Source organism: Streptomyces sp. V3I8 (assembly GCF_030817535.1).
Classification (GTDB): Bacteria; Actinomycetota; Actinomycetes; order Streptomycetales; family Streptomycetaceae; genus Streptomyces.
In genome coordinates this window covers 2,515,344-2,573,014 of sequence record NZ_JAUSZL010000002.1, presented here as the reverse complement: position 1 = coordinate 2,573,014, position 57,671 = coordinate 2,515,344, and the positions used below count along the sequence as shown (strand labels likewise).

Annotated in this window: 32 protein-coding genes, 1 tRNA gene, 3 rRNA genes and 3 pseudogenes (2 of these 39 cut by a window edge); 28 read left to right on the top strand and 11 right to left on the bottom strand. The window is 70.2% G+C overall.

What is annotated here, in order from left to right:
• The 6 genes from infB to QFZ75_RS11155 form a co-directional block, all read left to right on the top strand.
• On the top strand, positions 1-2,442 hold the 3' portion of the coding sequence (gene infB / locus QFZ75_RS11180; RefSeq protein ID WP_307536081.1) for a translation initiation factor IF-2. 756 nt of this gene lie to the left of the window's left edge; only the last 2,442 of its 3,198 coding nucleotides appear in the window; its start codon lies off the left edge, out of view; the stop codon is at positions 2,440-2,442.
• Positions 2,443-2,766: 324 nt separating this feature from the next.
• Positions 2,767-3,063: a DUF503 domain-containing protein gene (locus tag QFZ75_RS11175; protein ID WP_307536080.1), complete on the top strand. Its 297-nt coding sequence runs from the start codon at positions 2,767-2,769 to the stop codon at positions 3,061-3,063.
• Positions 3,064-3,130: 67 nt separating this feature from the next.
• Complete coding sequence (gene rbfA, locus QFZ75_RS11170; RefSeq protein ID WP_307536078.1) at positions 3,131-3,619, top strand: 30S ribosome-binding factor RbfA; 489 nt, start codon at positions 3,131-3,133, stop codon at positions 3,617-3,619.
• The gene (gene truB, locus QFZ75_RS11165; protein WP_307536076.1) at positions 3,616-4,521 is read left to right on the top strand and encodes a tRNA pseudouridine(55) synthase TruB; all 906 of its coding nucleotides are present in this window, start codon (positions 3,616-3,618) and stop codon (positions 4,519-4,521) included. Before rbfA ends, truB begins: the two co-directional genes overlap by 4 nt.
• Before the next feature lie 328 nt (positions 4,522-4,849).
• Positions 4,850-8,416: a trypsin-like peptidase domain-containing protein gene (locus QFZ75_RS11160; RefSeq protein WP_307536074.1), complete on the top strand. Its 3,567-nt coding sequence runs from the start codon at positions 4,850-4,852 to the stop codon at positions 8,414-8,416.
• A 137-nt stretch (positions 8,417-8,553) separates the two neighbouring features.
• Positions 8,554-9,510, top strand: coding sequence for a bifunctional riboflavin kinase/FAD synthetase (locus QFZ75_RS11155; RefSeq protein ID WP_307536072.1), 957 nt, complete (start codon positions 8,554-8,556; stop codon positions 9,508-9,510).
• 105 nt (positions 9,511-9,615) lie between these two features.
• Here QFZ75_RS11155 and QFZ75_RS11150 read toward each other — a convergent pair.
• From QFZ75_RS11150 to QFZ75_RS11140, 4 genes and pseudogenes are all read right to left on the bottom strand, one after another.
• A pseudogene (locus QFZ75_RS11150) lies at positions 9,616-10,014 on the bottom strand (oligopeptide/dipeptide ABC transporter ATP-binding protein); the annotation flags it as partial.
• A gap of 514 nt (positions 10,015-10,528) precedes the next feature.
• On the bottom strand, positions 10,529-13,993 hold the full coding sequence (locus tag QFZ75_RS11145; RefSeq protein ID WP_373466035.1) for an AAA family ATPase: 3,465 nt from the start codon (positions 13,991-13,993) through the stop codon (positions 10,529-10,531).
• A gap of 303 nt (positions 13,994-14,296) precedes the next feature.
• Positions 14,297-14,425, bottom strand: a pseudogene (locus QFZ75_RS41120) (SCO5717 family growth-regulating ATPase); the annotation flags it as partial.
• A 325-nt stretch (positions 14,426-14,750) separates the two neighbouring features.
• Positions 14,751-15,047: a DUF397 domain-containing protein gene (locus tag QFZ75_RS11140; RefSeq protein WP_307536068.1), complete on the bottom strand. Its 297-nt coding sequence runs from the start codon at positions 15,045-15,047 to the stop codon at positions 14,751-14,753.
• A 274-nt stretch (positions 15,048-15,321) separates the two neighbouring features.
• On the opposite strand from QFZ75_RS11140, the gene rpsO reads away from it, so the two are divergent.
• From rpsO to QFZ75_RS11115, 5 genes are all read left to right on the top strand, one after another.
• Positions 15,322-15,609 (top strand): 30S ribosomal protein S15, encoded by a 288-nt coding sequence (gene rpsO / locus QFZ75_RS11135; RefSeq protein WP_020128575.1) that lies wholly within the window; start codon positions 15,322-15,324, stop codon positions 15,607-15,609.
• A gap of 351 nt (positions 15,610-15,960) precedes the next feature.
• Positions 15,961-18,180: a polyribonucleotide nucleotidyltransferase gene (locus tag QFZ75_RS11130; RefSeq protein ID WP_307536065.1), complete on the top strand. Its 2,220-nt coding sequence runs from the start codon at positions 15,961-15,963 to the stop codon at positions 18,178-18,180.
• Entirely contained in the window at positions 18,177-19,556 is a 1,380-nt protein-coding gene (locus QFZ75_RS11125) for a pitrilysin family protein (RefSeq protein ID WP_307536062.1), read from the top strand. Before QFZ75_RS11130 ends, QFZ75_RS11125 begins: the two co-directional genes overlap by 4 nt.
• Positions 19,557-19,613: 57 nt before the next feature.
• A complete protein-coding gene (gene dapB / locus QFZ75_RS11120; protein WP_307536060.1) occupies positions 19,614-20,366 on the top strand; it encodes a 4-hydroxy-tetrahydrodipicolinate reductase in 753 nt (250 codons plus the stop codon).
• A 5-nt stretch (positions 20,367-20,371) separates the two neighbouring features.
• Positions 20,372-20,824: a hypothetical protein gene (locus tag QFZ75_RS11115; protein ID WP_307536058.1), complete on the top strand. Its 453-nt coding sequence runs from the start codon at positions 20,372-20,374 to the stop codon at positions 20,822-20,824.
• A 64-nt stretch (positions 20,825-20,888) separates the two neighbouring features.
• Here the strand turns inward: QFZ75_RS11115 and QFZ75_RS11110 are convergent, their stop codons facing one another.
• Complete coding sequence (locus tag QFZ75_RS11110; RefSeq protein ID WP_307536056.1) at positions 20,889-21,449, bottom strand: hypothetical protein; 561 nt, start codon at positions 21,447-21,449, stop codon at positions 20,889-20,891.
• A gap of 147 nt (positions 21,450-21,596) precedes the next feature.
• On the bottom strand, positions 21,597-21,836 hold the full coding sequence (locus tag QFZ75_RS11105) for a hypothetical protein (protein WP_307536055.1): 240 nt from the start codon (positions 21,834-21,836) through the stop codon (positions 21,597-21,599).
• A gap of 191 nt (positions 21,837-22,027) precedes the next feature.
• Here QFZ75_RS11105 and thyX point away from each other — a divergent pair, with 191 nt between their 5' ends.
• The 8 genes from thyX to QFZ75_RS11065 all read left to right on the top strand — a co-directional run bounded on the left by thyX (position 22,028) and on the right by QFZ75_RS11065 (position 32,389).
• Positions 22,028-22,780: an FAD-dependent thymidylate synthase gene (thyX, locus tag QFZ75_RS11100; RefSeq protein ID WP_307536054.1), complete on the top strand. Its 753-nt coding sequence runs from the start codon at positions 22,028-22,030 to the stop codon at positions 22,778-22,780.
• Positions 22,781-23,000: 220 nt separating this feature from the next.
• Positions 23,001-23,900: a 4-hydroxy-tetrahydrodipicolinate synthase gene (dapA, locus tag QFZ75_RS11095; RefSeq protein ID WP_307536052.1), complete on the top strand. Its 900-nt coding sequence runs from the start codon at positions 23,001-23,003 to the stop codon at positions 23,898-23,900.
• Between the two features lie 136 nt (positions 23,901-24,036).
• Positions 24,037-25,722, top strand: coding sequence for a ribonuclease J (locus QFZ75_RS11090; RefSeq protein WP_307536050.1), 1,686 nt, complete (start codon positions 24,037-24,039; stop codon positions 25,720-25,722).
• A gap of 529 nt (positions 25,723-26,251) precedes the next feature.
• Positions 26,252-27,779: ribosomal RNA gene (locus QFZ75_RS11085) — 16S ribosomal RNA — on the top strand.
• A 315-nt stretch (positions 27,780-28,094) separates the two neighbouring features.
• Positions 28,095-31,217 (top strand): 23S ribosomal RNA (locus tag QFZ75_RS11080).
• Between the two features lie 110 nt (positions 31,218-31,327).
• Positions 31,328-31,444, top strand: a 5S ribosomal RNA gene (rrf, locus tag QFZ75_RS11075).
• The 16S, 23S and 5S rRNA genes sit together here, the layout of an rRNA operon.
• 115 nt (positions 31,445-31,559) lie before the next feature.
• A complete protein-coding gene (locus QFZ75_RS11070; protein ID WP_307544373.1) occupies positions 31,560-32,222 on the top strand; it encodes a DegT/DnrJ/EryC1/StrS family aminotransferase in 663 nt (220 codons plus the stop codon).
• A 94-nt stretch (positions 32,223-32,316) separates the two neighbouring features.
• Positions 32,317-32,389 (top strand) — tRNA-Thr (locus tag QFZ75_RS11065).
• Between the two features lie 79 nt (positions 32,390-32,468).
• Here the strand turns inward: QFZ75_RS11065 and QFZ75_RS11060 are convergent.
• Positions 32,469-35,216, bottom strand: coding sequence for a SpoIIE family protein phosphatase (locus QFZ75_RS11060; RefSeq protein ID WP_307536048.1), 2,748 nt, complete (start codon positions 35,214-35,216; stop codon positions 32,469-32,471).
• A gap of 329 nt (positions 35,217-35,545) precedes the next feature.
• Between QFZ75_RS11060 and QFZ75_RS11055 the strand changes: the two genes are divergently transcribed.
• The 9 genes from QFZ75_RS11055 (at position 35,546) to QFZ75_RS11015 (ending at position 50,641) form a co-directional block, all read left to right on the top strand.
• Entirely contained in the window at positions 35,546-41,032 is a 5,487-nt protein-coding gene (locus QFZ75_RS11055; RefSeq protein ID WP_307536046.1) for a HAMP domain-containing protein, read from the top strand.
• Between the two features lie 315 nt (positions 41,033-41,347).
• Positions 41,348-42,037 (top strand): two-component system response regulator, encoded by a 690-nt coding sequence (locus QFZ75_RS11050; protein WP_307536043.1) that lies wholly within the window; start codon positions 41,348-41,350, stop codon positions 42,035-42,037.
• Positions 42,038-42,463: 426 nt separating this feature from the next.
• On the top strand, positions 42,464-45,223 hold the full coding sequence (locus QFZ75_RS11045) for a DNA translocase FtsK (protein WP_307536041.1): 2,760 nt from the start codon (positions 42,464-42,466) through the stop codon (positions 45,221-45,223).
• Between the two features lie 252 nt (positions 45,224-45,475).
• Positions 45,476-46,336 (top strand): helix-turn-helix domain-containing protein, encoded by an 861-nt coding sequence (locus QFZ75_RS11040; protein WP_307536039.1) that lies wholly within the window; start codon positions 45,476-45,478, stop codon positions 46,334-46,336.
• Between the two features lie 141 nt (positions 46,337-46,477).
• Positions 46,478-47,959, top strand: a complete 1,482-nt coding sequence (rimO, locus tag QFZ75_RS11035) for a 30S ribosomal protein S12 methylthiotransferase RimO (RefSeq protein ID WP_307536038.1) — start codon at positions 46,478-46,480, stop codon at positions 47,957-47,959.
• Positions 47,956-48,921: a CDP-diacylglycerol--glycerol-3-phosphate 3-phosphatidyltransferase gene (gene pgsA / locus QFZ75_RS11030; RefSeq protein ID WP_373465841.1), complete on the top strand. Its 966-nt coding sequence runs from the start codon at positions 47,956-47,958 to the stop codon at positions 48,919-48,921. The genes rimO and pgsA overlap by 4 nt, the downstream gene beginning before the upstream one ends.
• Complete coding sequence (locus tag QFZ75_RS11025; RefSeq protein WP_307536034.1) at positions 48,918-49,463, top strand: CinA family protein; 546 nt, start codon at positions 48,918-48,920, stop codon at positions 49,461-49,463. The genes pgsA and QFZ75_RS11025 overlap by 4 nt, the downstream gene beginning before the upstream one ends.
• A 109-nt stretch (positions 49,464-49,572) precedes the next feature.
• Positions 49,573-49,947, top strand: a complete 375-nt coding sequence (locus tag QFZ75_RS11020) for a helix-turn-helix domain-containing protein (protein WP_149515307.1) — start codon at positions 49,573-49,575, stop codon at positions 49,945-49,947.
• A 214-nt stretch (positions 49,948-50,161) separates the two neighbouring features.
• Positions 50,162-50,641 carry a Dps family protein gene (locus QFZ75_RS11015; protein WP_307536032.1) on the top strand — a complete coding sequence of 160 codons (480 nt, stop codon included), beginning with the start codon at positions 50,162-50,164 and terminating at the stop codon, positions 50,639-50,641.
• A gap of 589 nt (positions 50,642-51,230) precedes the next feature.
• Here the strand turns inward: QFZ75_RS11015 and QFZ75_RS11005 are convergent.
• The 4 genes and pseudogenes from QFZ75_RS11005 to QFZ75_RS41115 all read right to left on the bottom strand — a co-directional run.
• Entirely contained in the window at positions 51,231-51,995 is a 765-nt protein-coding gene (locus tag QFZ75_RS11005) for an SDR family NAD(P)-dependent oxidoreductase (protein ID WP_307536029.1), read from the bottom strand.
• A gap of 32 nt (positions 51,996-52,027) precedes the next feature.
• The gene (locus QFZ75_RS11000) at positions 52,028-52,843 is read right to left on the bottom strand and encodes an Fpg/Nei family DNA glycosylase (protein ID WP_307536027.1); all 816 of its coding nucleotides are present in this window, start codon (positions 52,841-52,843) and stop codon (positions 52,028-52,030) included.
• A 101-nt stretch (positions 52,844-52,944) separates the two neighbouring features.
• On the bottom strand, positions 52,945-56,268 hold the full coding sequence (locus QFZ75_RS10995; RefSeq protein WP_373466034.1) for a DEAD/DEAH box helicase: 3,324 nt from the start codon (positions 56,266-56,268) through the stop codon (positions 52,945-52,947).
• A gap of 541 nt (positions 56,269-56,809) precedes the next feature.
• Positions 56,810-57,671 (bottom strand): annotated as a pseudogene (locus QFZ75_RS41115) (DEAD/DEAH box helicase); its annotated part runs 293 nt beyond the window's last position; the annotation flags it as partial.

Genomic DNA, 57,671 nt, shown 5'->3' with positions numbered 1-57,671 from the left:
GGCGGACCCGGCGGTGCCGGTGCTCCGGGTGGCGCTCCGCGTCCCCAGGGCGCGGGCCAGGACCGTGGTCCCCGTCCGCAGGGTGGTCCCGGTGGCGCTCCGCGTCCCGGTGGCGGTCCCGGCGGCAACCGTCCGAGTCCGGGCGGCATGCCCCGTCCGCAGGGTGGTCCCGGTGGCGCTCCGCGTCCCGGTGGCGGTCCCGGCGGCAACCGTCCCAACCCCGGCATGATGCCGCAGCGTCCGGCTGCCGGCAGCCCGCGTCCCGGCGGCGGCCCCGGTGGCCGCGGTCCCGGCGGTGGCGGAGGCCGTCCCGGCGGTGCCGGCGGCGGTCGTCCCGGTGGCGGCGGCTTCGCCGGCCGTCCGGCCGGTCCCGGTGGCGGCGGCGGCTTCGCGGGTCGTCCCGGTGGTCCCGGTGGCGGTGGCGGCGGTTTCGCCGGCCGTCCGGGTGGTCCCGGTGGCGGCGGCGGTCGCCCCGGCTTCGGTGGTCGTCCCGGTGGTCCCGGTGGCCGTGGTGGCACACAGGGCGCCTTCGGCCGTCCCGGTGGTCCCGCGCGTCGCGGTCGCAAGTCGAAGCGGCAGAGGCGCCAGGAGTACGAGGCCATGCAGGCCCCGTCGGTCGGCGGCGTCATGCTGCCTCGCGGCAACGGACAGTCCGTCCGCCTGTCGCGCGGTGCCTCGCTCACCGACTTCGCCGAGAAGATCGGCGCCAACCCGGCGTCGCTCGTCGGCGTGATGATGAACCTCGGCGAGATGGTCACTGCCACGCAGTCCGTCTCCGACGAGACGCTGAAGCTCCTCGCGGACGAGATGAACTTCGTCCTGGAGATCGTCAGCCCCGAGGAGGAGGACCGCGAGCTGCTCGAGTCCTTCGACATCGAGTTCGGTGAGGACGAGGGTGGCGAGGAGTTCCTCGTCGCGCGTCCGCCGGTCGTGACCGTCATGGGTCACGTCGACCACGGTAAGACCCGCCTTCTCGACACCATCCGCAAGACGAACGTCGTCGCGGGCGAGGCCGGTGGCATCACCCAGCACATCGGTGCCTACCAGGTCGCGACCGTCGTCAACGACGAAGAGCGTCGCATCACCTTCATCGACACCCCGGGTCACGAGGCGTTCACCGCCATGCGTGCCCGTGGTGCGAAGTCGACCGACATCGCGATCCTCGTGGTGGCGGCCAACGACGGTGTGATGCCCCAGACGATCGAGGCGCTGAACCACGCCAAGGCGGCCAACGTGCCGATCGTGGTCGCGGTCAACAAGATCGACGTCGAGGGCGCCGACCCGACCAAGGTGCGCGGTCAGCTCACCGAGTTCGGTCTGGTGGCCGAGGAGTACGGCGGCGACACGATGTTCGTCGACATCTCCGCCAAGCAGGGCCTCAACATCGAGAGCCTGCTGGAGGCCGTGGTCCTCACCGCGGACGCCTCGCTCGACCTGCGGGCCAACCCGGAGCAGGACGCGCAGGGCATCGCGATCGAGTCCCACCTGGACCGTGGCCGCGGCGCCGTCGCGACCGTCCTGGTCCAGCGAGGCACCCTGCGGGTCGGCGACACCATGGTGGTCGGCGACGCGTACGGCCGTGTCCGCGCGATGCTCGACGACAAGGGCGAGAACGTGGAAGAGGCGGGTCCCTCGACCCCGGTCCTCGTCCTCGGTCTCACCAACGTCCCGGGCGCCGGCGACAACTTCCTCGTCGTCGACGAGGACCGCACGGCCCGCCAGATCGCCGAGAAGCGCGCGGCGCGCGAGCGCAACGCCAACTTCGCCCGGCGCGGAGTCCGGTTCTCCCTGGAGAACCTGGACGAGGCCCTCAAGGCCGGTCTGGTGCAGGAACTCAACCTCATCATCAAGGGCGACGCGTCCGGTTCGGTGGAGGCTCTCGAGTCCTCGCTGCTCCAGCTCGACGTCGGCGAAGAGGTCGACATCCGCGTCCTGCACCGCGGTGTGGGTGCGGTCACCGAGTCGGACATCGACCTGGCGACCGGATCCGACGCCATCGTCATCGGCTTCAACGTCCGCGCTGCGGGCCGCGCGGCGCAGATGGCGGAGCGCGAGGGCGTCGACGTCCGCTACTACTCGGTGATCTACCAGGCCATCGAGGAGATCGAGGCGGCCCTCAAGGGCATGCTCAAGCCGGAGTACGAAGAGGTCGAGCTCGGCACGGCGGAGATCCGCGAGGTCTTCCGCTCGTCCAAGCTGGGCAACATCGCCGGTGTGCTGGTCCGCTCCGGCGAGGTCAAGCGCAACACCAAGGCGCGGCTGCTGCGCGATGGCAAGGTCATCGCGGAGAACCTCAACATCTCCGGTCTGCGTCGCTTCAAGGACGACGTCACCGAGATCCGCGAAGGGTTCGAGGGCGGTATCAACCTCGGCAACTTCAACGACATCAAGATCGACGACGTCATCGCGACGTACGAGATGCGCGAGAAGCCGCGCGCGTAACGCCTGCGGCTCGGCTCGACCGTGTGGGGCCGGCCGACGGGAACTCGTTCCCGTCGGCCGGCCCCCACGGGGTTTTCCGCCCCCGGCCCCCCGGGATCGCGCTGCGCGCTCGTCCTCAAACGCCGGACGGGCTGGATATCCAGCCCGTCCGGCGTTTGAGGACCGGGGGTTCGGGGGGCCGGCCCCCCGAGGTCGGGACGGGAAGGGGCGGCGGGGGCGAAACTCCGTCGAGCGGCACCGGAGGTTCGGGGTACCGTTCAAGTGCCCCGGCAAGAGCACGGCCGGGCCGCCTACCCCGAACCGGCGGGACATCCGGACACACACATGTACGTGGGGACTCTGTCCTTCGACCTCCTCCTCGGCGACGTACGGTCACTGAAAGAGAAGCGCTCCGTCGTCCGCCCGATCGTGGCCGAACTCATCCGCAAGCACGCGGTGAGCGCGGCGGAGGTGGAGCACATGGACCTCCACCGCAGGGCCGTCATCGGACTGGCGGTGGTCTCCGGGGACACCGGCCACCTGACCGACGTACTGGACAGGTGCGAACGCCTGGTCGCCGGGCGCCCCGAGGTGGAGCTGCTGTCGGTGCGACGACGGCTCCACGGGGAAGACGACGAATGAGCGTACGGCGGCAAGGACCGGCCGTACGTGGATCAGCGGGATCAGCAGATAAGAGGGAGACGGACCAGTGGCCGACAACGCGCGGGCGAAGAGGCTGGCGGACCTCATCCGAGAGGTCGTTGCCAAGAAGCTGCAGCGTGGGATCAAGGACCCGCGGCTCGGTTCGCATGTGACCATCACGGACACCCGGGTCACCGGGGATCTGCGCGAGGCGACCGTCTTCTACACGGTGTACGGGGACGACGAGCAGCGCGCGGAGGCCGCCGCGGGCCTGGAGAGCGCCAAGGGCGTACTCCGCTCGGCCGTCGGCGCGGCGGCGGGCGTGAAGTTCACCCCGTCGCTCACCTTCGTGGCGGACGCCCTGCCGGACACCGCCAAGACCATCGAGGACCTGCTCGACAAGGCCAGGGCCAAGGACGCCCAGGTGCGTGAGGTCTCGGCGGGCGCCACCTTCGCCGGTGAGGCCGACCCGTACAAGAAGCCGGAAGAGGACGACGAGCCCGGCGACGAGGACGAGTCGGACGACGACGAGGAAGACGGCGACGCCGCCAAATGACGCAGCAGCAGAAGACGCCCGACGGCCTTGTCATCGTCGACAAGCCGTCGGGCTTCACTTCGCACGACGTGGTCGCCAAGATGCGCGGGATCGCCAGGACCCGCCGCGTCGGACACGCGGGCACCCTCGACCCCATGGCGACGGGCGTGCTCGTCCTCGGCGTCGAGAGGGCGACCAAGCTCCTCGGGCACCTCGCGCTGACCGAGAAGGAGTACCTGGGCACCATCCGGCTCGGGCAGAACACCCTGACGGACGACGCCGAGGGCGACCTCACCTCGTCGGCCGACGCCTCCAAGGTGACGCGGGACGCCATCGACGCCGGGATCGCCAAGCTCAGCGGCGACATCATGCAGGTGCCGTCCAAGGTCAGCGCCATCAAGATCAACGGCGTGCGCTCGTACAAGCGGGCGCGTGAGGGCGAGGACTTCGAGATCCCGGCCCGGCCGGTACGGATCTCGTCGTTCGCCGTGTACGACGTCCGGGAGGCCGTGGCCGAGGACGGCACGCCCGTGCTGGACCTGATCGTCTCGGTGGTGTGCTCGTCCGGTACGTACATCCGTGCGCTCGCCCGTGACCTGGGCGCCGGCCTGGGGGTGGGCGGCCATCTGACGGCGCTGCGGCGCACCCGCGTGGGCCCGTACAAGCTCGACTCCGCCCGCACCCTCGACCAGCTCCAGGAGGAGCTGGCCGTGATGCCGGTGGCGGAGGCCGCCACGAGCGCGTTCCCCCGCTGGAACGTGGACACGAAGCGCGCGCAGCTGCTGACGAACGGCGTGCGGCTGGAGATGCCCGAGGAGTACACCGGGGCCGGAGCCGTCGGGGTGTTCGACCCCGAGGGGCGGTTCCTGGCGCTGGTGGAGGAGCAGAAGGGCAAGGCCAAGAGCCTCGCGGTCTTCGTCTGAGGTCTTTGTCCCTCGGCCCTTCCGTCCTTCCGTCCCTTCGCCCGGCGGTCTCCCGACGGCCGGCCGGATCGCTCTTCCTCCGAAGTGGAGCGGCGTTCACGGGGTGACCTGTGTGCGCCGCTCCACTTTCCCCCTCGGTTCCCCCTTTCAAGGGTGTATCCGTCCGGCCCCGCCTATTCACCCGTCCGGCCAGGCGCTCGGAGTGAACCGGGGGAGCGGAGGGGGGCTTGTTCGGCTCGGGATCTGTCGCCCCTGATCACCGCACGCCTACCGTCGGAAGCGAGAAGCGCCGAAGCACGGTACGGCGCGCGCGGCGGGAGGTTCGGAGATGGCGGGACGGGGTCAGGGGGCCGGAGGCCGTCATCGGACACCGGACGCCCCTGCCTCCGGCACGGCCGGGGAGGCCGCGACCTCGGCAGGCGGAACGACGGCCTGGACCGAAGGGGTACCGGCCCGGACCGAGGACGTACTGCCGGTTCGGGGCGCCGGGGCGCCGGACCTGCGCCGGGGCGCGGTCGAGCCCGGTGCGGATGCCCTGGAGCGGCGCCCGGGCGCCGCGGAGCAGGGCCTGGACGTGCCGGCGCCGCGCGTCGAGGCGTCCGGCCCGGCCCGGGGCCTCGTGCGGATCCGCGACCTCGCCGGGCGGCCCCGCGGGGCCGGGTTCGTCGCGGACCACCACGGCACCGTCGTCACCAGCCACGAAGCGGTCGACGGCCTTCCCCAGCTTGTCCTGCACACACCCGCGGGGGACCGCACCTGCCTGGTCGCGGCCGACTCCGTCACCCCTCTCCCGGCCCTCGATCTCGCCCTCGTCCACTGCGACGGCCTCGGCCTCGACCCGCTCCCGGTCACCGTCCGGGACTCCGTGCGGACCGGCGCGTACGTCCGTGTCGCGGCGGGCGGCTGGCGCGAGGCCCGCGTGCTGGGCCCGTCCGCCGTGACCTACACGACGGCCGGCCGGCCCCACCACCTCGACCACGCGCTGGAGCTGGCGATCGGCACCGCCGGCCGTGACGCGCTGCGGCCCGGCGGCGGGGCGGCCGGCGGACCGGTGGTCGACGCGGCCACCGGTGCCGTGATCGCCGTCCTGGGCACCGCCCTCCACCGCGACCACCCGGCCGGCGGCTTCGCCGTACCGCTCTGCACCGCCCGCACGGCCGGTACCACCCCCCTCGCCGAGCTGCTGGCCCGCAACGCCGCGACGGTGCCCGCCTACGGGGACGACCTCAACCTGGCCGGCGTACTGGAGCTGACGGCCACCGTCGCGTCCCCGCCGGCCTGCGGCGCCGCCCCGCCCGTCGAACGAGCCGCGGTGGCCGCGGAGTTCGCCGCCTTCACCGAAGGCCCGTACGGCGTCCTCGGACTCGTCGGCGCGCCCGGCAGCGGCCGTACGACGGAACTGGCCGCCCTGGCCGCCCGGCGCGGACAGGGCCCGGAGCCCGCTCCGACCCTGTGGCTGCGCGGCGCCGATCTGCTGGCCACCGACGCGTCGGTGGCCGACGCGGCCCGGCGGGCGCTGCGGCGGTCGGGGCGGATCGTGGCGGCCGCCGGGGCGGGGGGTGCGCCGGCCCCGCTCGGAGACATCGGGCCCGAGCGGCTGGCGCGCCTCGCCGGGGAGGCCGGGCGGCCCCTCCTGCTCCTCCTCGACGGCCCCGAGGAGATGCCGCCGGGGCTCGCCGACCGGCTCCCCGGGTGGGCCGCCGGCACCGCGGGCTGGCTGCGGGAGCACGGGGTGCGGCTGGTGGTGGCGTGCCGGGAGGAGTACTGGGAGGGAGCCGGGGCGCAGTTCCCGCCGGAACTGCTGTACGGGCCGCCGCCGACGGATGCGGCCGGACACGAGGTGCCCGGTGGGTTCCCCGTCTGCGTACGCCTCGGGGACCTGGCGGCGGACGAGGCGCGCGAGGCCCGGGCGCGGTACGGGATCCCGGAGGGGGTCCTGGACGGGGCCGACGCCCGGCATCCCCTGACGCTGCGGCTGCTGTCGGAGGTACGGGCCGCGCTGCCCGGCAACCGGCCCGGCAGGGCGGCGCGGGACGAGGTCTTCGCGGCGTACCTCGACCTGATGTGTCTGCGGGTGGCCGTCCGGCTCGCGGCGGTGAACGGGCTGCGCGGGACAGCGGTGCGGCGCCTCGCGGCCAGGGTCGCGGGGCAGGTGCACGTGGCGGCGCGGCGGTGTCTGGGGCCGGGTGAGGGGGAGCTGGACCGGGCGGCGTTCGAGACCCTGTTCCCGTGGGGTCCGGTGCCCGACCGGCGGCTGGGCGGGTGCACCGGGTGGGCCTCCGCCGTGCTCACCGAGGGCCTGCTCGTGCCGGCCGGCGACGGCTACCGCTTCGCCCACGAGGAGTTCGCCGACTGGATCCAGGGACTGCACCTCGACCTGGACACGGCACTGGGGTCGCTGACGCACCACGACGGCCCCGACCGCACTGGGCACTTCGTCGTCCCCCGCCACCGCATCGGACCGGTCCTGGAAGCCCTGCTCCTCGTGCCGCGTCAACAGGGGGACGACCATCTCACCCGCTGTCTGCGTGAACTGCTCCGTGTACTGGACGGCCTCGTCACAGGAGCCGTCACAGGAGTCGGCGCCGGCGCCGGCGCCGGCGCCGACGTCGATGCCGACGCCGACGGCTGGTGGGCCACCCGGCTGCTCCGTGGCGTACTGCTGCGCGTCCCCGACGCGACCCCGTACCTCGGAGCGCTGCGGCACCTCGCCGAGCGGGTGGTGCGGTGGCGGGCCGAAGGGCGGGCGGTGCCGGACGGGTTCGGGCCGGGCTTCTGGCTCGGGCTGCCCCTGCCGCAGGCGCACCGCTTCGACCTGCTGAGGCGTCTCGTGGTGGCGGACGAGGCGCCGCCCGCCACCGAACCGCGTTACCTGGACGCCGTGTCCGGGCTGCTCGTCGCGGATCCGGCCGGTGTGCAGCCGCTCCTCACCCACTGGTTCGACGACGACCGCCCGCTCCCCGCGACCCCCGACGCCACCGTCGCGACCGCCGCCCAGGTCCTCCTGCACACCCACCGGCACCGTGCCCCCGACGACCTCGCCGAGGCACTGGCCGACAGCGGACACGCGCGCGCGGACGAGCTGCTGGACGTACTCGCGGAGGAGGAGCCCGCCACGCTCTGCCGCGCGGTCGACCGCTGGGCGCGCGACGAGCGCCCGGCCCGGCGGACGGCGGCGGCCACGTACGCGCTGCGGACCGCCACGCACGTACGCACCGGGCCCGACCGCGAGCTGCTGCGCCGTGCCGCGCTCACGCTGCTCGGCCGCCCCGGCGACTGCACGCTGCACGGAAGCGCGCTGGCGCTCCTGGTCCGTGACCCGCACACGCGGGCCCGTCACCTGCCGCAGGCCCTGGCCCGCTTCCGGGCCGCCGACCCGCGGCTGCCCGTGAGCGCCCTCACCGCCGCGCTGGCCACGCACCCGGACCCGGTGCTCGCCGCCTTCCACGACCGGCTGCGGCAACCGGACGACGGCACGGTCCTGCGCACGCTCGCCGAGGCCACGACACCGGCGCTGGCCCGCCGCGTCGCCGCACTCGTACGCGACGTCCTGGAGCGGCGCCCGGACGCGGCCGCGCACCTGGTGGCGTACGTCGACCGGCGGCTCGAGCACGGCCCCGGCGCCCGTGAGGTGCTGCACCCCCTCGTCGCCGTACTGCTCGACGGGGGCCGGCCACCGGTACGGGCCGCACTCGCCCAGGTGTTCGCGACGCCCGGCTCGCCCGCGTCGGGCCCGCGGCGGCGCGAGTTCCTGGACCTGCTGCTGACGCGCGAACGCGATCCGGAGGTGCTCGACGTGCTCGTACGGGCCGTGCCCGCGGACCGCCCGACCGCGGTCGGGCCCGGTGCGGACCGCGTGATCGAGGAGCTCGCGAGGGCGCGGGTCCCGGTCTGACCCCGCGGCTTCTGCCGCTGCCCGCGTGCCGCCGGTCACAGGGTCCATGCCGATGCGGGCCGAGGGGACGCGGCATGGCACCCTTAGAGCTGCGTACGAGGCAGACACGGACACGGGTTCGACGAGGAGCGGTCACAGTGCAGCGCTGGCGTGGCTTGGAGGACATCCCCCAGGACTGGGGGCGCAGCGTCGTCACCATCGGCTCGTACGACGGCGTCCACCGCGGACACCAACTGATCATCAGCCATGCCGTCGAACGGGCGCGTGGGCTGGGTGTCCCCTCGGTCGTCGTCACGTTCGACCCGCACCCGAGCGAGGTCGTCCGCCCCGGCAGCCATCCGCCGCTGCTCGCCCCGCACCACCGGCGTGCCGAACTGATGGCCGGACTGGGCGTGGACGCGCTGCTCATCCTGCCCTTCACGACCGAGTTCTCGAAGCTGTCGCCCGCCGAGTTCGTGGTGAAGGTCCTCGTCGACAAGCTCCATGCCAAGGCCGTCGTCGAGGGTCCCAACTTCCGCTTCGGCCACAAGGCCGCCGGCAACGTCGCCTTCCTCGCCGAGCAGGGCGAGACGTACGACTTCGAGGTCGACGTGGTCGATTTGTACGTGACCGGCGAGGCCGGTGGCGGCGAGCCGTTCTCCTCGACCCTCACCCGGCGGCTGGTCGCCGAGGGCGAGGTCGACGGGGCCCGCGAGATCCTCGGCCGGCCGCACCGCGTCGAGGGTGTCGTCGTCCGCGGCGCCCAGCGCGGACGCGAGCTCGGCTATCCCACGGCCAACGTGGAGACGCTGCCGCACACCGCGATCCCCGCCGACGGGGTGTACGCGGGATGGCTGCACGCGCAGGGCGAGGCGATGCCGGCGGCGATCTCCGTCGGGACGAATCCGCAGTTCGACGGCACCGAGCGCACGGTTGAGGCGTACGCCATCGACCGGGTGGGGCTCGATCTGTACGGGCTGCACGTCGCTGTCGATTTTCTGGCGTTCGTGCGGGGGATGGCGAAGTTCGATTCCATCGAGGGGTTGCTCGAGGCGATCTCGGACGATGTGAAGCGGTCCCGGGAGCTCGTCGCCGTGTACGACGCCGGGGCCTGACCGGCGGGTGGTCCGGCTGACGGCCCGTGGCGGCTGGGCGCGCAGTTCCCCGCGCCCCCGAAGGGACGCGGCCTCAAAGGGACGCGGCCTCAAAGGGACGCGGCCTCAAAGGGACGCGGCCCGATGGCAGGCCACCTGGGCTTCGCCGGTGCCGTTCAGCAGCGACAGGTCCTGCGTGCGGCATGCGCCCGCGACCTCCGCGCGGTCGGCCTCGCCGTCCGCCAGGATCTGGCAGCGGGCGTGGAAGCGGCAGCCCGCGGGGATGCGGGACGGGTCCGGGAGCTCGCCGCCCAGCACGACCGGGTCGCCGGGGGCGTCGGGCAGGACCGACGACAGAGCCGGTGTGCAGGGGTGCCGAGGCGCTCTCAGGACGTCCTCGACCGGCCCCGTCTCGATGATCCGCCCCAGATACATGACCGCGACCCGGTCCGCGATGTTCCGTGCGAGGCCCGGATCGTGCGTCACCACCAGGGCGGACAGGCCGAGTTCGGCGCGCGGCCGCAGCCGCGATTCCATCCGCTTGACGATGTCCGCCCTCCTAGGGGCGGCGTACTCCTTGGCGCAGGCGAAGTTGTCGGTCGCGCCGACGTCCTCCGGCGTCGCCGGGAGCGCCGCACACGTGTGGACGGAGAGGACGAAGTCGGGGTCGGGGTTGAGGACCAGCTGTCGAAGGCGAGGTCGCCCCACCGCTCCCGCAGATACTTCCCGACGGCCTCGGCCGGGTTGAGGTGAGTGTCCACCAGCGCCGGCCGGCATGCGTCAACGGCCCGTGAACTCCCTGTGGCCTGCGGAAATAACGAGTTGACCCGGATTTCACGGTCATCGGTCCACACCGGTGAAGGAGCCCTGGTCGGGGACCGACGGCACCGAACGGGGCTGGTGCGGCGGTGTTTCGGCGCCGGGCGCGCGAGACCCGTCCCGGGACACGCCGAGGGCCCGCGCCGTGGAGGTACGGGGCGGGCCCTGGGGCGGGACCGACGACCGGGGATTCGGCCGTACGGGTCACCTGAGCGGTCGGTTACTGCTGGGGCGGCGGAGGCGGCGGGGCCTGGTGGGGAGCCTGCCCCTGGGAGTCCCGGGAGTCCTGGCCGCCCTGCTCCTGCTGCGGGGGCTGGAAGGGGGCACCCGGCTGGAACTGCTGCCCCGGCGCGGGCGCGGCCGGAGGCTGCTGGAAGGGCGCGCCGGGCTGGGGCTGCCCCACGGGCCGGGCCTGCCAGCTCTGCGGAGGGGGATAGTCCGGCTCACCGGGCTGCTGGTGCTGCTGGTGAGGCGGCTGCGGGTAACCGCCGGGCTGTTGCTGGGGCGGCGCTCCGTGGGGCGGCGCTCCGTGCTGGGGCGGCACTCCGTGCGGCGGGTACGGCTGGCCGGGGTGCGGCTGCTGGGGCTGCTGGTACGGCTGCCCCGGCTGCGCGGGCCGGCCCTGCTGGGGGAACTGCCCGGGCTGGGGCTGACCCGGAACCGGCTGACCCGGAACCGGCTGGCCCGGCTGCCCCGGGTACGGCTGGCCCGGGTACTGCTGGCCGGGCATCGGCGGGGCGGCGACCGGCGGCGGGTTGCCGTCCGACGTCCACAGGCCCTGCGACTGCTGGTGGCGCGCGATGTCCTCCGCGACCAGCGCCGACAGGTTGAAGTACGCCTCGCGCACCTTCGGCCGCATCATGTCGAGGTTGACCTCGGCACCGGCCGCCAGATGTTCGTCGAACGGGACGGTGATCACGCCGCGGCAGCGCGTCTCGAAGTGGCTGACGATGTCGTCCACCTTGATCATCTTGCCGGTCTCGCGTACCCCGGAGATGACGGTGAGGGACCGCGACACCAGATCCGCGTACCCGTGCGCCGAGAGCCAGTCCAGCGTCGTACTGGCGCTGCTGGCACCGTCGACGGACGGCGTCGAGATGATGATGAGCTGGTCGGCGAGGTCGAGCACGCCGCGCATGGCGCTGTACAGCAGGCCCGTACCGGAGTCCGTGAGGATGATCGGGTACTGCCTGCCGAGCACGTCGATCGCGCGCCGGTAGTCCTCGTCGTTGAACGTCGTCGACACGGCCGGGTCGACGTCGTTGGCGATGATCTCGAGCCCCGAGGGCGCCTGCGAGGTGAACCGCCGGATGTCCATGTACGAGTTGAGGTACGGGATCGCCTGCACGAGGTCGCGGATGGTGGCCCCGGTCTCGCGGCGCACCCGGCGGCCGAGCGTACCGGCGTCCGGGTTGGCGTCGATGGCGAGGATCTTGTCCTGCCGCTCGGTGGCGAGCGTCGCGCCGAGGGCGGTGGTCGTGGTCGTCTTGCCCACGCCGCCCTTGAGGCTGATGACGGCGATCCGGTAGCACGACAGCACCGGCGTGCGGATCAGGTCGAGCTTGCGCTGCCGCTCGGCCTCCTCCTTCTTCCCGCCGAGCTTGAACCGGGAGGCGCCGGCGGCGGGCCGGCCGCTCTTCGCCTTCTGCTTCTTGTTGTTGAGCAGCCGGTCCGACGACAGCTCCACGGCCGCCGTGTAACCGAGCGGCGCTCCCGGGTTGGTGCGCTGCCGCTGGTCGTGCTGCACGGGCTGCGGCCAGGCGGTACCGGTACGCGGATCGACGGGAGCCTGCTGTTCGGGCTGCGACTGCGGCTGCCCCTGCTGAGGTGCCTGGGGCGCCTGGGGTGCCTGGCCCTGTGCCTGCGGCAGGGGTACGCCGGTCCCGCCTGCCTCGGCGTGCGGAGGCGACTGCGGTACGGGCTGCTGCGCCGACGGTTGCTGGTAGGGCTGCCCCTGCTGGGGGAACGGCTGCGGGGCGTGCGGCTGCTGGGCCGGAGCCTGCGGAGCCGCCTGGGCCTGCGGGACAGCGGGCTGCGGCGCGGCTGCCTGCGGTGTCTGGGGTGCGTGGGGTGCCTGTGCGGCCGGCGGCTGCGGGAATCCGTAACCCCCGGGCTGCGCCGGCGGGTTGGGCGTACCCGGCTGCGGGAAGCCGTAACCGGGCTGCGGCGCCGAGGCGTCGGACGTGTCGGGAGCGGGGCTTCCCGGCGCCGGGAAGCCGTAAGCCGCCTGCGGGCCGGCCGCGGGCACGGGAGCGGCCGGGGCGGGCCGCGCCGGCTGCTGGAGGCCGTAACCGTCCTGCGGTGCCGGGGCGGCAGGGGGCTGCGCGGCGGCAGGCCCGGGCTGCGGGAACCCGTAACCGGCCTGAGGACCCGGACCCGGACCCGGCTCAGGCACCGGACCCGGACCCGGACCCGGCACCGGACCCGGGGCCTGAGCCGCAGGTGCGGTCGTGAACCCGGGCTGCTGCGGGTGCGGAGGCGGTTGCTGGACGCCGGGAACCGCCGGCGCCGCGGGAGCCGCACCGGGAACGCTGCCCTGCGTACCCGGAGTCGTGTTCGGGCCCGTCCCCGGAGCGTTGAACTGCGGGAACCCGTAACCGCCCGGCTGGCCGGCGGGCGCCGCAGCGGCAGGCTTACCGGGCACGTCAGGCGCGCCGGGACCGGCGGGCCAGGCCGCCGGGGACGGCTGCGGCGCCTGCGGCTGGAACGGCTGCCCCTGCGGCGGCACGGACGGCTGCGCCGGTGCCTCCGCCGGTACCTGCGGCCGGCCGCCCTCACTCTCCGTCGACGCGGGCCACTGCCCGGCCGGAGTGGGCGCGGCGGGCTGGTACGACGGCGGCAGCGGCGGCAGTCCGCCCTGCGGCAGCGGCGGCGGGGTCCACGCGGGAGGCGTCTCCCGCACGGCGCCGGCCACGTCCGCGGCGGGCTCCGGCACGGTGTCCCGGGGCGCGGCCTCGTCCGTCGGCGGCGCGTCCCGCGGCGCGGGGTCCGTCACGGGCCCGGTATCGCCGTGATCACCGGAGTTCTGGGCGGTGGCGTCAACCGATCGCGGCTCGTCGTCGTCCGCGAACGTCTGCGCGACTGCGGCCTCGTCCTTCCGCTCGCCGTCTTCCCGCTCCCCGTCTTCCCGCTCCGCGTCCTTCCGCTCCTCGTCCTCACCCTTGTTCACATCGGGCGCGACGGACAGCACGGGCACGCTCCCGGGGGACGTCTCTTCGGCCCCGCCCGCTTCCTCGGCTCCGTCGTCCACCTGGTCGTCGTCCTCGGACCGGCTCCCGAACGCGACCTGGACGACCTCCGCGTCGGCGCTCTCGGTGACGTCGTCGGCCACTTCGTCCGGACCGACCGGCTCGGGCTCGGGCTCCGGCTCGGGCTCCGGCCCACGCTCGGGCACCTGCCCGCCCTCGGCCTGGGACTCGGCCGCGGCCCGCTCGGCGACCTCCCGCTTCACGGCGCCGGGGGAGATCCGCAGGGTGGCGCCGCTCTCGATGTCCCCGCTGTCGCTCTCGGCGCCGTCAGGAGCCTGCGCGGGCTGGGAAGCGGCAGTCGGAGGAACCGACGGAACCGACGGAACCGACGGAACCGACGGGACCGGAGGCGTCGGCGGAGACCACAGCTGCTGTCCCTGCGCCTGCCCCTGCCCCTGCCCCTGCGCCTGCGCCTGGAAGTTCGGCAGGTTCGGCACGCCGGCGGGCCCTCCCGTACCGCCGCCCGGCGCCTCGGGAGCGCCACCCTGCGGCTCGTACCCACTGCCCACAGGCAGCTTCGGAACGCCCACCGGCCCCCCGACGGGAGTGACCGGAGCCGCGGTCGGCGGAGTGAAGGGAGCCCCGGGAGCGAACGACGGCGCGACCGGAGTCCGCGGGGCTTGCGCCCCCTCCGTCTCGCCCGTCTCCTCTCCCTCCTCTGCCTCTTCCCCCTCCTCTGTCTCTTCCGTCTCCTGTGTCACGGCCGGGGGAGTGGTGTCCGAACTGCCCGACGCGTTCTGCGTGTACCAGGCAGGAGGGGCGTAGTCGATGGTGAACTCGCCCGTCGTCTCGACGGCGGACTCCGCGTCGGACTGGTCATCGCCGGGTGTGGCCCAGCCCCCGCGGATCCCGTCCCGATCGCTGTTCACAATTCCTCCTGGTGTGGTCGAGCACCCTCATACCGAGCTGGGGCGACCGTTCTCGTCGTCCGGAGCTTTCCGATCCGCCCCGGGTCCCCCTGTGAAGCGGCGGTCCCGTCCACGGGTACTACTGCCGCGCCCACCCCAGCCTAATCACCACAACCACCCCCACGGCAGGCCCGTCCACCCCTCCGCTCCCGCCCACTACGTCACGGGCTGCCCGGAAGTGGCGTACGAACGGCCTTGCACGGAAGGCAAAATGGACAAAGAGCGCTAAAGGAAGAAGGACCGGCGGCATCCGCGCCGCCGGTCCCGCTTCCTTTGTGCCGCCGTGCTACTCGGCCGCGGCCCCGCCGTTCCGCGGCGTCGGTTCCAGGTCGAACTCCCCGTCACGCGCACCGAGCACGAAGGCCCGCCACTCCGCCTCCGTGTACCGCAGGACCGTGTCCGGATCGAGGGACGACCGCATGGCCACCGCGCCGCCGGGCAGGTACGCGATCTCCACGCGTTCCTCGTGCTCCTCGGTACCCGGCGCGCTCTGCCATTCGACCCCCGAGATGTCGAGCGCGTAGAGCTCGTCCTTCTCCCGCTCCTTGCGCGCCCTGACGTCCTTGTCCTCTGCCTCGGCCATGGCGAAGCGACCCCTTCCAGACGAACGAACCCGATCTGTCGCGTCACCCTACTGGGACCGGCCCCGGCCTCCAGGGCCTCCCGCGGACCCCGGTCGGCGGGGCCCCCACCCCCTGGTACGCTGTGTTACGGCCGTATGTGTACGCACCCCCGGACCACCCTCACGGGCTCTGGAGGACGCGCTCAGCGGATCCCCGCCTCCCGAGTTACGGAAGCTCCCCTGAGAAGTGGACCAGGGGCACTCGGTGGCCATCAGAAGACTACGAGGAGTACGCGTGCCGCTCGACGCCGCTACGAAGAAGCAGCTCATCACGGAGTTCGGTCAGAAGGAGGGCGACACCGGCTCTCCCGAGGTCCAGGTCGCGATGCTCTCGCGCCGTATCTCGGACCTGACCGAGCACCTCAAGACCCACAAGCACGACCACCACTCCCGTCGTGGTCTGCTGATCCTGGTCGGTCAGCGCCGCCGCCTCCTGCAGTACCTGGCGAAGAAGGACATCCAGCGCTTCCGTGCGCTGGTCGACCGCCTGGGCATCCGCCGCGGTGCGGCGGGCGCCAAGTAAGACATCGTGGAGGGAGCGGTTCCCACTTCCAGGGGGCCGCTCCCTTTGCTGTACGTGCGGAGTGTCACCACCCCTTTGTAATGTGGTGGTACGACGCAGGACACGCAGTACGCAGGACACGGTGTGGCACCGCGACAGCGCACGGCGATGCGCGGCCGCCACACCGCACGACACGAGGGGAAACGCACCTCGCCGCCGCCGGTCCTCGGTAGTGGCCCCCGGGCGAATGGGAACCCGGGAGCTTCGATCGAAGACCGGCCCGCACGAGTAGGCGCGCTTCTCCGCAGAAGAGTCCCGCTGCCACACGGGCAGACCGGGACGAAAAGACGAAAAGTATCGGAGAAAACACTAGTGGAGAACGAGACCCACTACGCCGAGGCCGTTATCGACAACGGATCCTTCGGCACCCGCACCATCCGCTTCGAGACGGGCCGCCTGGCCAAGCAGGCCGCCGGCTCCGCCGTCGCGTACCTGGACGACGACACCATGGTGCTGTCGGCCACCACCGCTTCCAAGAAGCCCAAGGACCAGCTCGACTTCTTCCCCCTCACGGTGGACGTCGAGGAGCGGATGTACGCCGCCGGCAAGATCCCCGGCAGCTTCTTCCGCCGTGAGGGCCGGCCCTCCGAGGACGCGATCCTCACCTGCCGCCTGATCGACCGCCCGCTGCGCCCCTCCTTCAGGAAGGGCCTGCGCAACGAGATCCAGGTCGTCGCCACGATCATGGCGCTCAACCCCGACCACCTGTACGACGTCGTGGCGATCAACGCCGCGTCCGCGTCGACGCAGCTGGCCGGCCTGCCCTTCTCCGGCCCGATCGGCGGCGTCCGCGTCGCGCTGATCAACGGCCAGTGGGTCGCGTTCCCGACGCACACCGAGCTCGAGGACGCCGTCTTCGACATGGTCGTCGCCGGTCGCGTCCTGGAGGACGGCGACGTCGCGATCATGATGGTCGAGGCCGAGGCCACCGACAAGACGATCACGCTGATCGCGGGCGGCGCCGAGGCGCCCACCGAGGAGGTCGTCGCCGCCGGTCTGGACGCCGCGAAGCCCTTCATCAAGGTGCTCTGCAGGGCCCAGTCCGACCTCGCCGCGAAGGCCGCCAAGCCGACCGGCGAGTTCCCGGTCTTCCTCGACCACCAGGACGACGTCCTGGAGGCCCTGACGGCCGCGGTGAAGAGCGAGCTCTCCCAGGCGCTCACCATCGCCGGCAAGCAGGAGCGCGAGGCCGAGCTGGACCGCGTCAAGGAGATCGCCGCCGAGAAGCTGCTCCCGCAGTTCGAGGGCCGCGAGAAGGAGATCTCCGCCGCGTACCGCTCGCTGACCAAGGCCCTGGTCCGTGAGCGCGTCATCAAGGACAAGGTCCGCATCGACGGCCGCGGCGTCACGGACATCCGTACGCTCGCCGCCGAGGTCGAGGCCATCCCGCGCGTGCACGGCTCCGCCCTGTTCGAGCGTGGCGAGACCCAGATCCTGGGCGTCACCACCCTCAACATGCTCCGCATGGAGCAGCAGCTGGACACCCTCTCCCCGGTGACCCGCAAGCGCTACATGCACAACTACAACTTCCCGCCGTACTCGGTGAACGAGACCGGCCGCGTCGGCTCCCCCAAGCGCCGCGAGATCGGCCACGGCGCCCTCGCCGAGCGCGCCATCGTGCCGGTCCTGCCGACGCGCGAGGAGTTCCCCTACGCGATCCGTCAGGTGTCCGAGGCCCTCGGCTCCAACGGCTCGACGTCCATGGGCTCGGTCTGCGCCTCCACCATGTCGCTGCTGAACGCCGGTGTGCCGCTGAAGGCCCCCGTCGCCGGTATCGCCATGGGCCTGATCTCCCAGGAGATCAACGGCGAGACGCACTACGTCGCCCTCACCGACATCCTCGGTGCGGAGGACGCCTTCGGCGACATGGACTTCAAGGTCGCCGGCACCAAGGAGTTCGTCACCGCCCTCCAGCTGGACACCAAGCTGGACGGCATCCCGGCCTCCGTCCTGGCCGCGGCCCTCAAGCAGGCCCGTGACGCCCGCCTCCACATCCTCGACGTGATGATGGAAGCGATCGACACGCCGGACGAGATGTCCCCCAACGCCCCGCGGATCATCACGGTCAAGATCCCCGTGGACAAGATCGGTGAGGTCATCGGCCCGAAGGGCAAGATGATCAACCAGATCCAGGAGGACACCGGCGCCGACATCACGATCGAGGACGACGGCACCATCTACATCGGTGCCCAGCAGGGCTCGCAGGCCGAGGCCGCCCGCGCCACGATCAACGCGATCGCCAACCCGACCATGCCGGAGGTCGGAGAGCGCTACCTGGGCACCGTCGTGAAGACGACGACCTTCGGTGCGTTCGTGTCGCTGCTCCCGGGCAAGGACGGACTGCTGCACATCTCGCAGATCCGCAAGCTCGCCGGCGGCAAGCGCGTGGAGAACGTCGAGGACGTCGTGGCCGTGGGCTCCAAGGTCCAGGTCGAGATCGCCGAGATCGACTCCCGCGGCAAGCTCTCCCTCATCCCCGTGATCGAGGGCGAAGAGGGCGACGACGACACGAAGGACGACACCGACAAGTGACGTCGAACAGCTCCACGGCGACGGCCCGCACCTCCTCGGAGGCGCGGGCCGTCGCCCGTACCCAAACCCTGATCAAGGGCGAGAACGGCATCGGCACGGTCCGCAAGACCACCCTCCCCGGGGGCCTGCGCGTCGTCACCGAGACCCTGCCCTCCGTGCGCTCCGCCACCTTCGGCATCTGGGCGCACGTCGGCTCGCGCGACGAGACGCCGGCTCTGAACGGCGCCACGCACTATCTGGAACACCTCCTCTTCAAGGGCACGCAGCGACGCAGCGCCCTGGACATCTCCTCCGCGATCGACGCGGTCGGCGGCGAGATGAACGCGTTCACGGCGAAGGAGTACACGTGCTACTACGCACGCGTGCTCGACACCGACCTGCCGCTCGCCATCGACGTGGTGTGCGACATGCTCACCGGCTCGCTGATCCGCGAGGAGGACGTGAACGTCGAGCGCGGCGCGATCCTCGAAGAGATCGCGATGACGGAGGACGACCCGGGCGACTGCGTGCACGACCTGTTCGCGCACACGATGCTCGGCGACACCCCCCTCGGCCGCCCCGTCCTCGGCACGGTCGACACGGTCAACGCCCTCACCGCGGACCGCATCCGGCGCTTCTACAAGAAGCACTACGACCCGACCCACCTCGTGGTCGCCGCCGCCGGGAACGTCGACCACAACAAGGTCGTACGCCAGGTCCGTGCCGCCTTCGAGAAGGCGGGCGCGCTCAAGCGGCAGGACGCCACCCCGATCGCCCCGCGCGACGGCTCCCGCACCCTGCGCACCGCCGGACGCGTCGAGCTCCTCGGCCGCAAGACCGAGCAGGCCCACGTCGTCCTCGGCATGCCGGGCCTGGCCCGCACCGACGAGCGCCGCTGGGCCCTGGGTGTCCTGAACACCGCCCTGGGCGGCGGCATGTCCTCCCGCCTCTTCCAGGAGGTCCGGGAGAAGCGCGGCCTGGCCTACAGCGTGTACTCGTACACCTCGGGCTTCGCCGACTGCGGCCTCTTCGGCGTGTACGCGGGCTGCCGTCCCAGCCAGGTCCACGACGTGCTGAAGATCTGCCGCGACGAACTCGACCAGGTCGCCGAGCACGGCCTGCCCGACGACGAGATCGACCGCGCCATCGGCCAGCTCCGCGGCTCCACGGTCCTCGGCCTCGAGGACACGGGCGCGCTGATGAACCGTATCGGCAAGAGCGAACTGTGCTGGGGCGAGCAGATGTCCGTCGACGACATGCTGACCCGCATCGCGTCGGTCACCCCGGACGAGGTCCGCGAGGTGGCCCGCGACATCCTGGGACAGCGGCCCTCGCTGGCGGTCATCGGTCCGCTGAAGGACAAGCAGGCCTCCCGGCTGAACGACGCCGTCGCGTAGGCCGGAGCACGTCGGTACAGGTCCTCGACACAGGTCCTCGACCAGGAAAGCAGGAACATGAGCAAGCTGCGCGTGGCGGTCCTCGGCGCCAAGGGGCGTATCGGATCGGAGGCGGTCCGGGCCGTCGAGGCCGCCGCCGACCTCGAACTGGTGGCCGCCCTCGGCCGGGGCGACGCCCTGGAGACCCTGACCGACGCCGGTGCCCAGGTCGTCGTCGAACTCACCACCCCCGCCTCGGTCATGGAGAACCTCGACTTCTGTGTACGGCACGGCATCCACGCCGTGGTCGGCACGACGGGCTGGACCGACGACCGCCTCGCGCAGCTGGACACCGCCCTGGCCGCCTCGCCCCGGACGGGCGTGCTCATCGCCCCGAACTTCTCCATCGGCGCGGTGCTGACCATGAAGTTCGCCGAGACGGCCGCTCCGTACTTCGAGTCGGTCGAGGTCATCGAGCTGCACCACCCGAAGAAGGTGGACGCCCCCAGCGGCACCGCCACCCGCACGGCCCAGCTCATCGCCGCCGCCCGGCAGCGGGCGGACAGCGCCCCGCAGCCCGACGCCACGACAACGGCCCTGGACGGCGCCCGCGGCGCGGACGTCGACGGCGTCCCGGTGCACGCGGTCCGGCTGCGCGGCCTGCTGGCCCACCAGGAGGTACTGCTCGGCGGTGAGGGCGAGACCCTCACGATCCGCCACGACTCGCTCCACCACAGCAGCTTCATGCCGGGCATCCTGCTCGGTGTACGCCGCGTCGTGGACACCCCGGGCCTCACCTTCGGCCTGGAACACTTCCTGGATCTGAAGTAACCGCCATGACCGCGAAACTCACGTACGCCGTCACGGCCGCCGTCCTGGTCGTCTACTTCGTCCTGGTCGGCACCCGCGGGGTGATGCTGATCCAGCACGGCACGCTGCTCACCGTCACCTTCGGTGCCGCCGTCCTCGTCCTGCCGGGGATCGGTGTCTGGTTCCTCTGGAAGAACACGCAGTTCGTCCAGCGGGCCAACCGGCTGGCCGCCGAACTCGACGCCGAGGGCGGGCTGCCCGTCGACCAGCTGAAGCGCACCCCGGCCGGCCGTATCGACCGCGACTCCGCCGACGAGGTGTTCGCCCGCCGCAAGGCCGAGACGGAGGACGCCCCCGACGACTGGCGCAGCTGGTTCCGCCTCGCCGTCGCCTACCACGACGCCCGTGACACCCCACGGGCCCGCAAGGCGATGCAGCACGCGATCGCCCTGCACGACGGCAGGCCCGTACGCGCCTGAGGGACGGTACGACGGAGGGGTCCCGCCACACCGGTGTGGCGGGACCCCTCCGTCGTACCGCGTGTCAGGCGTGCTGCCGGTACTCGTCCGCCCACACCTCGACGCCGTCCGCGGCCCGGTCGAAGGCCTCGGAACGGCCCAGGAAGTCCGTGTTGTGCGTGGTCATCAGGGGCGTCGCCTCCTCACCGGAGTGGCCGTTGCGCTTGAGGACGAGGGCCTGTCCCTGCACGGTGCGCGGCAGCCCGAGCCAGCGCACCGGCTGCTGCACGGTCCGCACGAACATGACGTACTTCCACGGTGTCGTGCTCGTGGTGAGGAACCGCACCCGGCGCAGCCCGGCGGCGCTCACCCACGCGCCCATCCGCAGCAGGCGCAGGGCGCACGCGATGACCAGCACGGCGAGGACCAGCCACACCGCACCCCCCGACGCGTTGCCCGCCGCCGTGATGATGACCGCCGCGAACAGCAGGTACGAAGCCAGCAGCAGCAGGAGCGCGGCCGCGCCCACCCGCCACGGGCCGGGCCGGTAGGGACGCCTCCACCGGTCGCGGTCGTCGAACGGCAGCGCGAGATCCTCGCCCGCCTCGTCGAAAGCGCGATCGGCGGTCAGAAAGGGCAGGGGCACGGCTGATCCTCACTCAATCCACGCATGGGCTGTGCCCGGTGAGGCTACCCAGACGGATCTCCGCCCACCACCCGCGGGGGTCCATGAGGGTGCCGTGCAGGCCATCGGACCCGTGGTGGGTGAGTCGGCGGTCCGGCGGCCCGGTGGTCAGCGGCCCTGCGACACGTCGGACTGCTGCGTGTGCGCGGGCGAGGTGTCGGTCGACAGGGCGGGCCCGCCGACGAGCAGGGCGCCCACCAGGCCCGCGACGACGGTCAGGCCCATCAGCCACCGCCCGACGACCTCCCCGACGGAGGCACGCGGGCGCGGCGGGGGAGCGACATTGCTGCGGAACGTGTCGGCTTCGGCGATGAAGGCGAACGGAACGGGCTCGCGCCGACGGAACATGGGGTGCGCTTCTCCTCGGGGACCCGAATCCTCTGCGGATTCGAACGGAACACTGTCATCTACACAGACGAGCGAATGCCCCGAAGGGTGCCGTGTTTTCCGATATTTGATGCGGCAGGGCTCTGTCCGTCCAGCAAAAGAACCCCCGTAGAGTGGACGCCGCTCCTGAGATGTGATCGGAAGGACCCTCTGTGCCCACAGCCGACGACCCCCAAGCCGCCTCGCACGCTGATGTCACCTTGCGTGGTGATGTCAGCGTCGAGCTGGTGAAGTTCGACGCCTCGGATTCCGACGTCTTGTTCGCTGCCCGCGTCTCGACCGCTGGTGAGCAGTCCCTCGAAGAACTGCACAAGGATCCTGAGCGGTCCAAGGGCCTGATCAACTACCTCATGCGTGACCGGCATGGGAGTCCCTTTGAACACAACTCGATGACCTTCTTGATCAGCGCGCCGATCTTCGTGTTTCGTGAGTTCATGCGGCACAGGGTCGGCTGGTCCTACAACGAGGAGTCGGGCCGTTACCGGGAGCTCCAGCCCGTTTTCTACGTTCCCGACGAGTCGCGCAAACTGATCCAACAGGGTCGCCCTGGAAAGTATGTCTTCACCGAAGGCACTCCGTCCCAGCATGCGACGGTCGGACGAGTCCTGGACGAGTCGTATCAGCAGGCGTACAGCGCCTACCAGAAGCTGCTGGCCGAGGGCGTCGCCCGCGAGGTGGCCCGCGCCGTCCTCCCGGTCGGCCTGTTCTCCTCGATGTACGCGACGTGCAACGCCCGCTCGCTGATGCACTTCCTCGGCCTGCGCACCCAGCACGAACAGGCGAAGGTCCCCTCCTTCCCGCAGCGCGAGATCGAGATGGTCGGCGAGAAGATGGAAGCGGAGTGGGCCCGGCTCATGCCCCTCACGTACGCCGCCTTCAACGCCAACGGGCGCATGGCGCCGTAACGCACCTCGAGCGCCCCGTGCCGGACCGGCGGGCACATCTGTACGGTCGGCCGGGTGAAGTGTCCGTATTGCGGCATTTAGAGAAGTTCATCTAGCCTGATCAAAGGGACCCGGCACTGCTTGAACCCCCGAGCAGGCAGTGCCGGGCTCCATCTTTGTCCTGACTTGTCGCCTCCCCCGAGGGCAGACCACACGGTGAGCAGCGAGTAGCGTGTTACCCATGGCTCCGACCTCCACTCCGCAGACCCCCTTCGGGCGGGTCCTCACTGCCATGGTCACGCCCTTCGCGGCGGACGGCGCACTCGACCTCGACGGCGCGCAGCGGCTCGCCACCCACCTGGTGGACGCAGGCAACGACGGCCTGATCGTCAACGGCACCACGGGCGAGTCCCCGACCACCAGCAACGCGGAGAAAGCGGACCTCGTACGAGCCGTGGTGGAGGCCGTCGGCGACCGCGCCCACGTCGTGGCCGGCGTCGGCACGAACGACACGCGCCACAGCATCGAACTGGCCCGCGGGGCCGAGAAGGCCGGCGCGCACGGCCTGCTCACCGTGACGCCGTACTACAACAAGCCTCCGCAGGAGGGCCTGTACCAGCACTTCACGACGATCGCCGACGCCACCGACCTGCCGGTCATGCTCTACGACATCCCCGGCCGCAGCGGTGTCCCGATCAACACCGAAACACTGGTACGTCTCGCCGAGCACCCGCGGATCGTCGCCAACAAGGACGCCAAGGGCGACCTCGGCCGGGCCAGCTGGGCCATCGCCAGCTCCGACCTCGCCTGGTACTCGGGCGACGACATGCTGAACCTGCCGCTCCTGTCCGTGGGCGCGGTCGGCTTCGTCTCCGTGGTCGGCCACGTGGTCACCCCGGAACTCCGCACCATGATCGACGCGTACCTGGGCGGCGACGTCCAGAAGGCCACCGAGATCCACCAGAAGCTGCTCCCCGTCTTCACCGGCATGTTCCGCACCCAGGGCGTCATGACCACCAAGGCCGCGCTCGCCCTGCAGGGCCTGCCCGCCGGGCCGCTGCGCCTGCCCATGGTCGGCCTGTCGCCCGAGGAGACCGCGCAGCTCAAGATCGATCTTGCCGCCGGCGGGGTACAGCTCTAGACACAGACTTCACAACTGAATACGTACGACCCAGCAGGCCACGAGAGCCTGCTGCACCAGACAACTGCTACTGCACGAACGTCATGCGCGCCACGTGCCCTGCCAGGTACGTGGCGCGTGTGGTGAGGAGAGTCTTTTGAGTCATCCGCATCCGGAACTCCGTCTGCCGCCGAAGCTGCCCCAGGGCGGGCTCCGGGTCACCCCACTGGGTGGCCTCGGTGAGATCGGCCGAAACATGACGGTCTTCGAATACGACGGCCGCCTGCTCATCGTCGACTGCGGCGTGCTCTTCCCGGAGGAGGAGCAGCCCGGCATCGACCTGATCCTGCCGGACTTCAGTTCGATCAGGGACCGCCTCGACGACATCGAGGGCATCGTCCTCACGCACGGCCACGAGGACCACATCGGCGGTGTCCCCTTCCTCCTGAAGGAGAAGCCGGACATCCCGCTCATCGGCTCCAAGCTGACCCTCGCCCTCATCGAGGCGAAGCTCCAGGAGCACCGCATCCGCCCCTACACACTCGAGGTCGCCGAGGGCCACCGCGAGCGCGTCGGTCCCTTCGACTGCGAGTTCGTGGCGGTCAACCACTCCATCCCGGACGCCCTCGCGGTCGCCATCCGCACCCCCGCGGGCATGGTGGTCCACACCGGCGACTTCAAGATGGACCAGCTCCCGCTGGACGGCCGGCTGACCGACCTGCACGCCTTCGCGCGGCTGAGCGAGGAGGGCATCGACCTCCTCCTCTCGGACTCGACGAACGCCGAGGTCCCGGGCTTCGTCCCGCCCGAGCGCGACATCTCGAACGTGCTGCGGCAGGTCTTCGCGAACGCCAGCAAGCGCATCATCGTGGCCAGCTTCGCCAGCCATGTGCACCGCATCCAGCAGATCCTCGACGCCGCCCACGAGTACGGCCGCCGGGTCGCCTTCGTCGGCCGCTCGATGGTCCGCAACATGGGCATCGCGCGCGACCTCGGCTACCTGAAGGTCCCGCCGGGCCTGGTGGTGGACGTCAAGACCCTGGACGACCTGCCGGAACACGAGATCGTCCTCGTCTGCACCGGCTCGCAGGGCGAGCCGATGGCGGCCCTGTCGCGGATGGCCAACAGGGACCACCAGATCCGCATCGTCCAGGGCGACACGGTGATCCTGGCGTCGTCGCTCATCCCGGGCAACGAGAACGCGGTCTACCGCGTCATCAACGGCCTGACCCGCTGGGGCGCCCACGTCGTCCACAAGGGCAATGCCAAGGTGCACGTCTCGGGCCACGCCTCGGCCGGCGAGCTCCTGTACTTCTACAACATCTGCAAGCCGCGGAACCTGATGCCGGTCCACGGCGAATGGCGCCACCTGCGTGCCAACGCCGAGCTGGGAGCCCTGACCGGCGTCCCGCACGACCGCATCGTGATCGCCGAGGACGGCGTGGTCGTCGACCTCATCGGAGGCAAGGCCAGAATCGCCGGCAAGGTCCAGGCCGGGTACGTGTACGTCGACGGCCTCTCGGTCGGTGACGTCGGCGAGCCCACGCTCAAGGACCGCAAGATCCTCGGTGACGAGGGCATCATCTCGGTCTTCGTGGTGCTGGACACCAGCACGGGCAAGATCACCGGGGGCCCGCACATCCAGGCCCGCGGCTCGGGCATCGAGGACTCGGCCTTCAGCGCCGTCCTCCCGAAGGTCGTGGAGGTCCTCGAACGCTCGGCCCAGGACGGTGTCGTCGAGGCCCACCAGATGCAGCAGCTCATCCGCCGCACGCTGGGCAAATGGGTCTCGGACACCTACCGTCGCCGGCCGATGATCCTGCCGGTCGTCGTCGAGGTTTGAGCCTCGCGTACACGAGAACCCGGAGCGGAGCACCTCGATTTGCGTCGGGGCGCTCCGCTCCAGTACGTTTACGGCTCCGCCAGAACGGGAACCCGGACCGATCACGTGTCCGGACCACCCCGGGAGGGGCGGGAAATCCGACTCAGACTTTCTGATAAAGTCGGAACCGCCGGAAAGGGAAACGCGAAAGCGAAAACCTGGAAAGCACCGAGGAAATCGGAACCGGAAACGGTCTGATAGAGTCGGAGACGTAAGACAGCAAGACCGAAGGGAAAAGCCCGGAGGAAAGCCCGAGAGGGTGAGTACGAAGGAAGCGTCCGTTCTTTGAGAACTCAACAGCGTGCCAAAAATCAACGCCAGATATGTTGATACCCCGTCCGTCACCGTTTGGTGGCGGGTGGAGGTTCCTTTGAAAAAGTCCTGCCGGGCGTAAGCCTGGCAGGCGCATCAGCGAGGACGCTGTGAACAGTCTTCCTTATTCCGGTCGACTGTTCCGCTCTCATGATGTTGTCCCGATTACGGGAAAACATTCACGGAGAGTTTGATCCTGGCTCAGGACGAACGCTGGCGGCGTGCTTAACACATGCAAGTCGAACGATGAACCACTTCGGTGGGGATTAGTGGCGAACGGGTGAGTAACACGTGGGCAATCTGCCCTTCACTCTGGGACAAGCCCTGGAAACGGGGTCTAATACCGGATGATACTTCCACTCGCATGGGTGGGGGTTGAAAGCTCCGGCGGTGAAGGATGAGCCCGCGGCCTATCAGCTTGTTGGTGAGGTAGTGGCTCACCAAGGCGACGACGGGTAGCCGGCCTGAGAGGGCGACCGGCCACACTGGGACTGAGACACGGCCCAGACTCCTACGGGAGGCAGCAGTGGGGAATATTGCACAATGGGCGAAAGCCTGATGCAGCGACGCCGCGTGAGGGATGACGGCCTTCGGGTTGTAAACCTCTTTCAGCAGGGAAGAAGCGAAAGTGACGGTACCTGCAGAAGAAGCGCCGGCTAACTACGTGCCAGCAGCCGCGGTAATACGTAGGGCGCAAGCGTTGTCCGGAATTATTGGGCGTAAAGAGCTCGTAGGCGGTCTGTCGCGTCGGATGTGAAAGCCCGGGGCTTAACCCCGGGTCTGCATACGATACGGGCAGACTAGAGTGTGGTAGGGGAGATCGGAATTCCTGGTGTAGCGGTGAAATGCGCAGATATCAGGAGGAACACCGGTGGCGAAGGCGGATCTCTGGGCCATTACTGACGCTGAGGAGCGAAAGCGTGGGGAGCGAACAGGATTAGATACCCTGGTAGTCCACGCCGTAAACGGTGGGAACTAGGTGTTGGCGACATTCCACGTCGTCGGTGCCGCAGCTAACGCATTAAGTTCCCCGCCTGGGGAGTACGGCCGCAAGGCTAAAACTCAAAGGAATTGACGGGGGCCCGCACAAGCAGCGGAGCATGTGGCTTAATTCGACGCAACGCGAAGAACCTTACCAAGGCTTGACATCGCCCGGAAAGCCGTAGAGATACGGCCCCCCTTGTGGTCGGGTGACAGGTGGTGCATGGCTGTCGTCAGCTCGTGTCGTGAGATGTTGGGTTAAGTCCCGCAACGAGCGCAACCCTTGTTCTGTGTTGCCAGCATGCCCTTCGGGGTGATGGGGACTCACAGGAGACTGCCGGGGTCAACTCGGAGGAAGGTGGGGACGACGTCAAGTCATCATGCCCCTTATGTCTTGGGCTGCACACGTGCTACAATGGCAGGTACAATGAGCTGCGATACCGCAAGGTGGAGCGAATCTCAAAAAGCCTGTCTCAGTTCGGATTGGGGTCTGCAACTCGACCCCATGAAGTCGGAGTTGCTAGTAATCGCAGATCAGCATTGCTGCGGTGAATACGTTCCCGGGCCTTGTACACACCGCCCGTCACGTCACGAAAGTCGGTAACACCCGAAGCCGGTGGCCCAACCCCCTTGTGGGGAGGGAGCTGTCGAAGGTGGGACTGGCGATTGGGACGAAGTCGTAACAAGGTAGCCGTACCGGAAGGTGCGGCTGGATCACCTCCTTTCTAAGGAGCATTTCTTGGCCGGCAGGTTTACCTGACGGTCCAGAGGCCAGTTCATCGGCGAATGTCCGGTGCTGGTTGCTCAAGGGTGGAACGTTGATTATTCGGCATTCTCAGTCTGCTCAGGCTGCAAGTACTGTCCTTCGGGGCGTGGAAAGCTGATCTGGGGGTCGGGGGTGTCGGGCACGCTGTTGGGTGTCTGAGGGTATGGCCGTAAAGGTTGCCTTCAGTGCCGGCCCCAGTGCACTCGCCTGTAAGGGTGGGGTGATGGGTGGTTGGTCGTTGTTTGAGAACTGCACAGTGGACGCGAGCATCTGTGGCCAAGTTTTTAAGGGCGCACGGTGGATGCCTTGGTACCAGGAACCGATGAAGGACGTGGGAGGCCACGATAGTCCCCGGGGAGCCGTCAACCAGGCTTTGATCCGGGGGTTTCCGAATGGGGAAACCCGGCAGTCGTCATGGGCTGTCACCCACATCTGAACACATAGGGTGTGTGGAGGGAACGCGGGGAAGTGAAACATCTCAGTACCCGCAGGAAGAGAAAACAACCGTGATTCCGGGAGTAGTGGCGAGCGAAACCGGATGAGGCCAAACCGTATGTGTGTGAGACCCGGCAGGGGTTGCGCATACGGGGTTGTGGGATCTCTCTTTCACAGTCTGCCGGCTGTGAGACGAGTCAGAAACCGTTGGTGTAGGCGAAGGACATGCGAAAGGTCCGGCGTAGAGGGTAAGACCCCCGTAGTCGAAACATCAACGGCTCGTTTGAGAGACACCCAAGTAGCACGGGGCCCGAGAAATCCCGTGTGAATCTGGCGGGACCACCCGCTAAGCCTAAATATTCCCTGGTGACCGATAGCGGATAGTACCGTGAGGGAATGGTGAAAAGTACCGCGGGAGCGGAGTGAAATAGTACCTGAAACCGTGTGCCTACAAGCCGTGGGAGCGTCGCTCACAGAGTTTACTCTGTGGGTCGTGACTGCGTGCCTTTTGAAGAATGAGCCTGCGAGTTTGCGGTGTGTTGCGAGGTTAACCCGTGTGGGGAAGCCGTAGCGAAAGCGAGTCCGAATAGGGCGATTCAGTAGCGCGCTCAAGACCCGAAGCGGAGTGATCTAGCCATGGGCAGGTTGAAGCGGCTGTAAGAGGTCGTGGAGGACCGAACCCACCAGGGTTGAAAACCTGGGGGATGACCTGTGGTTAGGGGTGAAAGGCCAATCAAACTCCGTGATAGCTGGTTCTCCCCGAAATGCATTTAGGTGCAGCGTCGTGTGTTTCTTGCCGGAGGTAGAGCACTGGATAGGCGATGGGCCCTACCGGGTTACTGACCTTAGCCAAACTCCGAATGCCGGTAAGTGAGAGCACGGCAGTGAGACTGTGGGGGATAAGCTCCATGGTCGAGAGGGAAACAGCCCAGAGCATCGACTAAGGCCCCTAAGCGTACGCTAAGTGGGAAAGGATGTGGAGTCGCACAGACAACCAGGAGGTTGGCTTAGAAGCAGCCACCCTTGAAAGAGTGCGTAATAGCTCACTGGTCTAGTGATTCCGCGCCGACAATGTAGCGGGGCTCAAGCGTACCGCCGAAGTCGTGTCATTTCAGCAATAGGGCCAACGCCTGCTGGGATGGGTAGGGGAGCGTCGTGTGCCGGGTGAAGCCGCAGCGGAAGCTAGTGGTGGACGGTTCACGAGTGAGAATGCAGGCATGAGTAGCGATACACACGTGAGAAACGTGTGCGCCGATTGACTAAGGGTTCCTGGGTCAAGCTGATCTGCCCAGGGTAAGTCGGGACCTAAGGCGAGGCCGACAGGCGTAGTCGATGGATAACCGGTTGATATTCCGGTACCCGCTGTGAAGCGTCAAATATCGAACCAGGCGATGCTAAGTCCGTGAAGCCGTTCCGGACCCTTCGGGGAAAGGAAAGTGGTGGAGCCGACGGTCCAGACCTGTAGTAGGTAAGTGATGGGGTGACGCAGGAAGGTAGTCCATCCCGGGCGGTGGTTGTCCCGGGGTAAGGGTGTAGGGCGTTGTCCAGGTAAATCCGGACAGCACATAGCCTGAGACCTGATGCCGAGCCGATTGTGGTGAAGTGGATGATCCTATGCTGTCGAGAAAAGCCTCTAGCGAGTTTCATGGCGGCCCGTACCCTAAACCGACTCAGGTGGTCAGGTAGAGAATACCGAGGCGTTCGGGTGAACTATGGTTAAGGAACTCGGCAAAATGCCCCCGTAACTTCGGGAGAAGGGGGGCCATCACTGGTGATCCGATTTACTCGGTGAGCTGGGGGTGGCCGCAGAGACCAGCGAGAAGCGACTGTTTACTAAAAACACAGGTCCGTGCGAAGCCGTAAGGCGATGTATACGGACTGACGCCTGCCCGGTGCTGGAACGTTAAGGGGACCGGTTAGTGCACTTTCGGGTGTGCGAAGCTGAGAACTTAAGCGCCAGTAAACGGCGGTGGTAACTATAACCATCCTAAGGTAGCGAAATTCCTTGTCGGGTAAGTTCCGACCTGCACGAATGGCGTAACGACTTCTCGACTGTCTCAACCATAGGCCCGGTGAAATTGCACTACGAGTAAAGATGCTCGTTTCGCGCAGCAGGACGGAAAGACCCCGGGACCTTTACTATAGTTTGATATTGGTGTTCGGTTCGGCTTGTGTAGGATAGCTGGGAGACTGTGAAGTGCGGGCGCCAGCCCGTGTGGAGTCGTCGTTGAAATACCAGTCTGGTCGTGCTGGATGTCTAACCTGGGTCCGTGATCCGGATCAGGGACAGTGTCTGATGGGTAGTTTAACTGGGGCGGTTGCCTCCTAAAGAGTAACGGAGGCGCCCAAAGGTTCCCTCAGCCTGGTTGGCAATCAGGTGTTGAGTGTAAGTGCACAAGGGAGCTTGACTGTGAGACCGACGGGTCGAGCAGGGACGAAAGTCGGGACTAGTGATCCGGCGGTGGCTTGTGGAAGCGCCGTCGCTCAACGGATAAAAGGTACCCCGGGGATAACAGGCTGATCTTCCCCAAGAGTCCATATCGACGGGATGGTTTGGCACCTCGATGTCGGCTCGTCGCATCCTGGGGCTGGAGTCGGTCCCAAGGGTTGGGCTGTTCGCCCATTAAAGCGGTACGCGAGCTGGGTTTAGAACGTCGTGAGACAGTTCGGTCCCTATCCGCTGTGCGCGTAGGAATATTGAGAAGGGCTGTCCCTAGTACGAGAGGACCGGGACGGACGAACCTCTGGTGTGCCAGTTGTCCTGCCAAGGGCATGGCTGGTTGGCTACGTTCGGGAGGGATAACCGCTGAAAGCATCTAAGCGGGAAGCCTGCTTCGAGATGAGTATTCCCACCAACTTGATTGGTTAAGGCTCCCAGTAGACGACTGGGTTGATAGGCCGGATGTGGAAGCCCTGCAAGGGGTGGAGCTGACCGGTACTAATAGGCCGAGGGCTTGTCCTCAGTTGCTCGCGTCCACTGTGTTGGTTCTGAAACCACGAACAACCCCATACCCCTTTTAGTGTGGCCACGGGGGGTGTGGTGCGGGTGTTTGAATCAGAGTTTCAAAGTGTTTCGGTGGTCATAGCGTGAGGGAAACGCCCGGTTACATTCCGAACCCGGAAGCTAAGCCTCACAGCGCCGATGGTACTGCAGGGGGGACCCTGTGGGAGAGTAGGACGCCGCCGAACAAATATTAAAGAGAGCGGGTCCCTGAACTTAGGTTCAGGGACCCGCTCTTTTTTGTTGTGCGTCACTTGGAGTTCACGTTGCGCGACCAATATCACCGGCATGAGTACTGCTGCAATGCTCAGGGCCGCGGGTGTCGGAGCCGGTGACGAGGTCATCGTGCCTGCCTTCGGGAACGCCGAGGTGGCCGAGGCCGTGATCCTGGCCGGCGCCCTGCCGGTGTTCGTCGACATCGACCCGGCGACGTACTGCCTCGACGCCGTCGGGGTGGAGGCCGCTGTCGGGCCGCGGACGGCCGCGATGGTGGCCGTTCACCGCTTCGGGCGGCTCGCCGACATGCCGCGACTGTGGGACATCGGTCAGCGGCGCGGGCTGCTCGTGCTCGAACAGGGCGAGTCCGAGGCGCCGTACGCCGAGCTCGTCGAGCGCAGGGCGCACGCGGCCTACCTCGACGGGCGGCTGCGGGGAGTGCGGACACCGGAGCGGGGCACGGGCCACACGTACCAGCAGTACGTCGTGCGGGTGCCGGGGAACGGGCGGCCGGACCGGGACGCCTTCGCGCGGGCCGTCCGGGCCAGGGGTGTCGAATGCCGGGTGCCGGTGAAGACACCGGTGCACCGGATGCCGGCGTTCTGGCGGGACGTCTGTCTGCCGGAGACCGAGCGGGCCGCGGACGAGACGCTGGCGCTGCCCGTCGGCGCATCGCTGACGAAGCGCGAGATGCAGCGGATCGTGTCCGCCTGCAATGCCCTCGGCGGACTGCTCCAACCCGCCTTCTAGGGCTGTCGGGGCGGTATCGAACGCAGTTGGGAGCACACCGGCGTTCGGGGTATGCTTTCCTCCGTTGCCACGAGGGGAACCTCGAAAGCAACAGGCCCCTATAGCTCAGTCGGTAGAGCGTCTCCATGGTAAGGAGAAGGTCAACGGTTCGATTCCGTTTGGGGGCTCCGACAGAAAAGGCCTCCGCCCTTGTGGGCGGGGGCCTTTTGCGTGTCCCGGGGCAGGTGGGCCCCGGGACCGGTCCTTTCAGTCCTCCTGCAGTCCCGGAACGCGCATCGCCAGAATGGCCATGTCGTCGGAGGGGGCGTCGCTCGCGAAGCGCTCGACCGCGCGCATGATGCGGGCGGCCACCGCGCCCGCCGTCAGACCCGTGCACGTGGTCAGGACGTCCGCGAGGCCGTCGTCGCCCAGCATGCGCGTGCCCTCACGGCGTTCGGTGACGCCGTCCGTCACGCACAGCAGGACGTCCCCCGGATCGAGCGTCACCTCCTGCTCGTACAGCTCCAGATCGTCCATGACGCCGAGGAGCGGCTGCGGTTCGGCGGCCGGTTCCACCGTGCCGTCCGGACGCAGGCGCAGGGGGAGCGGATGGCCGGCGCAGACCACCTTCAGCAGGGCCGAGCCGTCCTCCTGGGGCCACAGCTCCCCGTACAGGAGGGTGAGGAAGCGGCTGCGGGCGCCCTCGTCGAGGATCGCGGAGTTCAGGCGGTCCAGGACCGCCGGGCCGTCGTAGCCCTCGCGGGCCAGCAGGCGCAGCGCGTGCCGGGCGAGGCCGGTGACCGCGGCCGCCTCCGGTCCCGTACCGCAGACGTCTCCGATGGCGAAACCGTAGGCGCCGTCGCGGATGGGGAAGAGGTCGTAGAAGTCGCCGCCGACCTCGTTGCCCTCGCCCGCCGCGCGGTAGATGACCTCGACCTCCACGCCCTCGATGTGGGGCAGTTCCGGGGGCAGGAGGCTGCGCTGGAGGGACTGGCTGATGGCCGTGCGCTCCGAGTACAGACGGGCGTTGTCCAGGGCGAGGGCGGCCCGGCGGCTCAGGTCCTCGGCCAGTTCCAGGATCTCCTGGCGGAAGTGCTCGTCCGTCGGCTTGCCGAGCGTCAGCATGCCGATGACGCGGTTGCGGGCCACCAGGGGCAGGACGACCGTCTCGCCGCCGACCGCGCCGGCCGTCGCCAGTGTCGTACCGATGCCGGAGCCGACCGAGGTGTTCTCGCCCAGGCCGAGGCTGCGCATGGAGGTGCGCAGGGCGGCCGTGTGGGCGGCCTCCGCGGGCGCCGCCCAGATGCGGGCGCCCGGAGTGGGGACCGGGTCCGGAGGGGCGATCTTCGACAGGAGGGCCTTGAGACCGTCGATGCGTTCCTCGTCCTCGTGCAGGACGTACGAGAGGTAGGGGTCCGAGGCCTGGTCGGCGATCGTGTAGACGGCGCACCAGGTGGCCAGGGTCGGGACTGTCATCTGGGCCATCAGGGCCAGCGTCTGGTCGCGGTCCAGCGTGCCCGCGAGGAGGTCCGAGGCCTCGACGAGGAAGGACAGCGAGCCGCGGCGCAGGCGCTCCAGCTCGCCCAGACGGGCCGACTCCACGGCGAGGGCGATGCGGTCGGCGGCGAACTGGAGGCGCAGCGCCTCCTCGTTCGAGTAGCGGCCCGGTGACTCGGCGGCCACGCCGAGCGAGCCGGTGAGCCGGCCCTCGACCTTGAGGGGGACCGTGACGACCGAGCGCATACCGGTGCCGTTGAGGAGCGGGACGGCACCCGGGACGGCCGTGAGGTCCTCGTGGACGGCCGGCATGCGGGCCGAGCCGTACCGGCCCGTACCGGCCTCCACGGGGACGCGGGCGAAGCGCTGGCGGGCGGAGGGGAGGCCGGTGGAGGCGCGTACCTCCAGCTCCGTCTCGTCGTCGGTCGCCAGGAGCAGGAAGGCGGAGTCGCCGTCGAGCATGTCGCGGGCGCGCTCCACCGTGCGCTGCAGGAGGCCGTCGAGGTCGTCCGGGGCCGGTGAGCCGATGAAGACCTCGAAGGGGTCCGAGGCGTGGCCCTCGGAGCTGGTGGTCGTGTCCGTGGCCGAGACGCGCAACGGGGTCTGCAGGACGGCTCGCTCGTGGTCGCGCACCAGGAGGCAGACCGTCGAGGGCTCGCCTTCGGTGTCGCGTACGCGCAGGTGTGAGGCGTACACGGGCGTGACGCGGCCGTTGGCGCCGCGCAGGCCGTAACTGCCCTCCCAGCGGGAGAGTTTGAGGGCCTCGACGATGCCGGTGCTGGTGCCGGGGGTGTGCGGCCAGGCCGCGAGGTCGGTCAGGGGCTTGCCGATGACCTGCTCGGCCGCGTAGCCGAAGAGCTCCTCGGCGTCCTCGTTCCAGGCGTTGATCGCGCCGACGCGGTCGATCTGGACGACCGCCACGCGGACCCGGCCGTCGGCCAGCGGAAGCAGGTGCGCCGGGAGCGAGGGGCCTGCCGTGCGGGTGCCGACCGCGCGCTCGGGCAGGTCGAGCTGGAACCAGACCTGTTTGTGGGCGGGCGCGTAGTCGACGCCCCAGCGGTCGGCCAGGGCGGCGCAGAGCTGGAGGCCGCGGCCGCCCTCCCGGTCGGGGTTGCCCATGTTCAGGGCGTTGCCCTGCAGTGGAATCTCACGTTCCGGGTAGCGGTCCCCCACTTCGATCCGTACGCCGTCGTCGCTGCGCAGACACAGGACGTCCGCGGACGTACCGGCGTGGACCACGGCGTTGGTGACCAGTTCGCTGGTGAGGACCACGGCGTCGTCGACGATGTCGGCGAACCCCCAGCCCTGGAGGGTGTCACGGACGAAGGAACGAGCGGTCGCGACGGACCGCCCGACAGGGTCGAAGCTGGCGGCCGCGCGCGCGGTGATCACAGAACTCCTTGTCCGGTCGTCGGCGGGCACGGCCTCAGGACCGACCCGCCCCTGCCTGGGCAGGAGCTGGTTCTCGGTCGGCCGGGGATCCTGGGGTGTTCCCCCGGGATGCAGTCCGGTGGTCATGGTGCGGTGCCCTCCGATGCCTGCCCGCTCGTGCTGGTGCCACCGCCCAGGCCGGAAGGACCGGCGCGGCTGGACAGCCGCATGCAAGGTTACTTACCTTCGCCGTCCGCACGGATGCCGGTCGCCAGTGTTTACGTCCGGAGGGTGTGCGGACCGTGTGCGAAGCTGCCGAACTGTTATGGCCTGGTTCAACCATGGTGAAACACTGGGCAGGATTCCGGGGAAGGTCCGGGCAGGCCGAGCACCTTCCGGTACGTGCAGCAGTGGCAGTGGACAAGCGGTACCGAGTACGCCGAGCAGTAATGGTCGACCCTTGCGGGAGGGACACAGTGGAGTCTGGCGCAGCGACGCGGGGCACTAAGACGCGCGCGAAAGGCGGACAGTCCCTGAGTAACCGGAGCACACCACGCGGTGGCACCACGGAAGTGGACACGGCGGCCCTGAACAAGCTGCTGGCAGCCCTGGTGTCGATGCGGGACGGCAACTTCCGCAAGCGGCTCACCGTCTCGGGCGACGGCGTGATGTCCGAGATCGCGGCGGTCTTCAACGAGGTGGGCGACCGTAACCTGCAGCTGACCGGTGAGCTGTCGCGGGTGCGGCGGATGGTCGGGCGTGAGGGGAAGCTCACGGAGCGGCTGGAGACGGGCGCCTGCGAGGGTTCCTGGGCCGCGGCGATCGACGCGTCCAACGCGCTCGTGGACGATCTCGTACGGCCCGTCTCCGAGGTCGGCCGGGTGCTGTCCGCGGTGGCGGAGGGCGACCTGTCACCCCGCATGGAGCTGCGGGCGCAGGCCGCGGACGGCAACGGGCATCCGCTGCGGGGCGAGTTCCTGAAGGTCGGGCGCACGGTCAACAACCTGGTCGACCAGTTGTCCACGTTCACCGACGAGGTCACGCGGGTGGCCAGTGAGGTCGGCACCGAGGGCAAGCTCGGCGGGCAGGCCCGGGTGCGCGGCATGTCCGGTTCGTGGAAGGACCTCACGGACTCGGTCAACACGATGGCGTACCGGCTGACGGCGCAGGTGCGGGACATCGCGCTGGTGACGACGGCGGTCGCCAAGGGTGATCTGTCCCGGAAGGTCACGGTTCACGTGGCCGGCGAGATGCTGGAGCTGAAGAACACCGTCAACACGATGGTGGACCAGCTCTCCTCGTTCTCCTCCGAGGTGACGCGCGTCGCGCGTGAGGTGGGCACCGAGGGCGAGCTGGGCGGGCAGGCGCAGGTGCCCGGGGTGGCCGGGGTCTGGAAGGACCTCACCGACTCGGTGAACCTCATGGCCGGCAACCTGACGGCGCAGGTGCGGGGCATCGCCCAGGTGACGACGGCGGTCGCCAACGGCGACCTGTCGCAGAAGGTGACCGTGTCGGCGCGCGGCGAGGTCGCGCAGCTCGCCGAGACGATCAACCAGATGACCGAGACGCTGCGGACGTTCGCGGACGAGGTCACCCGCGTCGCCAACGAGGTGGGCGGCGAGGGGCGGCTCGGCGGGCAGGCGAACGTGCCGGGGGCGGCGGGGACGTGGAAGGACCTCACCGACTCGGTGAACACGGTCTTCCGCAACCTCACCACCCAGGTGCGCGACATCGCCGCGGTGACGACTGCGGTGGCCAACGGCGATCTGTCGCAGAAGGTCAGCGTCGAGGTCGCCGGCGAGATGCTGGAGCTGAAGAACACCGTCAACACGATGGTCGACCAGCTCTCCAGCTTCGGCGCGGAGGTCACGCGCGTGGCGCGGGAGGTCGGCGTCGAGGGTGAGCTGGGCGGTCAGGCCCAGGTGCCGGGCGCGGCCGGCACATGGAAGGACCTCACCGACTCCGTCAACACGGCGTTCCGGAACCTCACCGGACAGGTGAGGAACATCGCCCAGGTGACGACGGCGGTGGCCAACGGCGACCTGTCGCAGAAGGTCACCGTGGACGTCTCCGGCGAGATGCTCGCGCTGAAGAACACCGTGAACACGATGGTGGACCAGCTGTCGTCCTTCGCCGACCAGGTGACGCGGATGGCGCGGGACGTGGGCACGGAGGGCCGCCTCGGCGGCCAGGCGCGCGTGGACGGCGTGTCCGGCACCTGGAAGGACCTCACCGACTCCGTCAACTTCATGGCGGGCAACCTCACCTCGCAGGTGCGGCAGATCGCCCAGGTGACGACGGCGGTGGCGCGCGGTGACCTGTCGCAGAAGATCGAGGTGGACGCGCGGGGCGAGATCCTGGAGCTGAAGAACACCATCAACACGATGGTGGACCAGCTCAGCGCCTTCGCGGAGCAGGTGACCCGGGTGGCCCGCGAGGTGGGCACGGACGGCCGGCTGGGCGGTCAGGCGCAGGTGCCGGGCGTCGCCGGGGTGTGGCGGGATCTGACCGACTCGGTGAACGGTATGGCCGGCAACCTCACCGCCCAGGTGCGCAACATCGCGCAGGTCGCGACGGCGGTGGCGCGCGGCGACCTGTCGCAGAAGATCGACGTGGACGCGCGCGGCGAGATCCTGGAGCTGAAGAACACCCTCAACACGATGGTGGACCAGCTGTCGAACTTCGCCGAGCAGGTCACGCGGGTGGCCCGTGAGGTGGGTACCGAGGGCATCCTCGGCGGGCAGGCCGAGGTGCAGGGTGTCTCCGGCACCTGGAAGGACCTCACGCAGTCCGTGAACTTCATGGCGAACAACCTGACGATCCAGGTGCGCAACATCGCCGAGGTCACGACCGCCGTCGCCAAGGGCGACCTGTCGAAGAAGATCACCGTCGACGCGAAGGGCGAGATCCTCGAACTCGTCACCACCGTCAACACGATGGTGGACCAGCTCAGCGCCTTCGCGGAGCAGGTGACCCGGGTGGCCCGCGAGGTGGGCACCGAGGGCATCCTGGGCGGCCAGGCGCGCGTACCGGGCGTCACGGGCATCTGGAAGGACCTCAGCGACAACGTCAACCTGATGGCCAACAACCTGACCATGCAGGTGCGGAACATCTCCCAGGTCGCCGCGGCCGTCGCCAACGGTGACCTGACCCGGACGGTGACGATCGAGGCGAGCGGCGAGGTCGCGCAGCTCGCCGACACCTTCAACACCATGGTGAAGACGCTCAGTTCGTTCGCCGACCAGGTCACCAAGGTGGCCCGCGAGGTGGGCACGGACGGCATCCTCGGCGGCCAGGCCCGCGTACCGGGCGTGTCCGGTACCTGGAAGGACCTCACCGAGTCCGTGAACGGAATGGCGTCCAACCTGACCGGACAGGTGCGCAACATCGCGATGGTCACCACGGCCATCGCCAAGGGCGACCTGACCAAGAAGATCGACATCGACGCGCGCGGCGAGATCCTGGAGCTCAAGACCACCATCAACACGATGGTCGACCAGCTCTCGTCCTTCGCCGAGGAGGTCACCCGGGTGGCCCGCGAGGTGGGCACCGAGGGCCAGCTGGGCGGCCAGGCACGCGTGCGTGACGTCGACGGCACCTGGCGCGACCTCACCGAGTCGGTGAACGAGATGGCCGGGAACCTGACCCGTCAGGTGCGTGCCATCGCGCGCGTGGCGACCGCCGTGACCCGCGGCGACCTCAACCTGAAGATCGACGTGGACGCCTCCGGCGAGATCCAGGAGCTTCAGGACTACATCAACAAGATGATCGCGAACCTGCGCGACACCACCATCGCCAACAAGGAGCAGGACTGGCTGAAGGGCAACCTCGCCCGGATCTCCGGTCTGATGCAGGGCCGCCGCGACCTCGCCGACGTGGCCTCGCTCATCATGAGCGAGCTGACTCCGGTGGTCTCGGCGCAGCACGGCGCGTTCTTCCTGGCGATGCCGCTGGACGCCGGCAAGGACGTGGGCGCCGCCCACGACGACTCGTACGAACTGCGCATGCTCGGGTCGTACGGGTACTCGATGGGCTCCATGCCGACGTCGTTCCGGCCCGGTGAGACGCTGATCGGGACGGCCGCCAAGGAGAAGCGCACGATCCTCGTGGAGAACGTGCCGCCGGGGTACCTGAAGATCGCCTCAGGGCTCGGGGAGGCACCGCCGGCGCACGTCATCGTGCTGCCGGTGCTGTTCGAGGCGACCGTCCTCGGTGTGATCGAGCTGGCGTCGTTCCACTCGTTCACGCAGATCCAGAAGGACTTCCTCAACCAGATCGCCGAGATGATCGCGACGAGCGTCAACACCATCGCGGTCAACACCAAGACCGAGGTGCTGCTCAAGCAGTCGCAGGAACTGACCGAGCAGCTCCGGGAGCGGTCCGCGGAGCTGGAGAACCGGCAGAAGGCCCTCCAGGAGTCCAACGCCGAACTGGAGGACAAGGCCGAGCTGCTGGCCCAGCAGAACCGCGACATCGAGGTCAAGAACACCGAGATCGAGGAGGCGCGGCAGGTCCTGGAGGAGCGCGCCGAGCAACTCGCGGTCTCCATGCGCTACAAGAGCGAGTTCCTGGCCAACATGTCCCACGAACTGCGGACGCCGCTCAACTCGCTGCTGATCCTCGCCAAACTGCTCGCCGACAACGCGGACACCAACCTCACCCCGAAGCAGGTCGAGTTCGCCGAGACGATCCACGGAGCGGGTTCCGACCTGCTCCAGCTGATCAACGACATCCTCGACCTGTCGAAGGTCGAGGCGGGCAAGATGGACGTGTCGCCGACGCGTATCGCCCTGGTGCAGCTCGTCGACTACGTGGAGGCCACCTTCCGTCCGCTGACGGCGGAGAAGGGCCTCGACTTCTCCGTACGGGTGTCGCCGGAGCTGCCGGCCACGCTCCACACGGACGAGCAGCGGCTCCTGCAGGTGCTGCGCAACCTCCTCTCCAACGCGGTGAAGTTCACCGACACCGGAGCCGTCGAACTGGTCATCAGGCCGGCGGGCGCGGAGGTGCCGGTCGCCATCCGGGAGCAGCTGCTGGAGGCGGGCTCGCTGCGGGACGCGGACGCCGACCTGATCGCGTTCTCCGTGACCGACACGGGCATCGGTATCGCGGCCAGCAAGATGCGGGTCATCTTCGAGGCGTTCAAGCAGGCGGACGGCACGACGAGCCGCAAGTACGGCGGTACGGGACTGGGGCTGTCCATCTCGCGGGAGATCGCCCGGCTGCTGGGCGGCGAGATCCACGCGCAGAGCGAGCCGGGACGCGGCTCGACGTTCACGCTGTACCTGCCGCTGCACCCCAGCGAGCTCCCGCCGCAGGGCTATCCGCAGCTGTCCCCGCCCATGGAGGCCGGCGCGCTGCCGGCGGGTGAGGACGACGGGGCCGGGGCGCGGGCGGAGACACCGGCGGAGGTCAGGTCGTACCAGGAGACCCAGAGCGGGGCCGCCGCGCTCTTCAGGCGGCGCCGCAGGGCGGTCCCCGCGGCCGAGCAGCGGCCCGCGCCGCCGGGGTCCCTGCCGCAGGCTCCGCAGGCCTGGGGCGCGGGCGAGGAGGAGGTGGCCGCGCGGCCGCGTACCGTCTTCCGCTTCGAGGGCGAGAAGGTGCTGATCGTCGACGACGACATCCGCAACGTGTTCGCGCTCACCAGCGTCCTGGAGCAGCACGGGCTGTCGGTGCTGTACGCCGAGAACGGCCGCGAGGGCATCGAGGTCCTGGAGCAGCACGACGACGTGACGGTCGTCCTGATGGACATCATGATGCCGGAGATGGACGGGTACGCGACCACGACGGCGATCCGCAGGATGCCCCAGTTCTCCGGGCTGCCGATCATCGCCCTGACCGCCAAGGCGATGAAGGGCGACCGGGAGAAGGCCATCGAATCGGGCGCCTCCGACTACGTGACGAAGCCGGTCGATCCCGATCACCTGCTCGAGGTCATGCAGGAGTGGATGCGGGGCAAGTGACCGGACGTCCGGCTCCGGCCGGGCGGCGGAGCATGATGGAGTGGCGGGTGAACGGCCGCGTGCACGGGGCGGTCGGACGGCGGGCCGGTGTGCCGGGTTGCTGACTGACCGTGCCCGGAGCCGTGTAGAAACCCGGGATTCGGGGAACCTTCTGATCCCCCGCTGCGTTTCTGCTACGTGCACAGTGACATCGCGGTGACAGGGTGTGGCGACGGGCGGGGTGCGGCTACCATGACCGGCACAAGGACGGACGGCGCTCAGAAGCCGTCCCCTGGGGCAGCGCCCGGTGCACTGCCGGGACGAGGAGGGCGGGCCATGGTGCAGAAGGCCAAGATCCTCCTGGTCGATGACCGGCCGGAGAATCTGCTGGCGCTGGAGGCCATCCTCTCTGCGCTCGATCAGACACTGGTTCGGGCATCTTCCGGGGAGGAAGCGCTCAAAGCACTGCTCACGGACGACTTCGCGGTCATTCTGCTGGACGTCCAGATGCCAGGCATGGACGGTTTCGAGACCGCCGCGCACATCAAGAGGCGAGAACGGACCCGGGACATCCCGATCATCTTCCTCACCGCGATCAACCACGGTCCGCACCACACCTTCCGGGGATACGCGGCGGGTGCGGTGGACTACATCTCCAAGCCGTTCGATCCGTGGGTGCTGCGCGCGAAGGTCTCGGTCTTCGTCGAGCTGTACATGAAGAACTGCCAACTGCGGGAGCAGGCGGCGCTGCTGCGTCTCCAGCTGGAGGGCGGCGGCGGCAAGGCGGCCCTCGGTGACACCAAGGAACCGGCCGGACTGCTCGCCGAACTGTCCGCGCGCCTCGCGGCCGTCGAGGAGCAGGCCGAGGCGCTGTCCAAGCAGCTGGACGACGACGCGGCGGACGCGGCGGCGGTGGCGACCGCGGCCCATCTCGAACGCAAACTGACCGGTCTGCGCCGCGCGCTGGACGCGCTGGAGCCGGGCACGGGGAGCAACGGGGCGGCTTCGCTCCCGTCCCAGAGCTGAGCCCGAGCGCTCCTGTCCCGGCCGCGATCTTCGACCCGGACGTGCTCCGGGCGCGATCCGGATGTGCACCGGTCGGATCCGGACGTGCTCCGGCCGGGCTCCGGACGCGCTCGTCGGCTCGGCGGTGCGCACGCCGTCCGGGGTGTCCGCGTCGGCCCGGGTTGTCCGCGTCGGCCGTGAAGCGGTCCGGTGGCGGCACAGGGCCCTTGTGAGGCTTGTGGGTTGGGGCGGGCCCGTGCGGTCGGTCCAGTGGGCCTCCGCGCCCTTCACGGGCGCCGGTGCGCCGGACGGCGGGCCCAACAACGGGCCTCCGGAGGTTGATTCACGGCGAGGCGGCGTCAGTTCCGCGCCAGGAACGGACGACACGAACGGGTGAAGCAGTAGGCACACGTGTCCGCAGTGGTCTCCACCGGTAACCTCGCACCCATGGCCTCACGTCAGCCCGCAGCCAAGAAGCCGATCCCCAAGAAGGCGGTCGCTCCGACGAAGGCTGTGGCGAAGAGGGCCCCGGCGAAGAAGGTTCCCGCCAAAAAGGTGCCCGCGAAGAAGGCCGCCGTCAGGAAGGCGCCGCCTCCGAAGCCGGCGCCCAGCCCGACCGGAGGCGTGTACAGGCTCCTGCGCGCCCTGTGGCTCGGGGTCGCGCACACCGTCGGCGCCGTGTTCCGCGGCATAGGGCAGGGCGCCAGGGGACTCGACCCGGCGCACCGCAAGGACGGTCTCGCCCTGCTGCTGATCGGCCTCGTGCTGATCACCGCCGCCGGAACCTGGTCCAACCTCCGCGGCCCCGTGGGCGACCTCGTCGAGATGCTCGTGACCGGCGCCTTCGGCCGCCTCGACCTGCTCGTGCCGATCCTGCTGGCGGTCGTCGCCGCCCGGCTCATCCGGCACCCCGAGAAGCCCGAGGCCAACGGACGCATCGTCATCGGCCTGTCCGCGCTCGCCATCGGCGTGCTCGGCCAGGTCCACATCGCCTGCGGGGCGCCCGCGCGCAGCGCCGGCATGCAGCCGATAAGGGACGCGGGCGGGCTCATCGGCTGGGGTGCGGCGACACCGCTGACGTACACGATGGGTGACGTCCTCGCCGTGCCGCTCCTCGTGCTGCTCACGGTGTTCGGACTGCTGGTGGTCACCGCGACACCCGTCAACGCGATTCCGCACCGGCTGCGGATGCTCGGTGTGCGGCTCGGTGTCCTGCAGCCGCGCGAGACCGACGACGTCGTCGGCGAGGACGACGAGCGCTACGACGAACAGTGGCGTGAGGCGCTGCCCGCGGGCTCCCGGCGGCGCCGTGCGGAGCCCGGGGCGTACGACCCGGACGACGCCGAGCAGGAGGCACTGGCCGGGCGCCGGGGCCGCCGCAGGCGCCCCGCCGTGCAGCAGCCCGAGATGGACCGGCCCATGGACGCGGTCGACGTGGCCGCGGCCGCCGCCGCGGCGCTGGACGGCGCCGTGATGCACGGGATGCCGCCCTCGCCGCTGGTGGCCGACCTGACGCAGGGCGTCGGCACGGACCGCGGCGACCACGAGGAATCGGGCCACGGCGCGGCGCCGTACCCCGACGCGGAGCCGACACCGGTGCCCGCCGCGCGGGGCAGGCGCGCCGGGCCCAGGCAGGAGACCCTGAAGGCCGAGGTCGCCGACCTGACCAAACCCGCTCCCGACGCGCCCCAGGACCTCCCGGCCCGGGCCGAGCAGCTCCAGCTCTCCGGCGACATCACCTACGCGCTGCCCTCGCTCGACCTGCTGGAGCGCGGCGGTCCCGGTAAGACGCGCAGCGCCGCCAACGACGCCATCGTCGCCTCGCTCACCAACGTCTTCACCGAGTTCAAGGTCGACGCGGCCGTCACCGGCTTCACCCGCGGGCCGACGGTCACGCGGTACGAGGTCGAGCTCGGCCCCGCCGTGAAGGTCGAGCGGATCACGGCGCTGGCGAAGAACATCGCGTACGCCGTCGCCAGCCCGGACGTGCGGATCATCAGCCCGATCCCCGGCAAGTCCGCGGTCGGCATCGAGATCCCCAACACCGACCGCGAGATGGTCAACCTCGGTGACGTGCTCCGTCTCGCGGCCGCCGCGGAGGACGACCACCCGATGCTGGTGGCGCTCGGCAAGGACGTCGAGGGCGGCTACGTGATGGCCAACCTCGCGAAGATGCCGCACGTCCTGGTGGCCGGAGCGACCGGCTCCGGAAAGTCCTCCTGCATCAACTGTCTGATCACGTCGGTCATGGTGCGGGCGACCCCCGATGACGTACGCATGGTTCTCGTCGACCCCAAGCGCGTCGAGCTGACCGCGTACGAGGGAATTCCGCACCTGATCACGCCCATCATCACCAACCCGAAGCGGGCCGCCGAGGCGCTGCAGTGGGTCGTCCGGGAGATGGACCTGCGCTACGACGACCTGGCGGCCTTCGGGTACCGGCACATCGACGACTTCAACGACGCCATCAGGAAGGGCAAGGTCAAGCTGCCCGAGGGCAGCGAGCGGGAGCTCTCCCCGTACCCGTACCTGCTGGTGATCGTGGACGAGCTCGCCGACCTGATGATGGTCGCGCCGAGGGACGTCGAGGACGCCATCGTGCGCATCACGCAGCTCGCGCGCGCGGCCGGCATCCACCTGGTGCTCGCCACGCAGCGGCCGTCCGTCGACGTCGTCACCGGCCTGATCAAGGCGAACGTGCCGTCCCGGCTCGCCTTCGCCACCTCCTCGCTCGCCGACAGCCGCGTCATCCTCGACCAGCCCGGCGCCGAGAAGCTGATCGGCAAGGGCGACGGGCTCTTCCTGCCGATGGGCGCGAACAAGCCCACCCGTATGCAGGGCGCCTTCGTCACCGAGGACGAGGTCGCGGCCGTGGTGCAGCACTGCAAGGACCAGATGGCGCCGGTCTTCCGGGACGACGTCACCGTGGGCACCAAGCAGAAGAAGGAGATCGACGAGGACATCGGCGACGACCTCGACCTGCTGTGCCAGGCCGCCGAACTCGTCGTGTCCACGCAGTTCGGGTCGACCTCGATGCTCCAGCGCAAACTGCGCGTCGGCTTCGCCAAGGCCGGGCGGCTGATGGACCTCATGGAGTCCCGCAGCATCGTCGGGCCCAGTGAGGGGTCCAAGGCGCGCGACGTCCTCGTGAAGGCCGACGAGCTGGACGGCGTGCTCGCGGTGATCCGCGGGGAGGCCCAGCCGTAGAGGGCGGGCCGCGAAGTTTGAATCGGGCCATCGGGGTGATCCGAACGTGACTCACCCGTAAGGAAACGGTGAGCAACTGTTTCCCCTCGTCGCACGTCAAGTTGAGGGAAGGGACAGGCAGCTGTCCCGTCATCAGGATGACCGGCCATTCCGATGGCGTACAAAGTCCTACCGCCCGGTTGCCCCACCCTTTCGTACCCCCCCTAGACTGAACCCCCAGCACAGGTGGCTCGACGCTCGAAAGGCGCCCCCGTGTCCATCGGCAACTCCCCTGACGACAACACCTCCGACGACCACACCCCTCAGGACGAGCGTCCCTCCGTGGAGGACGATCTGCCTTCGGTCGGGCACGCCCTGCGACAGGCGCGCATCGCGGCGGGGCTGACCGTCGACGACGTCAGTAACGCCACGCGGGTCCGTATCGCCATCGTGCGCGCGATCGAAGAGGACGACTTCGGCCCCTGCGGCGGCGACGTCTACGCGCGCGGTCACATCAAGACGCTCGCCCGCGCCGTCGGCCTCGACCCGGTTCCGCTGCTCGCGAGCTATGACGCCGCGCACGGCGGCCGGCCGGCGCCCACCCCCGCCGCTCCCATGTTCGAGGCGGAGCGGATCCGTCCCGAGCGCCGGGGCCCCAACTGGACCGCGGCCATGGTCGCGGCCATCGTCGCCGTGATCGGCTTCGTCGGATTCACCCTGTTCAGCGGTGGCGACGACGACGCCTCGACGACGCAGGTCGCCGAGGGCTCCACGCCCAGCGCCGGCAAGCCCGCCAAGACCGAGCCGGCGCCGGCCGCGTCCGGCACCCCGAAGTCCGCCCCCTCCGAGAGCGCCATCGCGGCCGCCCCGCAGGACAAGGTCACCGTCCAGGTCAGCGCCCCCGACGGCCGCAGCTGGATCTCGGCCAAGGACCACAACGGCCGGCTGCTCTTCGACGGCCTGCTCGAACAGGGCGACTCCAAGACCTTCCAGGACAAGGAGAAGGTCGACCTCGTCCTCGGCGACGCGGGCGCCATCCAGCTGTACGTGAACGGCAAGAAGATCGACGACGAGTTCCAGTCGGGCCAGGTGGAGCGCCTCTCGTACACGAAGGGCGACCCCGAGGTCGGCTGAGCCGAACCGCTGTGCCGGTACGCGCCGGCACAGCGCGTGCACACCTCCGCCCGGTCTCCCGGGCACCCGCGGACGGGGTTGGCCGTGATCGGCCAACCCCGTCGACGTGGGCCGTCACCGGGACGAAGTAGTCTTGAGCCCATGCCTGAACGCCGTACCGTCGCACTCGTCACTCTTGGCTGCGCCCGTAACGAGGTGGACTCGGAGGAGCTCGCAGGCCGCTTGGAGGCGGACGGCTGGCACCTCGTGGAGGACGCCGAGGACGCGGACGTCGCCGTCGTCAACACCTGTGGCTTCGTCGAGGCCGCCAAGAAGGACTCCGTCGACGCCCTCCTGGAGGCCAACGACCTCAAGGGACACGGCAGAACCCAGGCGGTCGTCGCCGTCGGCTGCATGGCCGAGCGCTACGGCAAGGAACTGGCCGAGGCGCTGCCCGAGGCCGACGGCGTGCTCGGCTTCGACGACTACGCCGACATCTCCGACCGGCTCCAGACCATCCTGAACGGCGGCATCCACGCCGCCCACACCCCGCGCGACCGGCGCAAGCTGCTGCCGATCAGCCCCGCCGAGCGGCAGGACGCCGGCGCGGAGGTCGCCCTTCCGGGACACGGCCCCGTCGACCTCCCCGAAGGACTCGCTCCGGACTCGGGCCCCCGCGCGCCCCTGCGCCGGCGCCTGGACGGCTCCCCGGTCGCCTCGGTGAAGCTCGCCTCCGGCTGCGACCGGCGCTGCTCCTTCTGCGCCATCCCGTCCTTCCGCGGCTCCTTCATCTCGCGGCGCCCCAGTGACGTACTGGGGGAGACGCGCTGGCTCGCCGAGCAGGGCGTGAAGGAGATCATGCTGGTCTCCGAGAACAACACCTCGTACGGCAAGGACCTCGGCGACATCCGCCTCCTGGAGACGCTGCTGCCCGAGCTCGCCGACGTCGACGGGATCGAGCGGGTGCGCGTCAGCTACCTGCAGCCCGCCGAGATGCGGCCCGGACTCATCGACGTGCTGACCTCCACGCCGAAGATCGCCCCCTACTTCGACCTGTCCTTCCAGCACTCCGCGCACGGGGTGCTGCGCGCCATGCGGCGGTTCGGGAACACCGACCAGTTCCTGGGCCTCCTCGACACCATCCGCTCCAAGGCCCCGCAGGCCGGCGTCCGGTCCAACTTCATCGTCGGCTTCCCCGGCGAGAGCGCGGACGACCTGGCGGAGCTGGAGCGCTTCCTGACCGCCGCGCGCCTGGACGCCATCGGCGTCTTCGGGTACTCCGACGAGGACGGCACCGAGGCGGCGACGTACGAGAACAAGCTGGACGAGGACGTCGTCGCCGAGCGGCTCGCGCGCGTGTCCCGGCTCGCCGAGGAGCTGGTCTCGCAGCGGGCGGAGGAGCGCGTCGGGGAGACGCTCCAGGTCCTCGTCGAGTCCACCGGCTCGGCCGCCGAGGACGAGGCCGCGTACGGCCGCGCCGCGCACCAGGCGCCCGAGACGGACGGCCAGGTGCTGTTCACGAGCGGCGAAGGACTGGCCGTCGGTCGTATGGTCGAGGCGAAGGTGGTCGGTACGGAAGGTGTCGACCTGGTGGCGGAGCCGCTCCCGGGCTCGCAGGTGTGTACTGAGGAGGCAGCCAGATGACCGGAGTCCCGGCATCCGCGGCGGGCGGCCCCGGTGCGCCCTCTCCCCGCGGAACCGCCGGAACTGCCGGCACGGCACCGGTCGGTACGGGATCCGGATCCACTCAGACGGGGCCCGTCGGTACAGGGCCCGTCGGTACGGGACCCGCCCAGACGGCACCTGCCGGTACGGGAGCCTCCGCGCCGGGGGTTCCTGGTACGGGTATCCCGGATGCGGTGACCTCCGGCGCCGGGACTTCCGGTGCCAAGGTGTCCGGTGTGCAGGCTCCGGGCGGCGGGGCTTCGGGTGGCGGGGCTCCAGGTGGCGGGGCTTCGGGCGGTCAGGCGCCGAAGACACCGCTCGGCGGTACGAAGCTCGGCGCCGCGGCCGTCAACCAGGCCAGCCTGTGGAACGTCGCCAATCTGCTCACCATGCTCCGGCTGGTACTCGTGCCGGGGTTCGTGGCGCTGATGCTGGCCGACGGCGGGTACGACCCCGTGTGGCGGGCCTGGGCCTGGGCGGCCTTCGCCGTCGCCATGATCACGGACATCTTCGACGGGCATCTGGCCCGCACGTACGACCTCGTCACCGACTTCGGGAAGATCGCCGACCCCATCGCCGACAAGGCGATCATGGGGGCGGCGCTGATCTGTCTCTCCTACCTCGGCGATCTGCCCTGGTGGGTGACCGCGGTGATCCTCGGGCGCGAGCTGGGGATCACCTTGCTGCGTTTCCTGGTGATCCGCTACGGCGTGATCCCGGCCAGCCGCGGCGGCAAGCTGAAGACCCTCACGCAGGGCGTGGCCGTCGGGATGTACGTCCTGGCGCTGACGGGGCCGCTGGCGACCCTGAGGTTCTGGGTGATGGCCGTGGCGGTCGCCCTGACCGTCGTCACCGGAGCCGACTACGTAAGACAGGCCATTGTGCTGCGGCGCCAGGGACTGGCCGCGCGGCGGGCCGCCGCCGGGGAGGCGCAGGCGTGACGTCCACGGCCGCCGAAGTGCTGCGACTACTCACGGTGAAGGGGCAGACCCTTGCGGTCGCCGAGTCGCTCACCGGCGGTCTGGTGGCCGCGGAGCTGGCGGCGGTCCCCGGAGCCTCCAAGGCCTTCCGCGGCTCCGTGACGGCGTACGCCACCGATCTCAAGCGCGACGTGCTGGGTGTCGACGCCGCCCTGCTGGAGCGGCGTGGAGCGGTGGACCCGCAGGTCGCGGCAGCGATGGCGGCCGGTGTACGCAAGGTGCTCGGCGCGGACTGGGGGATTTCGACCACCGGGGTCGCGGGTCCTGATTCCCAGGACGGGCAGTCGGTCGGCACGGTTTTCGTCGCCGTGGACGGGCCCCGCGCGGCGACGGACGCAAGCGCTCTTGGCGGGAAAGTGGCGGCGCTGCGGTTGAACGGCTCCCGGACGGAAATCCGTATGGAGAGTGTACGGAGCGTGCTCGCACTGCTTCTGGAGCGGCTTGTGGGCGAACACCCTGGGAATGAGCGGACACAGGATACGGAACAGAACGGGGGGTTTTGATGTTTGCAGCCCTGAGTGAACACGACATCGCTCCCCGCACGGCCGCGGCGCAAGGCGGTACGGTGGGGCGTGAAGGATGCGGCTACGCGGTCCGAGGAGGGAGCCACCGATGATTCTGCTCCGTCGCCTGCTTGGTGACGTGCTGCGTCGGCAGCGCCAGCGCCAGGGCCGTACTCTGCGCGAAGTCTCCTCGTCCGCCCGAGTTTCGCTCGGCTATCTCTCCGAGGTGGAGCGGGGGCAGAAAGAGGCTTCCTCGGAACTGCTCTCCGCGATCTGCGACGCGCTGGACGTACGGATGTCGGAACTGATGCGGGAAGTGAGCGATGAGCTCGCCCTCGCCGAGCTGGCCCGGTCGGCAGCGGCCACCGAACCTGTGCCCACGCCGGTACGCCCGAGGCTGAACTCCGTCTCGGTGGCCGGTGTGCCACCGGAACGGGTGACCATCAAGGCGCCTGCGGAAGCGGTCGACGTCGTCGCCGCCTGACGCCCGCGCGCTTGACGCCCGTGAACTGAGAAGAACTGTGCGAGAGCCCCGGCAGGGGCTTCCCCGGGGAGACCCGGGGAAGCGGGCCGGGGTTTTTGTGTGGGCGGACCCGGGCGAGTCGTGGGGCTCTGTCGCGTTTGCCGGGATCGTCCGGGGCGGCGATGGTGGAGGTGCGAGAGCTGGCCCGTTGGGCGCTGCTGACCGGAGGATGTCGATGTACGTCGTGAAGAGCCCGTTGTCCGATGCCGATCTCAAGATCGTGTCCGAGGCGCTGCAAGGCGCGCTCGTCGATCTGGTGGATCTGTCGCTGGTGGCGAAACAGATCCACTGGAACGTGGTCGGGCCGCGCTTCCGGTCCGTCCACCTCCAGCTCGACGAGGTCGTCGACTCCGCGCGGCTGCACTCCGACTCCGTGGCGGAACGTGCCTCGGCGCTCGGCGTCTCGCCGGACGGACGTGCCGCGACGGTCGCGAGCAGCAGCGGTATCGGCGTCGTACAGAACGGGTGGGTGAAGGACGTCGACGCGGTCGGCTCCCTCGTCGACGCGCTCGGTGCCGTGATCGGGCGGATGCGGGAGCGGGTGGAGTCGACGGAGACCGCTGATCCGGTGAGTCAGGACCTGCTCATCGGGATCACGGCGGATCTCGAGAAGCACCACTGGATGTTCCAGGCGGAGAACGCGGGCAACGGATAACAGCCGGTCAAGGGTGGTCCGCTTCGGCGTTGGACCCGGCTTCGGGGCGCATCGTGGCGTTGGGGCGCCATTGGTGCGCCCGGTGCGCTCCTGTTGTGCTGGTGCGCCCTGTCGGCAGGGGGACACGGGGGTCTAGCGTCGGGCTGGAGGCGGTGCCATGACGGGGCGAACGGTGCGAATAGGCAGGTGGGGGCTTGCTCTGGGGGCTGGAGGGCTGTGGTGGTGGGCGGTCCTACGGCTGGCGTTCGCCGCGGACGCCGGCGTGCTCGAGGGCGCGGTGGCGGCGGGCGGGTGGGGGCTGAGTCTGCTGCCGGTGCACTGTGTGCCGAAGAAACGGGCCGTGGGGGCGGCCGGGTCGGACCGGTGGATGCGGCGCGTTCTGGAGGTCTGGCGACGCGGGCGCGGACCGCTGCCGGGGCGGGGGGAGCCCTCTTGACGGGCTGGACGGGCTGGACGGGCTTGCGGGCTGGACGGGGTGGAGTCGCATCGCGGCTGGATGTCGGGTGCTGAACGTCGGGTGCTGGGTGCTGGACGCGGTTCTCCGGGGTGCGGAGCTGTGCGGCAGGGGCTGCCGGAGCGCGTTCGGGTGCTACCAGGGCATCGCCACGCCCCCGTTGGGGCGGAGGATCTGGCCCGTCGTGAAGGCCGAGGCGTCGGAGGCGAGGTGCAGGACCGCGTGCGCGATGTCCTCGGGGTCGCCGACCCGGCCCAGCGGTGACATACGGGCCATGAACGCCTCCGTCCGCGCCTGGGTCCCCTCGTTGTGGCGGTCGGTCATCGGCGTGCGGATCCAGCCCGGCGCGACCGCGTTCACACGGATGCCGTGCGGGCCCATCTCGGTCGCCAGGGTCTTCGTCAGCTGTACGACGGCCGCCTTCGCGGCGCCGTAGCAGAGCAGCCCCGGCCCGCCGGTGTCGACGGCGCCCGAGGCCATCGTGATGATGCTCCCCGGGGTCCTGGTGGCCAGCATCGAACGGGCCGCCTCCTGGCAGGCGTACAGGACGCCCTTGAAGTTGACCCCCAGGACCCGGTCGAGGTCCTCGTCCCTGGTCGTCAGGACGGGACTGCTGTGCATGATTCCGGCGACGGCCGCCATGACGTCCAGGCGGGCGCAGGTCGCGACGGCTGCGGCGAGCCGGGCCCGGTCGGTGACGTCGAGGGTGTGGACGTGGGCCGTACCGCCCCCGTCCTTGATCAGGGCGGCCGTCCCGTCGAGGCCCCGCGCGTCACGGTCCGCGCAGTGGACGGCCGCACCCGCCTCCGCGAGCAGGACGGCACTGGCGCGGCCGATGCCGCTCGCCGCGCCGGTGACGAATGCGGTGCGTCCGGTGAGGTCGTACGCCGTGACGGGCATGAGGGGACCGTACGAGGGAATCTGACGGGCCGTCAATTGGTCGGGCGTGCCGGGCTCGGGGCCGGGCCCGGCTGGCAGGCCGGGCACCAGTACGTGGGGCGCTCGCGGGAGCCGTCGCCCTGGTTCGCCACGCGGATCCGGGTGCCGCAGCGCAGACAGGGGCGGCCCGCGCGGCCGTACACGAACAGGTTCTGGTCACGGCGGCCGGTCGTGACGCGCTGGGGGCGCTCGCGGTTGACGTCCAGGAGCTTCTTGGCGAGCGTCATCGCGTGGGCGGCGTACTCGGCGGGGAGCCGGCCCACGGGCAGCCAGGGGGTGACGCGCAGCAGGAAGCAGAGCTCGCTCTTGTAGACGTTGCCGATGCCGGCGAGATTGCGCTGGTCGAGGAGGGCCTCACCGAGGGCCCGGTCCGGGTCGCGCCGGATGTTCGCCAGGGCGGTGCCGGGATTCCAGTCGGGACCCAGGAGGTCGGGGCCCAGATGGCCGACCGCGCGGTCCTCGTCGGCGGTGTGCAGCAGTTCCAGGACGGGCAGCCGGTACCCGACGGCGGTGCGCTCCTCGGTGCCGAGGATCACGCGGATCTGGTGGTCGGGACCGCCGCGCCAGCGCTCGCCGGGCGCGTAGATCCTCCAGGAGCCGTCCATGCGCAGGTGCGAGTGCAGGGTCAGGCCGCCCTCGACGCGGATGAGCAGGTGCTTCCCGCGCGGGGTGACGTCCAGGACGGTGCGCCCGGTGAGGTCGGACAGGGCGTACTTGGGGACCCGTAGGTCGGAACGGGTGAGTACGTGACCCGCGAGGGCCTCGTGCAGGCGTCTGGTGGCCTGCCAGACGGTGTCTCCCTCAGGCATGGGATCCAGGGTGGCACGGGTGGGGTGCCTCCTGGGGGCGGGTCCTGCCGGACGGGCCGCCGGGGGCCTGGCGGGAGTGCGTCGCAGGTGGGCGGGTGGTCCTACGCGCGCAGGCGCAGTCCGCGCGGGGTCGCATGGAAACCGGCTCCTTCCAGCAGGGCGCCGAACTCGGAGGTGAGGGCGGAGGCGCCGTTGACCCGCTCCACGGTGACGGTGCCGAGGGAACCCGCCCGGGCCGCCGCGGCCAGTGCCTCGGCCGCTGTGCGCAGCCGCGCGTCGTGCCGGGGCGCCTCGTCCGGTGCGCCGGGCCAGGCCAGGAGCGTCTTGCCGCCGCGCTCCATGTAGAGGGCCAGCTCGCCGTCCACCAGGACGACCAGGGAGCCCGCCTTGCGGCCCGCCTTGTGGCCCGCGCCGGTCGGGGGTTCGGGCCAGGGGAGGGCCGCTCCGTAGGCGTTCGCGGGGTCGGCCGCGGCCAGCACGACGGCGCGGTGGGTGTCGTCCGCGCGGGTACGGGAGCGGGGGCCTCCGGGGAACGCCTGCGGGGCCGAACGGGGTGAGTCGGCGAAGGGGGACGCGTAACCCTGCCGGGAGCCGCGCGACGAGGCGCCGGTGCCGGTGCCGGTGCCGGTGCCGAAGGACGGTCCGGAACCGGTGCCCAGGGAGTACGGGTCGTCGTCCGGCGGCAGGGTGCCGGCGGACGGGAGGCCCGCGTCGTCGGTGAAGGGGTCCGGATGCCCGGTGGGGCCGTCGAAGGGGTCCAGGGGTCCGGCGGGGTCGCCGAAGGAGTCCGGCGCGCCCGCGTGGGGGCTCGGCGTGTACGTCCCCGAACGGCCGAGTGCGGGAGCGCCCGCGAAGGCGGGCTCGGGCAGGGACTCGCCCCGCTCGCGGGCGGTCGCCGCCGCGCGCAGCCGGTCCACGGCGCCGTCCATCGCGAACTGGGCGGCTCCGAGCCCTTCCACCACATAGCCGCGGCGGGCCTGGCCGCTCTCCTCGAAGACCGACAGGACGCGGTAGACGGCGGAGAAGCCGCCCTCCACGCCCTCCGCCGCGACCGCGCCCCGGGTGACCACGCCGTGCCGGTCCAGGAGGGTGCGGGCCAGGGCGTGGGCGCGCACCGTGGCGTCGGGCTCCCGGCCGGGGAGCAGCGACCAGCGGCCCGCGACGGTCGGCGGGCCGGTGCGCGAGGTGGGGCGCGCGGCGGACGTCAGGCCGCCGTACCGCCCGCGGGGGGCCGCGCGTTTCGCGCGGTGCGCGGTGGAGCCCGCGGTACGGCCCGAGCCCAGGAGGGAGCGCATCGGGCCGAGCGTGTCGTTCGTCAGGCGGCCCGACCACGCCAGGTCCCAGATGACGTCGGCCAGCTGGAGGTCGGTGGCCTCCGGATGCGTGGTGGCGCGGACCTGGTCGGTGATCTGGCGGAAGAAGAGGCCGTAGCCGCCGGAGAGGGCGTCCAGGACCGACCGGTGGAGCGCGGTCAGTTCCAGGGGGTGCGGAGCGGGCAGGAGGAGCGGCGCCGCGTCCGCCAGGTACAGGGAGACCCAGCCGTCCTTGCCGGGCAGGGCGCCGGCACCGGCCCAGACCACCTCGCCGGCGGCCGTCAGCTCGTCGAGCATCGCGGGGGCGTAGTGCGAGACGCGGGACGGCAGGACCAGTTTCTCCAGCGCCGACGCGGGCACCGAGGCGCCCTGCAGCTGCTCGACGGCGCGCACGAGTCCGTCGAGGCCGCGCAGGTTGTGCCCGCTGCCCAGGTGCTGCCACTGCGGCAGGAACTGGGCGAGCGCGGCGGGCGGCACCGGCTCCAGCTCGTGGCGCAGCGCGGCCAGCGAACGGCGCCGCAGTCTGCGCAGCACCGTCGCGTCGCACCACTCCTGGCCGATCCCCGCCGGATGGAACTCGCCCTGCACGACACGGCCGCTCGCCGCGAGCCGCTGCAGGGCGCCTTCCGTGACGGCGGTACCGAGGCCGAAGCGGGCCGCGGCCGCGGTCGAGGTGAACGGGCCGTGCGTGCGTGCGTACCGGGCGAGGAGGTCGCCCAGCGGGTCCTTGACCGGCTCGGTGAAGGCTTCGGGGACGCCGACGGGCAGCGCGGTGCCGAGCGCGTCCCGCAGCCGGCCCGCGTCCTCGATCGTCGCCCAGTGGTCGGCCCCGGCGATGCGGACCTGGATCGCACGGCGGGTCGCGGCCAGCTCACGGGCCCACTCGGGCTCGGCCCCGCGCTCGGCCAGCTCGGCGTCGGTGAGCGGGCCGAGCATCCGCAGCCGGTCCGCGACACCCTCGATGTCCTTGGTCCGCCGGTCCTCGGTCAGCCACTGCAGCTCGCTCTCCAGCTCGGTCAGGACGTCCGCGTCCAGGAGCTCGCGCAGTTCCGCCTGACCGAGGAGCTCGGCGAGCAGGTGCGAGTCCAGCGACAGGGCCGCCGCGCGCCGTTCGGCGAGGGGCGAGTCGCCCTCGTACAGGAACTGGGCGACGTAACCGAACAGCAGCGAGCGGGCGAAGGGGGACGGCTCGGGTGTCGTGACCTCGACGAGCCGCACCTTGCGGGACTCCAGGTCGCCCATCAGCTCGACGAGACCGGGCACGTCGAAGACGTCCTGGAGGCATTCGCGGACCGCCTCCAGGACGATCGGGAAGGAACCGAACTCGCTGGCCACCTGGAGCAGCTGGGCGGCGCGCTGGCGCTGCTGCCACAGGGGCGTGCGCTTGCCCGGGCTGCGGCGCGGCAGGAGCAGGGCGCGGGCCGCGCACTCACGGAAGCGGGACGCGAACAGGGCCGAGCCGCCGACCTGGTCCGTGACGATCTGGTTGACCTCGCCCTTGTCGAAGACGACGTCCGCCGCGCCCACGGGGGCCTGCTCGGAGTCGTACTCCGTGCCCGCCTTGGCGGGCTCCTGGTCGAGCAGGTCCAGGCTCATCAGATCGGCGTCCGGCAGGCGCAGCACGATGCCGTCGTCGGCGTGCATGACCTGCGCGTCCATGCCGTAGCGCTCGGAGAGGCGGGCACCGAGCGCGAGCGCCCAGGGGGCGTGCACCTGGGCGCCGAAGGGGGAGTGCACGACGACACGCCAGTCGCCCAGCTCGTCGCGGAACCGCTCGACGACGATGGTGCGGTCGTCCGGGACGTGTCCGCAGGCCTCGCGCTGCTCGGCCAGGTACGACAGGACGTTGTCCGCGGCCCAGTCGTCCAGGCCCGCGGCGAGGAGCCGCAGCCGGGCGTCGTCCTTGGGCAGTGAGCCGACCTCGCGGAGGAACGCGCCCAGCGCGCGGCCCAGTTCGAGCGGGCGCCCGAGCTGGTCGCCCTTCCAGAACGGCAGCCTGCCGGGCACGCCGGGCGCGGGGGAGACCAGGACGCGGTCGCGGGTGATGTCCTCGATGCGCCAGGAGCTGGTGCCCAGGGTGAAGACGTCGCCGACCCGGGACTCGTAGACCATCTCCTCGTCGAGCTCGCCGACCCGGCCACCGCCCTTCTTGGGGTCGGAACCGGCGAGGAACACCCCGAAGAGGCCGCGGTCGGGGATCGTGCCTCCGGAGGTGACGGCGAGGCGCTGGGCGCCGGGGCGCCCGGTGACCGTGCCCGCGACGCGGTCCCACACCACGCGCGGCCGCAGCTCGGCGAAGGCGTCCGACGGGTAGCGGCCCGCGAGCATGTCGAGCACCGCCGTGAACGCCGATTCGGGCAGCGCGGCGAAACGGCGCCGCCCGGCGGACCGTGGCGAGCAGGTCGTCGAACTGCCAGGAGTCCATTGCCGTCATGGCGACGATCTGCTGGGCCAGTACGTCCAGCGGGTTCGCCGGCACCCGGAGGGACTCGATGGAGCCGGTGCGCATCCGCTCGGTGACGACGGCGGCCTGGACGAGGTCGCCCCGGTACTTCGGGAAGACCACGCCCGTGGAGACCGCCCCGACCTGGTGGCCCGCGCGGCCCACGCGCTGGAGGCCGGACGCCACCGACGGCGGCGACTCGACCTGGACGACGAGGTCCACCGCGCCCATGTCGATGCCCAGTTCGAGGCTGGAGGTGGCGACCACGGCGGGCAGACGGCCCGCCTTGAGGTCCTCCTCGACGAGGGTGCGCTGCTCCTTGGAGACCGATCCGTGGTGGGCGCGGGCGATGACCGTGGGGGCACCCTGGGCCGCGCCCGAGCCGCCCATCAGCTCGGCCGGGGAATGGTGCTCCGCCAGGGGCTCGCCCGTCGCCCGCTCGTACGCGATCTCGTTCAGCCGGTTGCAGAGGCGCTCCGCGAGGCGGCGGGAGTTGGCGAAGACGATCGTCGAGCGGTGGGACTGGACGAGGTCGACGATCCGCTCCTCGACATGCGGCCAGATGGAGGGCTTCTCCGCGCCCTCGTCGCGGTCGGCCGCCGGGGAGCCGCCCAGCTCGCCCAGGTCCTCGACGGGCAGGACCACGGAGAGGTCGAACTCCTTGCCGGACGGTGGCTGGACGATCTCCACCTTGCGCTGCGGTGAGAGGTAGCGGGCGACCTCGTCCACCGGGCGGACGGTGGCGGAGAGGCCGATCCGGCGCGCCGGCCTCGGCAGCAGCTCGTCGAGCCGCTCCAGGGTCAGCGCGAGGTGGGCGCCGCGTTTCGTGCCCGCGACCGCGTGCACCTCGTCCAGGATCACCGTCTCGATGCCGGTCAGCGCGTCGCGCGCGGCCGACGTCAGCATCAGGAACAGCGACTCCGGGGTGGTGATCAGGATGTCCGGCGGGCGGGTGGCCAGCGTGCGGCGCTCGGCGGCCGGGGTGTCGCCGGAGCGGATGCCGACCTTCACCTCGGGCTCGGGCAGCCCCAGCCGCACCGACTCCTGCCGGATGCCGGTCAGAGGGCTGCGC

Coding starts and splice junctions, on each gene's coding strand:
- QFZ75_RS11175 (WP_307536080.1), top strand. CDS start 2,767: ATGTACGTGGGGACTCTGTCCTTCGACCTCCTCCTCGGCGACGTACGG.
- truB (WP_307536076.1), top strand. CDS start 3,616: ATGACGCAGCAGCAGAAGACGCCCGACGGCCTTGTCATCGTCGACAAG.
- QFZ75_RS11160 (WP_307536074.1), top strand. CDS start 4,850: ATGGCGGGACGGGGTCAGGGGGCCGGAGGCCGTCATCGGACACCGGAC.
- QFZ75_RS11140 (WP_307536068.1), bottom strand. CDS start 15,047: ATGGCCGAGGCAGAGGACAAGGACGTCAGGGCGCGCAAGGAGCGGGAG.
- dapB (WP_307536060.1), top strand. CDS start 19,614: ATGAGCAAGCTGCGCGTGGCGGTCCTCGGCGCCAAGGGGCGTATCGGA.
- QFZ75_RS11115 (WP_307536058.1), top strand. CDS start 20,372: ATGACCGCGAAACTCACGTACGCCGTCACGGCCGCCGTCCTGGTCGTC.
- QFZ75_RS11105 (WP_307536055.1), bottom strand. CDS start 21,836: ATGTTCCGTCGGCGCGAGCCCGTTCCGTTCGCCTTCATCGCCGAAGCC.
- dapA (WP_307536052.1), top strand. CDS start 23,001: ATGGCTCCGACCTCCACTCCGCAGACCCCCTTCGGGCGGGTCCTCACT.
- QFZ75_RS11070 (WP_307544373.1), top strand. CDS start 31,560: ATGCTCAGGGCCGCGGGTGTCGGAGCCGGTGACGAGGTCATCGTGCCT.
- QFZ75_RS11060 (WP_307536048.1), bottom strand. CDS start 35,216: ATGACCACCGGACTGCATCCCGGGGGAACACCCCAGGATCCCCGGCCG.
- QFZ75_RS11050 (WP_307536043.1), top strand. CDS start 41,348: ATGGTGCAGAAGGCCAAGATCCTCCTGGTCGATGACCGGCCGGAGAAT.
- QFZ75_RS11045 (WP_307536041.1), top strand. CDS start 42,464: ATGGCCTCACGTCAGCCCGCAGCCAAGAAGCCGATCCCCAAGAAGGCG.
- rimO (WP_307536038.1), top strand. CDS start 46,478: ATGCCTGAACGCCGTACCGTCGCACTCGTCACTCTTGGCTGCGCCCGT.
- pgsA (WP_373465841.1), top strand. CDS start 47,956: ATGACCGGAGTCCCGGCATCCGCGGCGGGCGGCCCCGGTGCGCCCTCT.
- QFZ75_RS11020 (WP_149515307.1), top strand. CDS start 49,573: ATGATTCTGCTCCGTCGCCTGCTTGGTGACGTGCTGCGTCGGCAGCGC.
- QFZ75_RS11015 (WP_307536032.1), top strand. CDS start 50,162: ATGTACGTCGTGAAGAGCCCGTTGTCCGATGCCGATCTCAAGATCGTG.
- QFZ75_RS11005 (WP_307536029.1), bottom strand. CDS start 51,995: ATGCCCGTCACGGCGTACGACCTCACCGGACGCACCGCATTCGTCACC.
- QFZ75_RS11000 (WP_307536027.1), bottom strand. CDS start 52,843: ATGCCTGAGGGAGACACCGTCTGGCAGGCCACCAGACGCCTGCACGAG.
- QFZ75_RS10995 (WP_373466034.1), bottom strand. CDS start 56,268: ATGGTCTACGAGTCCCGGGTCGGCGACGTCTTCACCCTGGGCACCAGC.